55 protein-coding genes (2 of these 55 running past the window's edge) are annotated in these 57671 nt (G+C 43.4%); 29 read left to right on the forward strand and 26 right to left on the reverse strand.

Annotated features, from left to right (window positions below; all coding sequences use genetic code 11):
* Nucleotides 1-1232: the 5' portion of a M28 family metallopeptidase gene (locus D0C36_RS09330; RefSeq protein ID WP_117391248.1), read on the reverse strand. Its footprint begins 334 nt before the window's first position; the window shows 1232 of its 1566 coding nt (coding positions 1-1232); its start codon is at nucleotides 1230-1232; its stop codon lies beyond the left edge, outside the window.
* Nucleotides 1233-1346: 114 nt separating this feature from the next.
* On the opposite strand from D0C36_RS09330, the gene D0C36_RS09335 reads away from it, so the two are divergent.
* Genes D0C36_RS09335 through D0C36_RS09345 form a run of 3 tightly spaced genes read left to right on the forward strand, consistent with a single transcriptional unit; the run spans nucleotide 1347 to nucleotide 2377 of the window.
* Entirely contained in the window at nucleotides 1347-1559 is a 213-nt protein-coding gene (locus tag D0C36_RS09335) for a hypothetical protein (protein WP_117391249.1), read from the forward strand.
* Nucleotides 1552-2007: a DUF6036 family nucleotidyltransferase gene (locus tag D0C36_RS09340; protein WP_117391250.1), complete on the forward strand. Its 456-nt coding sequence runs from the start codon at nucleotides 1552-1554 to the stop codon at nucleotides 2005-2007. Before D0C36_RS09335 ends, D0C36_RS09340 begins: the two co-directional genes overlap by 8 nt.
* Before the next feature lie 7 nt (nucleotides 2008-2014).
* Nucleotides 2015-2377 carry a bleomycin resistance protein gene (locus D0C36_RS09345; RefSeq protein ID WP_117391251.1) on the forward strand — a complete coding sequence of 121 codons (363 nt, stop codon included), beginning with the start codon at nucleotides 2015-2017 and terminating at the stop codon, nucleotides 2375-2377.
* On the opposite strand, the gene D0C36_RS09350 is transcribed toward D0C36_RS09345, so the two are convergent.
* Together D0C36_RS09350 and D0C36_RS09355 are read right to left on the reverse strand one after the other, a co-directional pair.
* Nucleotides 2374-3069, reverse strand: a complete 696-nt coding sequence (locus D0C36_RS09350) for a response regulator transcription factor (RefSeq protein WP_117391252.1) — start codon at nucleotides 3067-3069, stop codon at nucleotides 2374-2376. The genes D0C36_RS09345 and D0C36_RS09350 overlap by 4 nt on opposite strands.
* Nucleotides 3070-3167: 98 nt before the next feature.
* Nucleotides 3168-4976: a sensor histidine kinase gene (locus D0C36_RS09355; RefSeq protein WP_117391253.1), complete on the reverse strand. Its 1809-nt coding sequence runs from the start codon at nucleotides 4974-4976 to the stop codon at nucleotides 3168-3170.
* A gap of 132 nt (nucleotides 4977-5108) precedes the next feature.
* On the opposite strand from D0C36_RS09355, the gene D0C36_RS09360 reads away from it, so the two are divergent.
* Nucleotides 5109-5954, forward strand: coding sequence for a T9SS type A sorting domain-containing protein (locus tag D0C36_RS09360; protein ID WP_117391254.1), 846 nt, complete (start codon nucleotides 5109-5111; stop codon nucleotides 5952-5954).
* 253 nt (nucleotides 5955-6207) lie between these two features.
* Here the strand turns inward: D0C36_RS09360 and D0C36_RS09365 are convergent, their stop codons facing one another.
* Entirely contained in the window at nucleotides 6208-6570 is a 363-nt protein-coding gene (locus D0C36_RS09365) for a DUF3127 domain-containing protein (RefSeq protein ID WP_117391255.1), read from the reverse strand.
* An 84-nt stretch (nucleotides 6571-6654) separates the two neighbouring features.
* On the opposite strand from D0C36_RS09365, the gene D0C36_RS09370 reads away from it, so the two are divergent.
* The 3 genes from D0C36_RS09370 (at nucleotide 6655) to D0C36_RS09380 (ending at nucleotide 9310) form a co-directional block, all read left to right on the forward strand.
* On the forward strand, nucleotides 6655-7830 hold the full coding sequence (locus tag D0C36_RS09370) for a THUMP domain-containing class I SAM-dependent RNA methyltransferase (protein WP_117391256.1): 1176 nt from the start codon (nucleotides 6655-6657) through the stop codon (nucleotides 7828-7830).
* Nucleotides 7831-8322, forward strand: a complete 492-nt coding sequence (locus D0C36_RS09375; protein ID WP_117391257.1) for a hypothetical protein — start codon at nucleotides 7831-7833, stop codon at nucleotides 8320-8322. It begins immediately after the preceding gene.
* Nucleotides 8323-8536: 214 nt separating this feature from the next.
* A complete protein-coding gene (locus D0C36_RS09380) occupies nucleotides 8537-9310 on the forward strand; it encodes a M90 family metallopeptidase (RefSeq protein WP_117391258.1) in 774 nt (257 codons plus the stop codon).
* Between the two features lie 450 nt (nucleotides 9311-9760).
* Here D0C36_RS09380 and D0C36_RS09385 read toward each other — a convergent pair whose 3' ends face one another.
* Nucleotides 9761-11746, reverse strand: a complete 1986-nt coding sequence (locus D0C36_RS09385) for a vWA domain-containing protein (RefSeq protein WP_117391259.1) — start codon at nucleotides 11744-11746, stop codon at nucleotides 9761-9763.
* Nucleotides 11747-11833: 87 nt separating this feature from the next.
* On the opposite strand from D0C36_RS09385, the gene D0C36_RS09390 reads away from it, so the two are divergent.
* Both D0C36_RS09390 and D0C36_RS09395 read left to right on the forward strand, forming a co-directional pair.
* Nucleotides 11834-12406, forward strand: coding sequence for an RNA polymerase sigma factor (locus D0C36_RS09390; protein WP_117391260.1), 573 nt, complete (start codon nucleotides 11834-11836; stop codon nucleotides 12404-12406).
* Nucleotides 12396-13724, forward strand: coding sequence for a carboxypeptidase-like regulatory domain-containing protein (locus D0C36_RS09395; protein ID WP_117391261.1), 1329 nt, complete (start codon nucleotides 12396-12398; stop codon nucleotides 13722-13724). Before D0C36_RS09390 ends, D0C36_RS09395 begins: the two co-directional genes overlap by 11 nt.
* A 140-nt stretch (nucleotides 13725-13864) precedes the next feature.
* On the opposite strand, the gene D0C36_RS09400 is transcribed toward D0C36_RS09395, so the two are convergent.
* From D0C36_RS09400 to D0C36_RS09420, 5 genes are all read right to left on the reverse strand, one after another.
* Nucleotides 13865-15619 carry an ABC transporter ATP-binding protein gene (locus D0C36_RS09400; protein WP_117391262.1) on the reverse strand — a complete coding sequence of 585 codons (1755 nt, stop codon included), beginning with the start codon at nucleotides 15617-15619 and terminating at the stop codon, nucleotides 13865-13867.
* 155 nt (nucleotides 15620-15774) lie between these two features.
* Nucleotides 15775-16719 carry a bifunctional helix-turn-helix transcriptional regulator/GNAT family N-acetyltransferase gene (locus tag D0C36_RS09405; RefSeq protein WP_117391263.1) on the reverse strand — a complete coding sequence of 315 codons (945 nt, stop codon included), beginning with the start codon at nucleotides 16717-16719 and terminating at the stop codon, nucleotides 15775-15777.
* A 244-nt stretch (nucleotides 16720-16963) separates the two neighbouring features.
* The gene (gene frr, locus D0C36_RS09410) at nucleotides 16964-17527 is read right to left on the reverse strand and encodes a ribosome recycling factor (RefSeq protein WP_117391264.1); all 564 of its coding nucleotides are present in this window, start codon (nucleotides 17525-17527) and stop codon (nucleotides 16964-16966) included.
* Nucleotides 17528-17726: 199 nt separating this feature from the next.
* On the reverse strand, nucleotides 17727-18149 hold the full coding sequence (locus D0C36_RS09415; RefSeq protein ID WP_117391265.1) for an RNA recognition motif domain-containing protein: 423 nt from the start codon (nucleotides 18147-18149) through the stop codon (nucleotides 17727-17729).
* Nucleotides 18150-18296: 147 nt separating this feature from the next.
* A complete protein-coding gene (locus D0C36_RS09420; protein ID WP_117391266.1) occupies nucleotides 18297-18749 on the reverse strand; it encodes a 3-oxoacyl-ACP synthase in 453 nt (150 codons plus the stop codon).
* Between the two features lie 293 nt (nucleotides 18750-19042).
* On the opposite strand from D0C36_RS09420, the gene D0C36_RS09425 reads away from it, so the two are divergent.
* Entirely contained in the window at nucleotides 19043-19228 is a 186-nt protein-coding gene (locus D0C36_RS09425; protein ID WP_117391267.1) for a hypothetical protein, read from the forward strand.
* Here D0C36_RS09425 and D0C36_RS09430 read toward each other — a convergent pair.
* Nucleotides 19225-20358: a CapA family protein gene (locus D0C36_RS09430; protein WP_117391268.1), complete on the reverse strand. Its 1134-nt coding sequence runs from the start codon at nucleotides 20356-20358 to the stop codon at nucleotides 19225-19227. The two genes, D0C36_RS09425 and D0C36_RS09430, sit on opposite strands and share 4 nt — an antisense overlap.
* A 66-nt stretch (nucleotides 20359-20424) precedes the next feature.
* The gene (locus tag D0C36_RS09435; RefSeq protein ID WP_117391269.1) at nucleotides 20425-21018 is read right to left on the reverse strand and encodes a C40 family peptidase; all 594 of its coding nucleotides are present in this window, start codon (nucleotides 21016-21018) and stop codon (nucleotides 20425-20427) included.
* Between the two features lie 464 nt (nucleotides 21019-21482).
* On the opposite strand from D0C36_RS09435, the gene pdhA reads away from it, so the two are divergent.
* Together pdhA and D0C36_RS09445 are read left to right on the forward strand one after the other, a co-directional pair.
* Nucleotides 21483-22478, forward strand: coding sequence for a pyruvate dehydrogenase (acetyl-transferring) E1 component subunit alpha (gene pdhA, locus D0C36_RS09440; protein ID WP_117391270.1), 996 nt, complete (start codon nucleotides 21483-21485; stop codon nucleotides 22476-22478).
* Between the two features lie 118 nt (nucleotides 22479-22596).
* On the forward strand, nucleotides 22597-24276 hold the full coding sequence (locus D0C36_RS09445) for a dihydrolipoamide acetyltransferase family protein (protein WP_117391271.1): 1680 nt from the start codon (nucleotides 22597-22599) through the stop codon (nucleotides 24274-24276).
* A gap of 322 nt (nucleotides 24277-24598) precedes the next feature.
* Here the strand turns inward: D0C36_RS09445 and D0C36_RS09450 are convergent, their stop codons facing one another.
* From D0C36_RS09450 to D0C36_RS09460, 3 genes are all read right to left on the reverse strand, one after another.
* Nucleotides 24599-26860 (reverse strand): peptidase domain-containing ABC transporter, encoded by a 2262-nt coding sequence (locus D0C36_RS09450; RefSeq protein ID WP_117391272.1) that lies wholly within the window; start codon nucleotides 26858-26860, stop codon nucleotides 24599-24601.
* A complete protein-coding gene (locus D0C36_RS09455) occupies nucleotides 26850-28058 on the reverse strand; it encodes an HlyD family secretion protein (RefSeq protein ID WP_117391273.1) in 1209 nt (402 codons plus the stop codon). The genes D0C36_RS09450 and D0C36_RS09455 overlap by 11 nt, the downstream gene beginning before the upstream one ends.
* Before the next feature lie 75 nt (nucleotides 28059-28133).
* Nucleotides 28134-28373 (reverse strand): bacteriocin, encoded by a 240-nt coding sequence (locus tag D0C36_RS09460; protein WP_117391274.1) that lies wholly within the window; start codon nucleotides 28371-28373, stop codon nucleotides 28134-28136.
* Nucleotides 28374-28700: 327 nt separating this feature from the next.
* On the opposite strand from D0C36_RS09460, the gene D0C36_RS09465 reads away from it, so the two are divergent.
* The 8 genes from D0C36_RS09465 to D0C36_RS09500 all read left to right on the forward strand — a co-directional run bounded on the left by D0C36_RS09465 (nucleotide 28701) and on the right by D0C36_RS09500 (nucleotide 35185).
* Nucleotides 28701-28940: a helix-turn-helix domain-containing protein gene (locus tag D0C36_RS09465; RefSeq protein ID WP_117391275.1), complete on the forward strand. Its 240-nt coding sequence runs from the start codon at nucleotides 28701-28703 to the stop codon at nucleotides 28938-28940.
* 59 nt (nucleotides 28941-28999) lie between these two features.
* A complete protein-coding gene (locus D0C36_RS09470; RefSeq protein ID WP_117391276.1) occupies nucleotides 29000-29644 on the forward strand; it encodes an HD domain-containing protein in 645 nt (214 codons plus the stop codon).
* 32 nt (nucleotides 29645-29676) lie between these two features.
* The gene (locus D0C36_RS09475; RefSeq protein ID WP_117391277.1) at nucleotides 29677-30999 is read left to right on the forward strand and encodes a carbohydrate porin; all 1323 of its coding nucleotides are present in this window, start codon (nucleotides 29677-29679) and stop codon (nucleotides 30997-30999) included.
* Between the two features lie 36 nt (nucleotides 31000-31035).
* Nucleotides 31036-31560, forward strand: a complete 525-nt coding sequence (locus tag D0C36_RS09480; protein WP_117391278.1) for a YceI family protein — start codon at nucleotides 31036-31038, stop codon at nucleotides 31558-31560.
* A 49-nt stretch (nucleotides 31561-31609) separates the two neighbouring features.
* Nucleotides 31610-32674 (forward strand): sensor histidine kinase, encoded by a 1065-nt coding sequence (locus tag D0C36_RS09485; protein ID WP_117391279.1) that lies wholly within the window; start codon nucleotides 31610-31612, stop codon nucleotides 32672-32674.
* 51 nt (nucleotides 32675-32725) lie between these two features.
* The gene (locus D0C36_RS09490; protein WP_117391280.1) at nucleotides 32726-33376 is read left to right on the forward strand and encodes a DUF47 domain-containing protein; all 651 of its coding nucleotides are present in this window, start codon (nucleotides 32726-32728) and stop codon (nucleotides 33374-33376) included.
* Between the two features lie 3 nt (nucleotides 33377-33379).
* Nucleotides 33380-34387 carry an inorganic phosphate transporter gene (locus D0C36_RS09495; RefSeq protein WP_117391281.1) on the forward strand — a complete coding sequence of 336 codons (1008 nt, stop codon included), beginning with the start codon at nucleotides 33380-33382 and terminating at the stop codon, nucleotides 34385-34387.
* A 72-nt stretch (nucleotides 34388-34459) separates the two neighbouring features.
* Nucleotides 34460-35185, forward strand: a complete 726-nt coding sequence (locus D0C36_RS09500; protein WP_117391282.1) for a DUF4197 domain-containing protein — start codon at nucleotides 34460-34462, stop codon at nucleotides 35183-35185.
* A 163-nt stretch (nucleotides 35186-35348) separates the two neighbouring features.
* On the opposite strand, the gene pyrH is transcribed toward D0C36_RS09500, so the two are convergent.
* The 8 genes from pyrH to D0C36_RS09540 all read right to left on the reverse strand — a co-directional run bounded on the left by pyrH (nucleotide 35349) and on the right by D0C36_RS09540 (nucleotide 42334).
* Nucleotides 35349-36053 (reverse strand): UMP kinase, encoded by a 705-nt coding sequence (gene pyrH / locus D0C36_RS09505; RefSeq protein WP_117391283.1) that lies wholly within the window; start codon nucleotides 36051-36053, stop codon nucleotides 35349-35351.
* A gap of 50 nt (nucleotides 36054-36103) precedes the next feature.
* Nucleotides 36104-37225 carry an N-acetylglucosamine-6-phosphate deacetylase gene (nagA, locus tag D0C36_RS09510; protein WP_117391284.1) on the reverse strand — a complete coding sequence of 374 codons (1122 nt, stop codon included), beginning with the start codon at nucleotides 37223-37225 and terminating at the stop codon, nucleotides 36104-36106.
* A 129-nt stretch (nucleotides 37226-37354) separates the two neighbouring features.
* Nucleotides 37355-38206 (reverse strand): translation elongation factor Ts, encoded by an 852-nt coding sequence (gene tsf, locus D0C36_RS09515; protein ID WP_117391285.1) that lies wholly within the window; start codon nucleotides 38204-38206, stop codon nucleotides 37355-37357.
* Nucleotides 38207-38298: 92 nt separating this feature from the next.
* On the reverse strand, nucleotides 38299-39135 hold the full coding sequence (gene rpsB, locus D0C36_RS09520) for a 30S ribosomal protein S2 (protein WP_117391286.1): 837 nt from the start codon (nucleotides 39133-39135) through the stop codon (nucleotides 38299-38301).
* Nucleotides 39136-39156: 21 nt separating this feature from the next.
* Nucleotides 39157-39543, reverse strand: coding sequence for a 30S ribosomal protein S9 (gene rpsI / locus D0C36_RS09525; protein WP_117391287.1), 387 nt, complete (start codon nucleotides 39541-39543; stop codon nucleotides 39157-39159).
* Nucleotides 39544-39572: 29 nt separating this feature from the next.
* Nucleotides 39573-40010 carry a 50S ribosomal protein L13 gene (gene rplM, locus D0C36_RS09530; RefSeq protein WP_117391288.1) on the reverse strand — a complete coding sequence of 146 codons (438 nt, stop codon included), beginning with the start codon at nucleotides 40008-40010 and terminating at the stop codon, nucleotides 39573-39575.
* 170 nt (nucleotides 40011-40180) lie between these two features.
* Entirely contained in the window at nucleotides 40181-41224 is a 1044-nt protein-coding gene (locus tag D0C36_RS09535) for a toxin-antitoxin system YwqK family antitoxin (RefSeq protein WP_147321973.1), read from the reverse strand.
* Nucleotides 41225-41308: 84 nt separating this feature from the next.
* The gene (locus D0C36_RS09540; protein WP_117391290.1) at nucleotides 41309-42334 is read right to left on the reverse strand and encodes an aldo/keto reductase; all 1026 of its coding nucleotides are present in this window, start codon (nucleotides 42332-42334) and stop codon (nucleotides 41309-41311) included.
* A 115-nt stretch (nucleotides 42335-42449) separates the two neighbouring features.
* On the opposite strand from D0C36_RS09540, the gene D0C36_RS09545 reads away from it, so the two are divergent.
* Both D0C36_RS09545 and D0C36_RS09550 read left to right on the forward strand, forming a co-directional pair.
* A complete protein-coding gene (locus D0C36_RS09545) occupies nucleotides 42450-42776 on the forward strand; it encodes a hypothetical protein (protein WP_117391291.1) in 327 nt (108 codons plus the stop codon).
* 33 nt (nucleotides 42777-42809) lie between these two features.
* Nucleotides 42810-44423, forward strand: coding sequence for a mechanosensitive ion channel family protein (locus D0C36_RS09550; protein ID WP_117391292.1), 1614 nt, complete (start codon nucleotides 42810-42812; stop codon nucleotides 44421-44423).
* Between the two features lie 25 nt (nucleotides 44424-44448).
* Here D0C36_RS09550 and D0C36_RS09555 read toward each other — a convergent pair whose 3' ends face one another.
* On the reverse strand, nucleotides 44449-44718 hold the full coding sequence (locus D0C36_RS09555; RefSeq protein WP_117391293.1) for a hypothetical protein: 270 nt from the start codon (nucleotides 44716-44718) through the stop codon (nucleotides 44449-44451).
* 135 nt (nucleotides 44719-44853) lie between these two features.
* On the opposite strand from D0C36_RS09555, the gene D0C36_RS09560 reads away from it, so the two are divergent.
* Complete coding sequence (locus D0C36_RS09560; protein ID WP_117391294.1) at nucleotides 44854-46044, forward strand: TlpA disulfide reductase family protein; 1191 nt, start codon at nucleotides 44854-44856, stop codon at nucleotides 46042-46044.
* A gap of 22 nt (nucleotides 46045-46066) precedes the next feature.
* On the opposite strand, the gene D0C36_RS09565 is transcribed toward D0C36_RS09560, so the two are convergent.
* On the reverse strand, nucleotides 46067-47047 hold the full coding sequence (locus tag D0C36_RS09565) for an acyl-ACP desaturase (RefSeq protein WP_117391295.1): 981 nt from the start codon (nucleotides 47045-47047) through the stop codon (nucleotides 46067-46069).
* Between the two features lie 40 nt (nucleotides 47048-47087).
* Complete coding sequence (locus D0C36_RS09570) at nucleotides 47088-48128, reverse strand: glycoside hydrolase family 5 protein (protein WP_147321974.1); 1041 nt, start codon at nucleotides 48126-48128, stop codon at nucleotides 47088-47090.
* Nucleotides 48129-48281: 153 nt separating this feature from the next.
* Between D0C36_RS09570 and D0C36_RS09575 the strand changes: the two genes are divergently transcribed.
* From D0C36_RS09575 to D0C36_RS09600, 6 genes are all read left to right on the forward strand, one after another.
* Nucleotides 48282-49631, forward strand: a complete 1350-nt coding sequence (locus D0C36_RS09575) for a sensor histidine kinase (protein WP_117391297.1) — start codon at nucleotides 48282-48284, stop codon at nucleotides 49629-49631.
* Nucleotides 49632-49664: 33 nt separating this feature from the next.
* Nucleotides 49665-51758: a cellulose biosynthesis cyclic di-GMP-binding regulatory protein BcsB gene (locus tag D0C36_RS09580; protein ID WP_117391298.1), complete on the forward strand. Its 2094-nt coding sequence runs from the start codon at nucleotides 49665-49667 to the stop codon at nucleotides 51756-51758.
* 80 nt (nucleotides 51759-51838) lie between these two features.
* Nucleotides 51839-53686 (forward strand): glycosyltransferase, encoded by a 1848-nt coding sequence (locus D0C36_RS09585; protein WP_117391299.1) that lies wholly within the window; start codon nucleotides 51839-51841, stop codon nucleotides 53684-53686.
* Nucleotide 53687: 1 nt separating this feature from the next.
* Nucleotides 53688-55286: a hypothetical protein gene (locus D0C36_RS09590; protein ID WP_117391300.1), complete on the forward strand. Its 1599-nt coding sequence runs from the start codon at nucleotides 53688-53690 to the stop codon at nucleotides 55284-55286.
* A 269-nt stretch (nucleotides 55287-55555) separates the two neighbouring features.
* Nucleotides 55556-55945 (forward strand): hypothetical protein, encoded by a 390-nt coding sequence (locus D0C36_RS09595; protein ID WP_117391301.1) that lies wholly within the window; start codon nucleotides 55556-55558, stop codon nucleotides 55943-55945.
* 2 nt (nucleotides 55946-55947) lie between these two features.
* Nucleotides 55948-57671: the 5' portion of a DUF4132 domain-containing protein gene (locus D0C36_RS09600; RefSeq protein ID WP_117391302.1), read on the forward strand. The gene runs 880 nt beyond the window's last position; 1724 of the gene's 2604 nt are visible here — the first part of the coding sequence; its start codon is at nucleotides 55948-55950; its stop codon lies beyond the right edge, outside the window.

The raw sequence follows: 57671 nt of genomic DNA on the forward strand, positions 1-57671 counted from the left end.
TAAATCCCACGAATTTTACCGGTACCGTTATCAAGGTTATAGTAAGCATCAAGTTTAGCCTGCTCCGGTTTCAGCTCCATGGTTGCAGGGTTACCAAAGTGTGCAGCCACGTAACCGCGCGAGCCGAACAAGCCTTGCTCCTCTGAGCTCCACAAAGCGATACGGATAGTACGTTTTGGTTTAAAGCCAATAGCTTTAAGAATACGCATAGCTTCCATCATTACCGCGCTGCCAGCAGCATTATCAGTAGCGCCGGTAGCACCATGCCATGAATCCAGGTGACCACCTATCATAACTACCTGGTCTTTCAGTTTTTTATCTGTGCCCGGTATCTCGGCAACAACATTGTAGCCTTGCAGGTCATCAGTAATAAATTGAGTTTTGATATCGGCTTCCATTTCAACCTTTTGGCCGGCCTTTACCAAACGCAGAATGCGCAGGAAGTCTTCACCGCTGGTTTCCAGTTCAGGTACTACGGCTTTGGCTGTATCGGCATAAGAAGCGCCGTTGGTGGTAAATGTAGTACCATCGGTACCGCGACCCTGGGCCAATATCAAACCAACTTTTTCATCAACCAAAAACTTGCTCATTGCGGCACGCATAGCTATCATTTTGCGGCGTGCAGCCATTTGTGGCGAGTTAGGGTCAAACGCACGGCGCTCGCCGCGGGCTTGTGGTTTTGCAGCAGCCATCTCGGCCAATTGCGCATCGGTATAACGCTCCAGATCTGGTTTGTCAGAACGTTTAAGGGTATTCTTAGTATCAAATATCACGATCTTACCGGCCAGTTTGCCTTTGTATTTATCCAGTTCGGCAATAGAATCGGCTTTAACCAGTACAACTTCGCTTTTGATAGCGCCGTTGGTGCCGGGTGTCCATGCTTTAGGGATGGCGATGATGGCGTGATAGTAAGGTACGGTGATGGCAGCATAGTTCTTCTGTACTTCCCAGCCTTTACCAAATTTGCCCCAAGGCTCCAATTTGGCATTTGCCATGCCCCATGTTTTCAGCTGATTTACCGCCCATGCCTGTGCACGTTTCAGTCCCGGCGAATTTGCCAAACGCGGACCAGATACGTCCGTTAGGTAAAATGCGGTCTCCATCACCTTAGAGTGGTTTAAGCCTTCCTCGCGGATCTTAGCCACAGCGGCCTGGTCAACCGTTTCTTGCGCAAGGGCGCTACCAGCCAGGCCGGTAACTGCCAAAGCAGTGTAAAGTAGTTTTAATTTCATAATGAGTCAGTTAAAGTTAAACGTAACAAACTTATCTAATTAAGGCGGTAAAATGCGCAGGCGGGCTTTAACAAAGTTGTTACAAGTACTTGTAATTTGCGTTATATTTGATTGATGAGCGAATTTAGATTAGATAGATCAGCCTTTAAACTACAGTCGGCTAAAGAAGCAGCAGACCATGATTCTTATTATCAGAAAATGCCTTTGCAAGAAAGAGCGAAAGTCATCAATTACCTCAAAAGCGTAGCCTATAATTATCCTGAAGATAATCCACCAAGATTAGACAGAACTGCATTTAGTATAAGAAGCCGCAGGAGCAATGGGTAATATTTTCAATGAAGATTTTCGGGAATTTATTGACGCATTAAATAAATGCGATGTTCGATATATACTTGTCGGCGGATATTCTGTGATTTTACACGGCAGAAGCAGAACTACAGGTGACATGGATATTTGGGTTGACCGCACAACTGAAAACTACAAGCAACTTAATCGTGCATTTAGTTCTTTTGGGATGCCTGTATTTGACATGACTGCGGACAAGTTTTTAAATGACTCAAAGACGGATGTCTTTACATTTGGCCGCCCACCTGTCGCTATTGATATAATGTTAGACGTTTTAGGTCTCAACTTTAGCGAATGTTTCGATAAAGCTATTTTCTTTGAGGATGATGGATTAGAAGTAAGAACTATTCATATCAACGACTTAATAACGGCGAAGAAAGCATCCGGTAGACATAAGGACTTGGATGACCTTGAACACTTAAATCCATAAATAACCTATGCTACTCCACGCCGTACCCATGTTAGCCTCATTAGATGAGGAAGCAAGTGTTAAATTTTATACAGAAACGCTTGGTTTTACTTTTCACTCTGCCTGGGATGGCTACTTAATATTCAGCCGCGACGGGGTGTTTATCCACCTGTGGCCAACCAAAGATCCCGAGCATCCTAAAGTAAACGGTTGTTATGTTAATGTAGATGCGGTGGACGAATTATATGCAGAGCTTGAGCCCAAAGGCATCATCCATCCAGAGGGAGCTTTACAGGATATGCCCTGGGGTATGCGCCAGTTCAGTATATTGGATAATAACGGCAACATCATCCACTTTGGTGAGGATATACAGGAACCCGACGAAGATTAATTGATGAGCAGCTTATAACCCCTGCCGTGCACGTTGATGATCTCTACTGCCGGATCGTCCTTCAGATACTTGCGTATCTTGCTCAGGAAAACATCCATACTACGGCCGTTAAAGTAGTTATCATCATGCCATATATTCAGCAAAGCCTCTTCGCGGGTAAGTACCTCGTTGCGTTTTAAGCACAGCAGGCGCAACAGTTCGGCTTCTTTGGTGGATAGCTTCTGGATAGCATCGCCGCGGGTGATGAGTTGCGAGGTGTAATCAAAATTATAGCTGCTCAGCTTAAACTGGGTCGGGGTGTCATCAGCGGTTTTCTTTTCGGCGCTCTCTGCGCGTTTAAGCAGGGCGTTTATGCGCAGCAACAATTCCTCAATACGGAACGGTTTGGTAATATAATCATCGCCGCCAAGGTTAAAAGCCTGGGTCTTGTCCTCTATCATAGCTTTGGCGGTAGCAAATATTATGGGGATGCTGGCGTTTACCTTGCGGATATCTTTTCCTAAGGTGAAGCCGTCCTTTTTGGGCATCATCACATCTAATATAACCAGGTCATAAAGGCTTTTAGTGAAAGCACGCAGGCCTTCTTCGCCGTCTTTACAAAGGGTTACATCAAACTTACCTTTTAGCTGCAGATAGTCTTGCAGCAATAGCCCAAGGTTCGGATCGTCCTCAACAAGTAATATTTTCTTCATGGTTATTTTTAGTCGGTAAGACAGTAAGACCGAAAGTCCGTAAGATGGATTTTGCTAATCACTTCCCCGACTTATCGGACTTACGGACTCCGCGCTTGTTACACTGCGGCAAATTTTAATTCAAATTCCGAGCCTTTTTCCTTTTCAGACCGTACGCTTATCACCCCCTCAAGCCTTTTAACAATGGTGTTAACGTAGCTAAGGCCAAGGCCAAAGCCTTTAACATCGTGCAGGTTGCCGGTTGGTATGCGGTAGAATTGCTCAAATATTTTTGATTGCTGGTCGCGGCTCATGCCTATGCCTTTATCGGCAACCTTTATCACCAGTTCGTTATTTCTGTTGTAAGTGCTGATGGTTATTTCAGGCACATCCTTGCTGTATTTAACGGCATTATCTATCAGGTTGTATAGCACGTTGCTAAAATGCAACTCATCGGCCATTATCACAGGGTTTTCGGCATCAAGGCTAAGCACGGTAACCGCATCATGCTTTTGCAGTTTAAGTGCCATGCTATCCAGCACAAGGGCTATCATCTCGTTAACGTCGATAGGTTTTTTATCCAGCTTAAAGTCGTTCTTCTCAATACGGGCAATGTTCAGCACCCGCTCAATATGGCTGCCCAAACGAACGTTCTCCTCGTATATCACATTGGCCAGCCGTGCTACCCGCGATCTGTCCTGCGCTATCTCATCATCCTTTAAAGCCTCGCTGGCTATCATGATGGTAGATACAGGGGTTTTAAACTCGTGGGTCATGTTATTGATGAAGTCTATCTTCATCTCCGAGATCTTTTTCTGCTTGATGATGGAGAAAATAGTATATCCGAAACAAAAAACCAGCACTATCAACAAGCCTGCAGTAGTGCCCATACTCGCTTTCATGTTCCCGAGTATCAGCGAATCCTTCTGCGGGAAATAAACACGGATTTTTCCGGGGTCGGTGAGCAACTCGCTGTTGAATATAGTTTTCTGATAAGTATTCGCAGGGATAAACTCGGGCCTGGCGCCACTTACATCCATCGCTTTTGAAAACAGCAACGAGTCTTTATTGGCCATCGCCACCTCATAACTAAAGGGCAGGAATATACCACGGTTATGCAACTCAAAGCGTAACAAGGAGTCTATCCAAAAAACATTCAATCGCTTGTACAACGGCTCGTCAGATTTTCGGTATTCTTCGGCAATATTCTCAATTACATTGGCTGTTTTGCCTTTGTGCGGCATGTTGGCCAGTGAATCGGCCTCTAACATTTTTTTAACCGTGGTTAGCTGGCGCTCTTTCAGCAAACGTTGCTGCTCGCGTACCCAAAGCGGATTTAATTGCGGGGCGGCCACCAGTTGCTTACCAAACTGAGGGTCAATATATGTAGCATAAAGCGTATCATACTTATGCAGTTTCTTTTTGGGCATTTTAGGCCCTTTCACTATCTCGGGGATAAAGCGGCCATGTACATCGCCGTACTCATCGGTATATTCCTCAATGCGGATGCGCAGGTTTACTGAGCCCTGTTGCATCAAGGCGTTGATCTCGTCGTCCTGTTTTTTGTGGATGATCATGCGGCGCAAACTATCGCGCAGCATGGCCAGTTTACGCTGGCGTTTGCTTTGCTTTTTAAGGCTGGTCAATGAATCCTGCGGGGAGATCTTTTGCCCGTTGATGCTCACATCGGTACGTTTCTCGATGTTAGTTACTGCAAACGAGCGCTGCGTTTTGGCATTGATAAAGTTGATAGCATCTTGTTTTGATACCTTGCTTACCACACTGTTTAAAGCCTCGTTAACCGACTGGTTAAACAACTCCGATTGCATTTGGTATGATTGGCGCAGAAAATACAATTGCATAGCCACCACCCCCACAAGGGCAAAACCCATAAGGCCTACGATCAATGCTATACTTTTCTTTTTCATGCAAGAACAAAAATATCTGATTTTATGCCCGTTAAAATCCTTTTAACAAATTTTAACAAATGATTAGGCCGCTTTTAATCTGTTGATTTGTAACAGTTTCATAAATTTGCTACTCAAACCTGTATACACAATATGAAAAAGATATTTAAACCCGGCTTTGAGTTTATATTCTCGGTAAGCCTTATAGCCATACTTGGCCTGCCGCCGCTGGTGTTGGCACAAAGCCAAAAAAATATTGAGATAAAGATAGTTAACGGCGATACCACCATTAACGGTAAGGATATTAAAAAGCTAACGGCTGCCGAGCGCAAAGATGCATTGGCTGCCATGGAAGACGCACCTTTACCGCCACCACCACCACCTGCACCGGGCAATAATGCCACCATTATACTGAAGCAAGATAAAAACGGCAAAAACGTAACTATCGAAAAACAGGTAACCATTGATAACAACGGCAACGAATTAGCCGCCGGCGAAGGCACCCAAAAACGCACCCGCTTAAAACGCATCAAAACCGACAGTGCTTTTACCTATCGTTTTGATAACGACCTGCCATCGATGGACGTGCGTATTAACCGTTTTACCGGCCCCGGTCATAAAGCCACCAGCAAAAACAGCCAAACATTTAACTATTCCAATACGGATGGCGATGGCATTACTACCAATATCAGCTACAGCGTTAGCGATGCCCCTGCCGATAAGCTAAAAGCCTTAACAGGTACCGACAAAGCTGATTTAGAGATCGCTGATCTGAACCTGAACTACGAGTTCAGCACGGCTAAAACCATCCTTACATTGAACCTGCCCGCAGGCGCGAAAGAAATTAAATTGACGGCAAGCAATGGTACTACCGTATGGGCTGATAAGGTATCTGCAACCAGCTTCAGCAAAAAATTTGCGTTGCCGGTGAACGGCGTGTACTACCTGCAGGTTAAACAAGGCAGAAAAGTTGCTTTGAAGAGGATTGTCAAGGAGTAGTTTGTATTTGCCGGTTGGCAGTTTGCAGAAGTCCCATCATTGCCGTTGGCTTTAGCCAACGGATAACGAACAGTGCACAAATGACTTTAGCCAAAACCAAAGAGCTGAGTTTCGGCTAAAGCCGGGAACATCCGTTTATACTCCGTCGACTAAAGTCGACGGCAATGAAACATAAAAGCCTTTCTGAAAATCCAGAAAGGCTTTTATTATTCTTATCAAGCCTGCCTACTGCAAACTCAAAACTGGCCAGCTCTTAAAACGGCAGATCGTCATCATCAGGTGCCGAGCTGATATCAGCAGGGGCTGCATACTCCGGCGAAGCTGCGCTGCCTGCGCCGCTAAGCGTGTTAACTTTCCATAATTGTAAAGAGTTAAAGTATGATTTCTTGCCTGATTTATCAGTCCATGGGCGGCCTTTCAGGTTAAAAAACACTTCAACATCATCACCAACCTTAACAGCATCTAAAAGATTGCAACGATCTTGTATAGCCTCAAACTTTAAATACTCAGGATATTGTGGGTTCTCGATGTACTCGAGAATCAATTCTCTCTTCTTTAATGACTCGGTAACCTGTTGGGTTGCCGATACTTCATGTACCTTGCCTTTAACTTCCATAATTTCAGAAAATGATTAAAATGTAAAGTTAATAACCTCAAATTAAATAGCGGCGTATTTAATTCATATTTTTGCCAAATAATTATGCAAGTTTTCCACACCGAAAGTAAGATCATCATCACCTGCAACAAGCGCTTATCGCCCTATTTGCAGCAGGAAGTTGAAGCGCTTGGTTACAAGCCAACCCGTGTTTTCTCTACAGGCGTAGAGTTACAGGGAACCATTAATGATACCATCCCGCTAAACCTTAACCTGCGTTGCGCAAGTCAGGTTTTATACCTGTTAAAAAGCTTTGATGCTGCCGACCCGCAAGAGCTTTACAACGAACTGGTAAAGATTGAGTGGGAAGAACTAATTGATTTTACCGGCTATTTTTCGGTAACATCAAACGTAAACAACAAGCACATTACCACACCGTTGTTTGCCAACGTAAAAGTAAAAGATGCCATTGTTGACCGTATAAAAGATAAAAAAGGCATTCGCCCAAACAGCGGTGCCGATGTAAATAAAGCCGTTGTACACCTGTACTGGCAGGATGATAAAGCCGATGTTTTCCTGGATACATCGGGCGAGACCTTAGCCAAACACAGCTACCGCAAAATACCGGGCAAGGCACCAATGCTTGAGGCACTGGCAGCGTCAACCATTGTGGCCACCAACTGGGACCGCAACAGCCATTTTATTAACCCGATGTGTGGATCTGGTACATTAGCTATCGAAGCTGCTTTGCTGGCTACTGATAAGCATCCCGGCTTGTTCCGCATGAACTATGGTTTTATGCATATTATGGGATATGATGAGCAGGTATTTTTTGTGGAGCGCCGCAAACTAAAAGATAAAGCCAAGAAAGATATCGGCTTTAAAATTATCGCTACAGATATTTCTCAGGATGCCGTTGATATAGCCCGCCGCAATGCCAATACTGCCGGTGTAGAACATTTAATTGATTTTGATGTTTGTGATTTTGAACTTACCGACGTGCCCGAAGATGGTGGCGTAGTGATGTTTAACCCCGAGTACGGCGAACGTTTAGGTACGCATACCAAGTTAGAGATCACTTACAAACGCATAGGCGATTTCCTGAAAAAGAAATGCCTTAACTATCGCGGTTATGTGTTCACGGGCAACCCCGATCTGGCTAAGAAGATAGGTTTAAAGGCTGCCCGTAAAATTGAGTTTTACAATGGTAAACTGGATTGCCGTTTGTTTGAGTACGAATTGTACGAAGGCACCAAACGCCAGCCAAAAGAAGAAGTTTAAATGAAGAAATTACTTGTTATAGCGTTTTTACTAAGCTCTTTTTATGCCCACGCGCAAAAAGAACTGGCTTTCCCGTTCCAGGGTGGTGCACCCATCATGACCCGTTTTTTTAAGGATAGCCTTACTGTAAGCCCGGATATCATCGCTAAAAAAGCAAGCGGTGTGGCGGTATTAAAGTTTACTGCTGATGTAAACGGCGTGGTGCAAAAAATTGTGATCTATTATGCCGATGATTACCTGATCACCCTGCCTGCTATTGACGCGCTGAAGAAATCGACTAAGAAATGGATCATCCCTGATAAGGAAAAGTTTCATGATTTTATCATTCCGTTCTCTATCAGCTACAACACACCGGCATCCGGCGTAGCCGAGGTACAAAAAGCCGCGTACGAGTTCTACAAACGCCGCAAGCCCATTGTAGCCCGTGATCAGATACCTTTGAACGATGCTACCCTGCTACCAACGGTAAGTGTTAGCTACGATCTGAAGTAGAAACTAAAAGGCAAGAGCCATTCGCATAGCTGACTCACCCGGTCTTCGCTACGCTGGACCACCCTCTCTGCTGCAAGCAGCAAAGAGGTAAGAAAAGAAAACGAATAAACCCCTCTTTACGCTTGCGTAGAGAGGGGTGACGAGCGTCAGCGATGTCGGGGTGAGTCAATGAGCAAGCGGGAATCGCAAGGACTATCAACATAAGACCAATCAAATGCTCTATTTTGCCATCATCATTGCCGTAGTTATCAGCTTTACACTGTTTCAGCGCAAGCGTAGTCGTGCATTAACGCAGGTTATTCTTACCGATAAGCAGAAGGCACTGTTGACGCAACATATTGATTATTACAATAACCTGTCGGATGATGATAAAGCTTACTTTGTTGATAAGGTAGAGCAGTTTCTGGATGCCGTACGTATTGAAGGCGTAGGCCTTGAGGTAAACGATACTGACCGCCTGATGGTAGCATCAAGCGCGGTGATCCCCATCTTTAAATTTAAAGACTGGACCTACCGCAACGTTACCAACGTACTCCTCTACCCCGACACCTTTGATAAAGACTACCAGTTTGAGGGTGGCGACGAGCGCAATATTATGGGTATGGTAGGCAGCGGTTACATGAACGGGCAGATGATCCTGTCGCGCGCGGCGCTGCAAAAAGGCTTCTCAAAAAACAACGGCAAACAAAACACCGGCATCCATGAGTTTGTGCACCTGCTGGATAAAGCCGACGGCGCCACCGATGGCATCCCCGAAGGTTTCCTTCCGCATGAGTACATTAAACCCTGGGTGCAGATGATGCACCAGGAGATAAGCAAAATCCGGGCAGGCCATTCAGACATTGATCCGTACGCGGCTACCAACGAAGCCGAGTTCTTTGCCGTGGTATCAGAATATTTCTTTGAAAAACCCGACCAGCTGCAGGCCAAACACCCTGAGCTTTATGACTTGCTCAGCAAAACTTTCGGGCAGGATCTGGCAGGGTAAAGGTGCCGGACCAATTACAAAAATGTCATTTCGAACGAGGTGCGAGAAGAACCGTAACGAAGTGGAGCTCATCGAAGATAAATCCTGTTATTTGTTCTAAGCTCTTCGCTTTGCTTATCTGACAGGATTTCTCACTATCGTTCGAAATGACATAATTTTTTATTGCAACCGGAGCGCATAAACGCTCCGGCGCAATAATCATGTGAACGGGTTTAGGTAGTTCTCTTTTGTATTATCGCTTTTACCGACAAATCCTTGTCAGTCGTAATTATTTCACTACCAGGCGTTCACGCTTGTTCGCGATGTTCATGCGCGTGAACGTGAACACTTGCAAACCAAATATGCGTCATTGCGAGGCACGAAGCAATCTCTTGACGCAAATCACTCAGGCAAGGCGTATATCAGTCCTAAAGAGATTGCTTCGTACCTCGCAATGACGTGGTTATGATTCTACTCCTCTTCCCCATCATCAACCTTTGCAATAGCGTTTGATTTACTCAACGATTTTGCACTCTCTGCCAGGCGGATAAACTCGGCGCGGTAGCCTTCGTTGTCGGTTCCTTTACCTTCGCGGGCGGTGGCTATGGCGTGGTCAAAGCTGGCTTTTTGCTTAAATTTTGAGTTGCGCAACAACATACCCACCTCAGCCACTGCCGATGCAAATTTGAAATCGGTTGAGGTTTGTTTAAACTCAACGGGCTTATCATACACCACCGCCTGGCTCAGTTTGCTTGCTGATGAGGTTGGTTCTTTATACCTGAATTTGATGGTCATCATTTCTGCAGACGGATTAAGATCTGCCTTTACCTGCTCAATCTTCTGGTATTTCAGCGGATCTACACTGGCGGCAAAGCTGTCTTTTATACCAACAGGGATGATCTCGTAGAAAGCCGTAACGGTATGGCCGCTGCCCATATCGCCGGCATCTTTTTTATCATCATTAAAATCTTCTTTATCCAGTACGCGGTTCTCGTAACCCAACAGGCGGTAGGCCTGCACTTTGCCGGGGTTAAACTCTATCTGCAGTTTCACATCCTTGGCAACGGTGAATAAGGTACCGCCAAATTCACTAACCAGGGTTTTGTGGGCTTCAGTAGCATTATCAATATAAGCATAGTTGCCATTGCCTTTATCGGCAAGGGCTTCCATTTTGCTGTCTTTGTAATTACCCATACCAAAGCCAAGAACAGATAATGAGATGCCGCTTTCGCGTTCCTTCTCTATCAGTTTTTCCATAGCCTCATCACTTGATGCACCAACGTTAAAATCGCCGTCGGTAGCCAGGATAATACGGTTGTTACCTTTCTTCATCAGGTTTTCGGAAGCAATTTTATAGGCAAGTTTTATGCCCGCGCCGCCTGCAGTTGAGCCGCCTGCCTGCAGGTTATCTATGGCATTTTTAATGGTCTCTTTTTTATCGCCACCGGTTGATGGCAGCACTACACCTGCTGCACCGGCATATACTACCAGCGCCACTTTGTCCTGCGGGCGTAGCTGGTCTACCAGCATTTTAAGCGATGATTGCACCAACGGTAATTTATTCACATCACTCATAGAGCCCGATACATCTATTAAAAACACCAGGTTTGAAGCTGGTAGATTGTTAGTTGCGATGGTTTTAGCTTTTAAGCCGATGCGCAATAAACGATGCTTAGGGTTCCACGGTGCTGATGAAAGTTCGGTATGGATAGCCACCGGTTCATTATCCTTAGGGCCGGCAAGGTCATATTTAAAATAGTTGATCATTTCCTCAACACGCACGGCATCCTCGGGTGGCATCTGCCCGCCGTTGATAAAGCGGCGCACGTTACTGTACGATGCTGCATCCACATCAACAGAAAAAGTTGACAAAGGCTCGTTTACCGAATTGGTAAACTTATTTTCGGCCATGCCTTTGTAGCTTTCGTTATCGGCGATTGGTGCAGGGGCCACACTGTTGTAAGCATAGTAACCAGCGGCATTGCCACGAATAGCCATATTGTTAACTGCACCGGGATTTCCTTGTACTGTTACGCCTGCTACCCTACCCTGCAATTGTGTGTAGGCTTTATCAGCGTTAACAACGGCCACACTTCCCAACACCTCTTTCTTACGCTTGGCTTGATATCCCGTCACTACCACTTCGCTTAGTTGGCGGGATGATGATTCCAACTTTACATTTATCTCTTTCCTGTTGCCAATAGCCACTTGCTGAGTTTTGTATCCTATGTAAGCAAAACTTAGCGTAGCCGCGCTCGTAGGAACGTTTATGGTGTACTTACCATTAACATCAGTTTGCGAGCCTATTTTTGTACCATCTACAATAACAGTTGCAGCAATAACGGGCAATCCGTCATCAGCAGAAGTTACTTTTCCTGTAATCGTGCGGGTGTCGGTGTCGCGTTTAAACGCCGCAAGCGACACAAAAAGGGTTAGGATGATCATTAACTTTTTCATAATTCCATCGGTTTTTTATTACAGGATGCAGCCGCCATTGGATTTCCATAAACCATTTAAAAAAATTATTTTGCATCATCTGTCTTAATGAAGTTTTTTAACCGGCCCAATAAACCAGAAGATACCGACGACGAGCAGCTGCTTAAAAGCTATCGGGATACCCGCGACTTAAAGTTGCTGGGTAAACTGTATGAGCGTTATATGCCGCTGGTTTATGGCGTGGCCCTTAAATACTTAAAAGATGAGGACGCCTCTCAGGATGCCGTAATGGCCATTTTTGAAGAGCTGACACAAAAGGTACATCAGCACGAGGTAAAACAGTTTAGGAGCTGGTTATATGTGCTTAGCCGCAACCATTGTTTAATGCAATTGCGGGCCGGTAAAAAAATGGAGACCGTAGGGATAGATGACTTTATGGAATTTACCCCGGTTTTGCATCCTGACACTGAAGACAAGGAACAAGCCATGCAAGCTTTAGAGCGCTGCCTGGAAAAACTAATGCCTGCGCAACAGCAAAGCGTTAAGTTGTTTTACCTTGATGAGAAGTGCTATAAAGAAGTTGCCGATGAGACGGGCTTTAGCATGAACGAAGTAAAAAGTTATATACAGAACGGCAAACGCAATTTGAAGATCTGTTTAGAAAAAAATAGTGAAAGATAAAAGGGCTGACATATCGCAGATACAAGCTTACCTTAACGGCGAGCTGGATAGCAAAGCCATGCATCAGCTGGAGCGCGAGGCACAGGCCGATCCCTTCCTGGCCGATGCCCTGGACGGCTATGCCGGTGCGGCGGGTCAGCAGGATAAACTTGCTGCCTTGCAGCAACGCCTGCAGCAACGGGTAGAACCAAAAGTTCGCCGCATGTTGCCTTGGGCCACCGTTGCCATAGCCGCTTCTGTTGTTGGTTTTGTTATTGTGGCCGGCTTATTCTTTATGCGTAATGACAGTAACAAGCCTTCGGCACAGGTTGCAATAAATGAACCGGCTAAGGCTGCACCCTTATCTGCAGCACCAGTCCCCTTAGCAGATTCTCTCACTTTAAAAACGAATAAAAAACTTGCCGCACCGCTACCTGTGCAGGAGCAAAATATGAATGCTTATAATACTCCCCCTTCTGTGAGTAAACCTGTACCATCACGAAACCTGGTGTATGATAGCGCGATAGTACAGGCAGAGCCAGCACCAGTTGCAGAGACTGATAAATCGCTATATAATAACGCAAGCCCTGTAGTTAATGACCAATACAAGTCAAACTATATGGCCAATAAACGCCAGGATACTGTATTAGGTGGCGAAAACATCGCTATAAACAAAAACCCATCAGCGGTTACAGTATTAAATAGCAAAGCCGTGGGTGCTACTTACAAAGAAAGGGAACGCCAATCTGCAAGTGCCACCGCAGCACTAATGGCAGCTAACTTACCAACAGGATTAAACGGCAAAGTGTTAGATGATAAAGGTGTCCCCCTGCCCGGTGCATCTGTACAAGTGGTTGGGAAATCTAACGCAACCACCACTGATGCCTACGGCCGCTTTAACCTGCGCGAGGTAAAACCCGACGACCAGGTGGCCTATGGCTATTTAGGGTACGATAAAAAAGTATTACCCGCAAAAACCGGCGATAGCGTAAAAGTAATGCTCAAGGAATCGGGCACTTCATTGGCCGAGGTAGTGGTTACACAAGTGCCAAAACGCAACGGCTCAAAAGCCCAGCCTATGATGGGATGGAAAGCTTATAATGATTATCTAAAACGGGAAGCCATTTTAGATGAGGGTGAGAAAACAGGATCGGTGCAGGTGACTTTTACAGTTGCAGCTAACGGTAACATCAGCGATATCAAAACAACCAAAAGCTTGAATGCCGCCGCAGATGAAAGAGCGATGAGTCTTATCCAAAAAGGCCCGCGCTGGTTTGGTAACCTTAATGGCAAACCGGAGGTTGTAAAGGTTACGGTGAAATTATTGAACCGGGAATAACTCCAAAAGCTACTCAAAAAATGTCATTTCGAACGAGCGGCAGCGAGGAGAAATCTTCTGCATGCAGAACTTAAATTGTAGAAGATTTCTCCTCGTTCCTCGTTCGAAATGACAAGTGTATATGTTCGCGTCACTATTACTTACGCATCCACCGTATGCTTCTCGCCAATTTGCTGGCGCCACATGGCGTAGTAAAGGCCTTTCTGGTCAATCAGGTCGTGGTGTTTGCCGGCTTCTACTATGTTGCCTTTTTCCAGTACATAAATGCAATCGGCATGCATAATGGTTGAGAGACGGTGCGCTATCAAGATGGTAATATGATCGTTCAATACCGATACATCGCGGATAGTATGGGTGATCTCTTCTTCGGTGATCGAATCCAGTGATGAGGTAGCCTCGTCAAACACCAGGATATCCGGCCTGCGCAGCAGAGCGCGCGCGATGGATAAACGCTGCTTTTCGCCACCAGATACTTTTACGCCTCCTTCACCAATTACAGTATCCAAACCTTTATCGGCACGGGCCATCAGGGTTTGGCAGGCTGCGCGTTGCAATACCTGTAAACACTCTTCGTCGGTTGCATCAGGGCGAACAAACAGTAAGTTCTCGCGGATAGTGCCCGAGAACAATTGGGTATCCTGCGTCACAAAACCTATTTTTTCGCGCAACTGGTCAAGGTCTATTTCTTTGCTTGCAATATCGTTATAAAGCACATCGCCTTCGCCAGGTTGATACAAACCTACCAGCAATTTCACCAGGGTGGTTTTACCTGAGCCTGAAGGACCAACAAAAGCAATGGTCTCACCTGTATTTACCTTAAAGCTGATATGAGTAAGCGCTTTGCGGTTAGCCGTCAAGTGCTGAAAGCTTACATCGTCAAAAGTCAATTTGTGTACCTTCTCTAACAATACAGGTTTCTCGGGCTTTTTATCAATAGGTGTGCTCAGGATCTTTTTGAAGTTACCTAATGATACTTCAGCCTCGCGCCAGCTAAGAATAACATTACCCAACTCCTGCAGCGGGTTAAACAGGAAGAAAGAGTAGAACAGGAAAGTGAAATACTGGCCGGCAGATATATTACCTCTGAATATCAGCATCAATAAAACCACTACCATGGCACTGCGCACCAGGTTTACGGTTGTACCCTGCACAAAGCTCATGCTGCGTACATATTTTACTTTCTTTAGCTCAAGGTCTAATATCTTGTAGGTAGTTGTATTTAAGCGCGCTATCTCCTGTTTTGCCAAACCCAAACTTTTTATCAGCTCGATGTTTCTTAACGATTCTGTAGTTGAACCGGCGAGAGCTGTAGTTTCGGCAACGATATTCTTTTGGATGCGTTTGATACGGCGGCTCATGGCCATGCTCACAAACGATATGATAGGGATAGCGGCAAGATAAACCAGCAACACCTGGTAACTGATGGATACCGAGTAAACCATTACAAACACCATCCCGATGATGGATACAAACAGGATGCTGATAAATTGGGTGATAAACTTCTCGCAGTCCAAACGTACTTTTTGCAGGATGCCCAGAGTCTCGCCGCTACGCTGGTCTTCAAATACCTGGTAAGGCAGCTCAAGCGAGTGCCTCAAACCATCGGCATACATTTCGGCGCCAACTTTTTGGGTAATGATATTGGTAAAATAATCCTGGAAGTTTTTAGCTATACGCGACACCATGGCAACGCCAATGGCTAAACCAATGTACATCAGCACGCGGTTAAGGTATTCGCTCTCTTTAAGACTACCGTGTTTCTCGATCACATTATCAACAATATGACCGGTTATATATGGATCAAGCAGCGAGAAACCAATGTTCATTGCTGCTAAAAACAACGCCAGGACAACAATCCAGCGATGCTTTTTTAGGTAACTGATAAGTATATTCATTTTTCTCGGCAGCAAAAATAAATAAAGGGAATGGCCTGCGTAGCCTATCCCCTTTAATATGACAATGCGGTTATACCACCATGCCATGGTGAGCTTGCCGAACCACCTTTCACCCTACTTATCAAGTGGTTAGGTCTCAAGGGCCATACTAATGATCACAATTCCAGCTCCATCTGGATGTTACAACGCTCATACGGCGACGGCACACCGGTTATTTTTTTAAAGCCCAGTTTATGGTACAGGCTGATAGCCGGTTTAAGAATGGTATTACTTTCCAGGTAGAGTTTATTAGCCTCGAGTTTTTTTGCTTTGGCGATGCAGGCCTGCCCTAACAGGTAGCCTATCCCCATGCCTTTTGCCTTTGGCGATACAGCCATTTTAGCCAGCTCAAACGTGTCGCCATCCATTTTGATGAGGGCGCATGCACCAACGGGTTCATTTTTATAAAGCGCTATCAGGATATGGCCACCTTTGTCAAGAATGTACTCTTTAGGATGATCTAAAGCTTTGTAATCCGATTCTTCCATCTTAAACCAGGTTTGGATCCACTCTACATTCAATTCTCTAAATGCTTGCTGATACTCCGGCGTATAATCAATCACTTGCACATCGGCGCTTTCACGTTTCTTGCGTTCATCTTTTACGCGGTTAAGCAGGCTCTTTTGCTCCAGCAGAAACTCCCACTCTTCAATAGCTTTCCAGATATTATATTGACTCTCGCCCATAGCGCTCTCCACCGCCGCATTCACATCCGCATATTGCGACTGGATCTTTTTGTTGATCTCTCCCCCCTTATCTGTTAAGGCGATGTAGTTCTTGCGCGCATCTCCCTTGCCTTTTACCTCTTTAGCTACGCCGCCTTTTATCATCTCTTTGGCAATGGTGCTTACCGATGGATGCGAATGCCCTATCTCCTGCGCAATCTGCATAATAGATTTATTCTCCCCCTCAGCCAGCGAATAAAAAACCGGGAACCATTTTGGGTTCATTTCTATATTATATAAGCCATAAACCTCACTTGCCTGGTCGCTTAGTTTTTCGCTTAATCTGCGTAAACGGCTCCCCAAAGCCATCTTGCCTACTTTATTGTAAAACTCCATAATATTAATTACGTAATCAATTACGCAATTGTAAATAGATTTAACGAAACGTCCAAATTTTTGTGAGATTAGCAACAAATCATACGTCATTGCGAGGATAGGGTGTTGTGCTATCACGCTTAAAATACATTCGAAATAAAACTTCGAAGATCACATCAATCCATCAATCACAAAAATCAGCGGTCAACAAAAAAGGGATGAACTCAAAAAGCCCATCCCTTCTCTTATGTAATAACCGTTTAGATTAAACAGTCATGATATCTTTTTCTTTAGCCTCAGTTAACTGATCAACTTTAACAATGTAAGCATCGGTCAGTTTTTGAACTTCGGCTTCGCCTACTTTGATCTCGTCTTCAGATACGCCATCCGCTTTTGATTTTTTGATCTTTTCGTTGGCATCTTTACGGATGTTGCGGATAGCGATCTTACCGTTTTCTGCTTCGCCTTTAGCTTTCTTAACTAAGTCGCGGCGGCGCTCCTCTGTCAACGGTGGTACGTTGATGCGGATGATCACACCATCGTTTTGCGGGTTAACACCCAGGTTAGCTTCTTTGATAGCTTTCTCGATAGCCGGCAATAACGATTTTTCCCATGGCTGTACAACAATAGTACGTGCATCAGGCGTGTTTACGCTACCTACCTGGCTAAGCGGCGTGGCCGAACCATAGTAATCAACCATAACATCATCTAACATTGCCGGGCTGGCTTTACCTGCACGTATTTTGTTTAATTCGCTATCAGCATGGGCAATAGCTTTTTCCATCAAAGCTTTTGCATCATTTATTTGTTTCTTAACGAGTTCGCTCATCGTATTTCTTTGAATTTTTTGACAAAAGTAACAAAAACTATTAAAGCGGCTAACCGCACCTGCCTTTGTTTGTCTTAAAACAGCATAAAAGCATGGCTTGTTTGCCACAAAAAATAGCGCATAAAAAAGCACGCCACCGTTAAATAGCGTGTAAAATTTAAGGCACCGGATATGTACCCGGTGCCTTAGTTTTTAAATATTATGACCAGCGATCTTCGCTTCTGCCGTTATCTTTTGAGTAGCCACCGCCGCCGCCTCTGCGCTCGCCGCCACCGTAACCACCACCACGGTTTCCACCGCCGTTGTAGCCACCGCCGCCACGATTGCCGCCGTAACCACCACCGCGGTTACCGCCGCCGAAGCCACCGCCACCTGCAGGTTTTTTATTCTCTGCTTGTGAAACCGCGATAGAACGACCAGCAACTTGTGATCCGTTTAAGCCAGCGATTGCTTTTTGAGCAGCTTCATCGTCTGACATTTCAACGAATCCAAAGCCTTTGCTTCTTCCTGATTCTCTGTCAATAATAATTTTTGCGGTGGTAACTTCACCATAAGCTTCAAAAAGCTCTTGTAAATCTGCTTCCTGTAAAGAGTACGGAAGGCTTCCAACGAATATGTTCATTAAAAATTTAATTTAGCACACCGGTTCATAGCCCGGCATTAAGTTTTGTTTTCTCCAAATATAGAATAGAAAGTAATCACTTGTACAAATAAATATCAAACTAAATGTTTTTATTTTTTGAAAATAAGTGCTTTACGGCCTGTTTTTCTATTCAACCGAGGCAATTTTATATATTTTCCCGTTAAGACTGAACTCATCACCAGCCTTTTTGCCTTTTATTTTTGCCCCTATAGGCGATGCTGTTGAAACCGCAAAATAGTTTATGCCACCGGCATTAATGCTGCCTGCACTTACTGATAAATAGAAATTTCCGTTATCCGTAGTTACCACGCTGCCTGCATCGGCAACGGTTAACGCAGCATTTGTTGAGATTCGATTTAATGCCACCATCAGTTTATTGGCCTCGGCAAGCTGGGCCATGTTGCGATTGGTTTCCTGCTGGGCCATTTCGCGGCCGGTCTCATATTTATCGCCGGCGCTGCTTTTGGTATCATCGCTTTGCGCCTGTTGGGCCTGCTCAATGGCGTCTGTTGCGGCCTGCATGCGTTGCTGCACATAAGCCACACAGGCATTGTGTAATTGCTGTTTTAGTTCGCTCATAAAATTTTACGGATGGCTAAGATGCGGTATTTGCAGGCATAAAAAAAGGCTTATAAAATAAAAGCCCCCGGCACTCGCTGCCAGGGGACTTTCAACCTAAACCTTATCACAATGTAAATGCGAGGCACTTACACCATCTCTAACGTTCAATTTTTGGAAAATGATACGTGGAGATGGGAGAAAGTTACATATTTATGATAAATAAAAATACAAACGCAACGTAAATCCTTATAAAACAATGTGTAGTGAAATTTAGTTAATGCATGATAACATTACATTAACTATAACAAAAAATGAACTTAAAACGCACATTCGGCACTATACTAACCGTATTGGGTATAGTGGGGCTTATTTATACAGGCGTACAAATTATACAGCATACAGGTGCTGCCACAACCTTAATTGTAATAGGTGTTATTTCGATAATATTCTTTTCTACCGGTATCAGTTTGATCAAAAACACCAAAGACGAGGCTTAATTCGCAGCAACTAAAGGAACAATAGTCCCGGTATCAGATATGCTGATGCCGGGCTGTAAAAAATCGGCAGCAGTAAGTTCTTTTATCTTGCGCGATGCGCGGAACAATGTATCGGGCTTTACACCCGCAAAATGATCTTGGCGATACGAACATATCTGCCCGCTCAAAAACTCACCCTTCTTATTCATTTTCACTTTTAGCAGTGGAGCCAACCCGCAGATACCACTTACGCTTACGCCCTTGTAGGTAGCAAAATTGCCGAGGCTATAAGCTATCAGGCGGTTCTTGTACAACTCCATCGCGCGTGTTACGTGGGGGCCGTGGCCAAGTACCAGATCGGCGCCTGCATCAATGGCAGCGTGGGTAAATTTTTTAAGGTTGCCGCGGTTCTCGCCCTTAAATATCTCTACCGTATCTATCACATGCTCATAACCAACGCCCTCGCCACCACCATGGAAGGATACGATCACTACGTCGCTTTTAGCTTTCAGATCACGGATCAATTCTTGAGCGGCCTTGGTTTGCAGCAATGATACCGTTTGTGCATTTGGCGAAAAAGCGCAGAAACCATAGCGCACACCATTTTTTGTAAATGTTTTTGTGGGATGGCTTTTAAAGCCTGCGGTGTTAATGCCCAGGCTATCTAATACTTTAATGGTGCTTTTCCTTCCTGCCAGGTCAAAATCATTAGAGTGGTTATTGCCAACGCTTAATACATTAAAGCCGGCATCTTTTATAACACCGCCAAAACGCTCGGGCATACGAAAAAGGTATGGCTTATGTTTAAAATTGAGTTTATAACCTACTGGTGCACCGGTATCCAGTAATACGCCTTCTAAATTGGCAAAGGCTATATCGGCATTCTTCAGGTCTTTTATCACATACTTAAATGTCCCGCGGGCACTATCGGGCGGAATGCCCGATGAATCGGGATAAGAGCTGCCCAGCATAATATCACCAACGGCGGCAACATTAATTACTCTGTCAGGTTCGGCAACTATGGTATCCTGTTTCACCGGGGCTTCGGCAACCGGTTCGTCAGCAATAACCGCCTTTTTACTGTGTGATGCATCGCCGCAGGCCGAAATGACCATGACAATAATTATATATATGTAGAACCTGATGTTCATGTAAGGGCATAAAAAAATCCTTCCAAATGAATGAAAGGATCCGGAATTCAATTTAGGTGTATTTAGTTAGTTAGTCGGCTTTTCATCGAATTTCTCATCAGATGATGCTGAAGCAGAAAATTCGTTTTTAAATGAATCTAATATACGGCCGCCTTTATAAAAATAACGGCTGTAATAAGCTTCGTCCAGGTTGCTGATGGCCACACCTTTTGATGAAGCGTGTGCAAACCTGCCATTGCCAAGGTAAATACCTACGTGCGATATGCTGCGGCTGTGAATTTTAAAGAATACCAGATCACCTTCTTTAAGATCATCTTTACCTACCGGGCTCACCATGCTGAAAATATCGCGTGAGCTGCGGCGGATAGACATGTTAAATACATCGCTGTACAATTGCTTTGTAAACGCAGAGCAATCAATACCTTTACGAGAACTGCCACCAAAACGGTAAGGAGTACCTATCCAATCATACACAAAGTGAAAAAGTTTCATGTTTGAGGTTGCAGAAGCCGCAACACCCATAATTTGAGAGAGGTAATCTTTAGCTAAACTTTCTTGCTCAGCGGCTTCAGCTGCTGCCTGGGTTGGAACGCTTTTTGTTTGGGCCTGAGCTGCTAATCCGCTCAGAAATAGTGCAATAGCAATCGTAAATTTCTTCATTTAATCACTTTGTATTTGTCTAATTAGGACGACAAATGTTTCTTAAACTGGACAGTATGTCTATTGTTGGGTACAAAACTATCCAATTAAACCAATTATCCAAATTATATTTGAAAATCGTTTAAGTAAATATTTTTACACGTTCGTTAACTTTTCTCTTTGTACGGTAAAAATATTGCAAAGGTTATTGATGTAAATCATAAATCTTACATTCGCACTTTTAATATGCACGCATAATTTTTTTATGAAAAGATTATTGTGCAATTATTTGCTAATACACAATCGTAAAACGAGGTAAGCGCTTATAATCCAAAGGATATTTTGTGTTACGGTAAAATAACAAACGGCGGCATTGCGTCACAACCACGCAAAGTGTCAATTTTGCACAACAAATTCGTTGCAGTTTCGGTTATTTGCAGGATATAATTAGATTTGCACTTTCTCATAGAAACTTTATTTATTAAATGAGTTCAATCGAAATAACTAAAGACACCTACCTGATGTGGTACGAGTCTATGCTACTGATGCGTAAATTTGAAGAGAAGACCGGTCAATTATACGGTCAGCAAAAAATACGCGGATTTTGTCACCTATACATCGGTCAGGAAGCTGTTTTAGCTGGTGCCATGTCTGTTATCCGCCACGAGGATAGCATGATCACCGCTTACCGCGATCACGCCCACGCTTTAGCAAAAGGTACATCACCAAACGCCATTATGGCCGAGATGTACGGTAAAGCTACCGGCTGTTCAAAAGGTAAAGGCGGTTCAATGCACATGTTTGATAAAGAGAACCACTTTTACGGCGGTCACGGTATTGTAGGCGGCCAGGTTCCACTGGGTGCAGGTATCGCTTTCGCCGAGAAATTTAAAGGTACCGATAACGTAAACATTGCCTACATGGGTGATGGTGCCGTTCGCCAGGGTGCTTTAACAGAAACCTTTAACATGGCTGCCCTTTGGAAACTGCCTGTTATTTTCATTTGCGAAAACAACGGTTATGCAATGGGTACCTCAGTTGAGCGTACTACTGCACAAACTGATATTTATAAACTGGGCTTACCTTATGGTATCCCTTCATCACCGGTTGATGGTATGGACCCTGTTGCGGTACACAATGCAATGGATGAGGCTGTACAACGCGCCCGCCGTGGTGAAGGCCCTACCTTCCTTGAAATGCGTACTTACCGTTTCAAAGGCCACTCAATGAGCGACCCGCAGAAATACCGCACCAAAGAAGAGCTTGAAAGCTACAAAGCCAAAGACCCTATCGAGATAACAAAACTTGCTATCGAGAAAAATGGCTATGCTGATGAGAAATGGTTTGAAGAGATAGAAGCGAAAGTAAAAGCACAGGTTGAAGAGTCTGTGAAATTTGCTGAGGAATCACCGTGGCCAGAGGCATCAGAACTATACACTGATGTTTATGTTCAACAGGATTACCCTTACATCCGCGACTAATTATTTGAATGGTTGAATTAATGAATTACTGATTTACTGAATTAAATCGCTAAGCATAATATCATTGTTCAATAATCAATAACTCATTAATTCAATAACTCTATATTAACTAAAATATATGGCTGAAGTAGTTAAAATGCCGAAAATGAGCGATACCATGACCGAAGGTGTGGTAGCTAAATGGCATAAAAAGGTTGGCGACAAGGTAAAATCTGGCGATGTTTTGGCCGAGATAGAAACCGATAAAGCCACCATGGATTTTGAATCGTACCAGGATGGTGTACTGCTGTATATAGGTATACAGGAAGGCAGCGCTGCCCCGGTTGATACCGTTATTGCCGTATTGGGTAAAGAAGGTGAAGATTATAAAGCACTTTTAGATGGCGAAGCTTCTGCTGCCGCCCCTGCTAAAGAAGAAAAAGCTGCAGACAAAAAACCTGCTGCTACTGAAGATAAAAAACCAGCTCCTGCTGCAGAGGCTAAACCAGCCGCTGCAAAAGTAGACCTGTCAAGCATCCCGGCTACGGTTATCCGCATGCCGTTGCTTAGCGATACCATGACCGAAGGTACCATTGAAAAATGGAACTTTAAAGTTGGTGATAAAGTTAAAGCTGATGATTCATTAGCTGATGTTGCTACTGATAAAGCTACAATGGAAGTTGTAGGTTACGAAGCCGGCACACTGCTGTACATTGGTGTTAAAGAAGGCGAAGCTGCTAAAGTAAACGATATTATTGCTATTGTTGGTAAAGAGGGTACCGATGTAACTCCTTTATTAAACGCACCTGCTGATGGCGCTCCGGCTGCTGAGGCTGCTCCTGCACAGGAAGAAAAACCTGCTGCTGATGCTGCTCCTGCCGCTGCAGCTTCTTCAAACGAAGGTTCAACTGCTGATGACAGCCGTGTAAAAGCGTCGCCATTAGCACGTAAAATAGCTAAAGAAAAAGGCATCAACTTAAATGATGTTAAAGGTTCTGCCGATGGCGGCCGTATCATCAAAAAAGATGTTGAAGGCTTTACCCCTTCTGCAAAAGCTGAAAGCGCTCCGGCTGCACAAGGCGCATCTGCTCCTGCTGCTGATAAAGCGCCTATCACTCTGCCAACCTTTACCGGCGAAGAGAAATTCAGCGAAAGACCTGTTACGCAGATGCGTAAGGCTATCAGCCGCCGTTTATCTGAGAGCTTGTTCACCGCGCCGCATTTCTATGTTACCATGTCTATCGATATGGACCAGGCAATTGCAGCCCGCGCTAAAATGAACGACATCGCTCCGGTTAAAATATCATTCAATGATTTTGTTGTTAAAGCTGTTGCTGTTGCCCTGCGCCAGCACCCTGCTATCAACTCATCATTCCTTGGTGATAAAATTCGTACCAACGAGCACGTACACATTGGTGTAGCTGTTGCAGTTGACGAGGGCTTATTGGTACCGGTTGTGAAATTTGCTGATGGCAAATCATTAAGCCATATCTCTGCCGAAGTAAAAGACTTTGCCGGCAAAGCAAAATCTAAAAAATTACAACCTGCAGAAATGGAAGGCTCAACCTTCACTATCTCAAACTTAGGTATGTTTGGTGTTGACGAGTTTACTGCTATCATTAACACACCAAACGCTTGTATACTTGCTGTTAGCGGTATCCAGGCGGTACCGGTTGTTAAAAACGGTGCAGTAGTTCCGGGTAACATCATGAAAGTAACCCTAAGCGCAGATCACCGCGTGGTTGATGGTGCAACAGGTGCTGCATTCCTGCAAACCCTTAAAGCGTTATTAGAAGAGCCTGTAAGGCTGTTGATATAAGTCTTAAGGCGAAAGCCTTGAGTCCGAAGTCTTAAGATAAAAAGCGGCGAGTTGATCTCGCCGCTTTTTTGTTTTAAAGCATTTTCGGAAGCGGCCTACTTACAGAATGTGAATGGGGGCGACAATAACAACCATGTCATTTCGAGCGAGCAGCAGGGCAGGTATGTGCAAAAGGGCGACGAGAAATCCTCTACGCGCGGCGTTTATATCTTAGAAGATTTCTCCTCGCTATCGTTCGTTCGAAATGACATAGCTTTATAGATTATAACATGTCGGGATTTACATCACGAATTGTGTGAGCAAATCCGTGGTTGACTTATATTTACTCATTCTCTTCCACAATCTTCTTCCCTCTCACCGCTTTCTCCTGTTTCAAAACAGGGAACTGCTGCTCCCATAAATTAAGGTAGGCTTCTTTCTTATCGATGAGTTCCTGATGGGTGCCTTGCTCAAGTACTTTGCCATCTTTCATCACTATGATACAATCGGCATCCATAATAGTGCTGAGGCGGTGGGCTATCAACAGGATAGTTTTACCTTGTTCGCGCAGTTCGCCAATAGTCTTCTGGATGAATTTCTCTGAGGTGGAATCAAGAGCCGATGTTGCCTCATCCATGATGAGTATCTCCGGATCGCGGTAAAGGGCGCGGGCAATGGCCAGTCGCTGGCGCTGGCCGCCTGAAAGGTTACTGCCATTCTCGCCCAGGTAAGTATTGAAACCATTGGGCAGTTGCTCTACAAAATCAGTAATGCCAAGGTTGTTACAAATGGAGATCACCTTTTTCATATCCGGCTCAAAATCGCCAACGGCGATGTTCTCTAATACGCTGCCGGCAAACAGGTGTACTTGCTGTGGTACTACGCTCACCAATCGGCGCAGGCTCTCGTTAGTAAAATATTTTATATCATAATCTCCAAACATAATGCTGCCTGATTGCAGCGGATACAAATTCTGCAGCAAAGCCAGTAAGGTAGTCTTGCCAGAGCCGCTCTCGCCTACTATACCGGTGGTTTGGCCTTTCTGAAGGGTCAAACTAAAATCATTAAAGATCTGCGCGCGACTGCCATACCTGAAACTGATGCTGCGGAAACGAATATCGCCAATCATATCGGGCGTTAGTTCTGTTTTGTTGGTTATCTCTTCACGCTCAAGGTCAACGATCTCAAAAAGGCGATCGGCGGCTATAACCGCATCCTGCACGGTTTTATTCATCCCGATAAGGCTTGCAACCGGCCCCATAAAGTAGCCAATGATGGCGTAAAAGGATAGCAACTCGCCGGGAGTGATCAAGCTGTCTAAAACAAAGCCTGCTCCTGCCCAAAGCAGTATCACCGTGAACATACTGCTTACCAAACTACTGCTGTTACCGATCCACAACGAGTTGGTACTTGATCTATAAATGGTTTTTAACAGTGTAACAAAACGCGTTTCGGTACGCAGGTTGGTATAATTCTCCAACCCGAACTGTTTAATGGTGCTGATAGCTGTAACCGATTCTACCAGTTGGGTTTCCAAATCTGCGCTGTCTTCCATCAGCTTGCGCTGCGTGGTTTTGTTTACTTTGTTAGAGAAATAGAAGATGATACCGTACAGTGGGATTATGGCCAGCATGATGAGCGCCAGCTTCCAGTAGTAGCTAAACATCAACACAAACGAAAAGATCAGGATAAAGAAGTTTACCGAAAAACCGATCAACACCTCGTTGATAAACAAACGGATTTTCACCGCATCGTTTATACGGGAGATGATCTCGCCCACGCGCATGGTATCAAAAAAAGTTTGGGGCAGGCGCAGCAAGTGTTTATAATAGCCCAATATGAGGCGGGCATCAATCTGCTGGCCGGTCTTTATAGTGAGTAGTGTTTTGGAGTGGTTGATGATGACTTGCAGAAACAACACGCACACCATGATCATTCCCATCAGGTTAAGCAGGTTGCGGTTTTCGCCGGGGATAACATTATCTACTATCTTTTGCAGGAAGATCGATGAGGCTAAGCCCATTATAGTGTACACTACCGAGCCAAATAGTACTTGTATCAGTACAGATTTATGCGGTTTTAACAGGAACCAGAAACGGCGCTCTACAGATATCTTCTCCGAGCCGGCCTCAAACATCTCGCCCGGCGATAGCAATACCAACACGCCCGACCAGATTTTTTTAAATTCTTCATGCGGTATTTCGTGCATTTCCCCATCCAATGGGTCCATCACCTGGATATGTTCGGGCGTGGCTTTATAGATCACCACATAATGATGCAGGTTGCGGATAACCACATGCGCAATGGCCGGCAATGGGATCTTAAACAAACTCTCAAACGGGCCTTTAACGCCCTTGGCAGATAAGCCGAGTTTAGTTGCAGCCTCTATCAAGCCTAAAATATTGGTGCCCTTTTGATCCGTTGACGCATATTGGCGAATACGGGCAATAGGCATATCCAAATGATAAAAAGCCGAAACAGATGCAAGGCAAGCCGCACCACAGTCGGTAATATCATGCTGTTTTATTTTTATTTTCTTGTTGTCGCGTTTGCTGGTAAACTTAGCCGCAAGCTTTGCCAGCCAGGTGGTTTTCTTAACTTCCATTGGCTGCTTTTTGCGGTTTTTGATTAGAGAGTACGTTAGGGTTCAGCCAGTCGTCGGCTTTATCGTGCAGTAATTGGAACAGGCTGCGGCGGGTTACAAAGAAACGGGCTTGCAAGGTCATTCCTTTGCGCAGGTTGCCTTTAACGCCATTTTTTAGCTTCAGGGCATTCTTCTCCAACTTGCACCGTACCTTAAAAAAAGCCTGTCCGTTACTGTTAGATATATCGCTGGAGATAGAAACTATCTGACCCTTTACCATCCCCCATTCGTTATAATCAAAGGCATCTATCTGGAAATTGCCTTTAGTGCCTACGCGTATTAGCCCAATATCTTTTGGCGATACATAGCTCTCGGCTATCATACCAGAATCAGGCGATATCTCGGCCACCTGGTCATTGGCGGCCACAAATGCTCCGGGTTGCAATCCCTTAAATTCCTGCACGGTGCCGGTTACGGAGGCCTTAAGGGTATAAAAATCTTTTTGTTGGCTGTAGTCGTTCTGTTGGGCGTTCAGTTCTTGTAACTTTATATTGAGGGCAGTGCGTTCGGCCTGCCATTGGCTCCGCTGCCCTTCAAAACCAACCTGCAATTCATTTTTGGCTGTCTCATAATCTAAACGTACTTTGTCGTATTCTGAGGCCGATAGCACATGGTTCTTGTACAGGTATTGGTAGCGGTTAAACTCGCGACCGGCGGCAGCGTACTGCACTTGTAGTTGTTTTATCTTTTGCCAGTACAATTTAAACTGAGAACTGTACATAGATGATTTCAATTCGGGATAACTGCTAAGGTCCGAACCTTTACTCATGGCTACCAATTTATCAAGGTCTTCGCGCTCGTTCTGGTATTCCTGTTGCTGGCTGCTTACCAACGAGTTTTGGTTCTGCAGCATCTCTGACTTTATTTTTACTAAAACCTGCCCCGCCGTTACATGCTGGTTCTCGCGAATAAAAACAGAATCAACCCGGCCACTCACAGGAGATTTTACCTCATCGCGTTCGCCTATGGGCCTGATAATACCGGCGCTGTTAACACTCACATCAACCTTTATCAAAAACAACGAAATAAAAATGACAACCACTGCCCCCACCACTATCTGGTAAATAATGAGGGTGTTAGTATGGTTTTGCTGAAAGTGGTACTCTGCAGAGTATTCAGCAATTTCAGCAGGGAATATGTTCTTGTTGCTATCTGTCATTTAGTATTTTCACAACATAACAAAGGCCGCCATTGTTGGCGGCCTTCGCTATTTATTCGGAATTAACAGTTTAGCTTAGCTAAAGATGCTTTTGGTTAGCTGTTGTAAGCTGGCATCTATACCATTACCTAATGAGAAGCTGGTTGAGCTCGACTCATCACCGTCTTGTGTTTGGTTAGAAAACGATAACAGGTTACCTATACTTAGGCCACCTGCCAGGCCACTTTGTGACGATGAGTCGTTACCACCTAAGCCTAAAAGGCCACCACCGTTAACTTCCATTAACTCTTTCTCATTCAATTCTTGCATTTTCATAGTATGATTATTTAAGTATTAATGCCTACTCTTTTAAAGGTTTTCGGCCTATCCTTATTTAATGTAAATCAGAACCGGTTCTGCCCAATAAAGTAACACGTACCGTGCCATGCGTGCCAAAAAGGCTTTGCTATAACACAACCAAGCGGGATAAGTTATTCGGTGGGGTTGTGAAGAGATAATACGATTTTCGTTAACGCTCACGTTAAACGCGCGTAGCCGAGGTTAAAAAACGTAACTAAGAAAATATTTTAACCTAAAATGTATTTTTTTAAAATCCAAGAATAGAAAAATTACGTTAGTATTCGCATTGCACAATTTTTCACAATGAATACTACGCTGAACCACAAAGTAAAAGCCGTTGCGACCAACATTCGCAAAAGGCGCGAAGATTTAAATTACACGCAGGAGTACTTGGCTGCAAAGCTAAATATTTCGCAGAATGCTTATAGCAAAATTGAGCTTGGTTATACTAAAATAACAGTTGAGCGCCTGTTCCAGATAGCTGATATACTGGAGAGCGAGCTTACCGACCTCATAAACCCTAATAAAGCCGAAGCAGCTTAATAAAGTCTTAACCCAACAAAACTTGTTGCCTATATTTGCGTCATCCCACAGATGCAAATATGGAGAACAAGGAAATTATTGACCGCACCGTAGATTTTGTAAAGGAAACTTTAAAAAATGCCGAGGGCGGCCACGATTGGTGGCACATCCAACGCGTTTGGATAAACACCAAACATATTGCGCAAACAGAAGATTGCGACCAGCTTACTGTTGAGCTTGCGGCCCTGCTGCATGATATTGCCGATAGTAAATTCCACAACGGGGATGAAGAGATAGGCCCTGCAACTGCCACAAAATTTTTGAATAGTATTAATGTTGATGCTGCCATTGTTAAACACGTAGGGCTAATCATCAGGCACATGTCTTTTAAGGCAAGTTTTGATAATGCTACCTTCCGCTCAAATGAACTTGCCGTTGTACAGGATGCCGACCGCCTGGATGCCATTGGCGCCATTGGCATTGCCCGTGCTTTTACATACGGCGGCCATAAAGGGCGCGAGATATTTAACCCGGATATCAAACCCGATCTTAACATGACCAAAGAGCAGTACAAGAATACTACTGCACCTACCATTAACCACTTTTACGAGAAGCTACTATTGTTGAAAGATAAAATGAACACTGCAACGGGTAAGCAAATGGCACAGCAAAGACATATCTTTATGGAGCAGTTTCTTGAGCAGTTTTACAGCGAAGTATCCTGAAATAAGGCATAATTTACCACGTTCATATCATCATGAAGAAACCCCTGCTATTAGCGGCAATACCCCTGTTTCTTGCTAAAGTATCTTCGGCGCAGGATAATCTGAAAACCCAGCGTGTTAACTTGCATTTCCAGCAAACGGTTATCACGCAATACAAACCTGCCTTTAGCGCTAAATACAGCGGCGATAATAGCTTAGTTACCGGCGAAGAAACACAAACATCTTTAACCACTACTTTATTTGGGGGCGCCCGTTTATGGAAGGGAATGGAAGGCTATTTCAATACCGAGGTGTCGGGCGGATCGGGTTTGAGCAAAACATTGGGCATAGCCGGCTTTCCAAACGGCGAAACCTTCCGCGTAGGTGCTGCTGAACCTAAGATTTATATTGCCCGCCTATACTTTACCCAAAATTTTGAGTGGGGCAATGATAAGGAATATCTTACCGATGATGTGAACCAGTTGGCCGGCTGGAAAAGCAAACGCTACTTTAAAGTAACCGTTGGTAAGTTTGGCATGGCCGATTTTTTTGACGGCAACGAGTTTAGCCATGATGCCCGCTCACAATTCATGAACTGGAGCTTAATGGATAACGCCGCCTGGGATTATCCCGCCAATACCCGCGGCTACGTATTTGGTGCCGTGGCCGAGTTTGGCCAGCCAACCTGGGCCCTGCGTTTTGGTTACACTATGACCACCACTACGGCCAACGGCTCTATCTGGGACCAACGCATTGGCCGTGCTAATACGCAGACCCTGGAGTTTGAGAAACGCTATACACTTGGCAATATCGATCAAAAGGGAACCGTACGCTTAATGGCTTTCCGCAACAATGGTAAAATGGGTATCTACCGTGATGCTATTAACCAGGCAACAACAGGCAATGTACCCGATGTAGATGCTACGCAGGCTTACGGTCGTCACAAGTATGGTTTCGGGATAAGTGCTGATCAGTATCTTACAAAGGATTTTGGTGTATTTGCCAAAGCCAGTTATAACGACGGCAAAACCGAGACATGGGCGTTTACGGAGATAGATCGTTCCATCAGCCTGGGTGCAACGCTTAAAGGTACCTCATGGCATCGCGGAGATGATGAGATAGGCCTGGCATTTGTAGGTAACGGCATCTCAAAAGATCACCGCGATTACCTGGCAGCAGGCGGCTACGGTTTTATGCTTGGCGATGGTAAATTAAACTATTCATCAGAGTTAATAGCCGAGCTTTACTACAAAGTGAACGCTTACAAACACATGGTTTGGCTCTCGCCCGATTACCAGTTTATAGCCAACCCCGGCTACAACCGCGACCGCGGGCCGGTGAACGTATTCTCTTTACGCGCACACGTTGAATTTTAATTAAACCCTTTAATATATAATCAGTCCTATCAGCACATGAAAAATATTTTTGCAGCCTTCCTGTTATTATTAGCAAGCACCGGTGCCTTTGCGCAAACCGACCTTACAAAATCTAAGATCAGTTTCGAGTTAAAAAACCTTGGCATTAAAACCGGCGGTACTATTGATAAAGCACAGGCTTCGGTTCAGTTTGATCCGGCCCAATTAGGCAGCAGCAAAATAGAGGCTGTAGCCGAGGCAGCATCCATCAACACGGATAATACCATGCGCGATAATCATCTTAAAAACGAGGATTATTTTGACGTAGCCAAATATCCAAAGATCACCATGAGTTCAACATCGTTCCAGAAAAAAGGGAATAGTTTTGTGGGTGTGTTCAACCTTACTATTAAAGATAAAACCAAAGTGGTTGAGGTGCCTTTTAGCTATGCAGCCATCAGCGGCGGGCATTTGTTTAAAGGTAGCTTTAAGATAAACCGTAAAGATTTTGGCATTGGCGGCAACAGCATGACCATGAGCGACGAGGTTACCATCAATATCGAAGCCGAATCAGCAAAATAATAACGATATTTTAATATTGCAACGCGCGGTTTTATTTAACTTTAAGGCTATGAAATTGCGCGTTCTCATTTTAATAAACGCTGCCGCCGTTGCCATCACCTTATCGGCAGTTAACTACTACTTTCAGCACAAATGGTATGATATGATGATAACCTTCCTGGTTACCTTCATTACCAGCTATTTGGTGTTTTATTACCTGATAGAGAAATACATCTACTCAAAAATAAAGATCATTTACAAGCTTATCCACAACCTTAAGCTTGGCCGCGATCTGCGCGATGCCCTTGGCGAACATATCAGTGCCGACCCCATCAACGATGTAGAGAAGGAAGTAAAAGAATGGGCCCGCCTTAAAAAGACCGAGATTGATGACCTGAAAAGACAGGAGAAATTTCGTCGCGATTTCCTTTCAAATATCTCGCATGAGTTTAAAACCCCACTTTTTGCTATCCAGGGATATATCGAAGCTTTGCAGGATGATGGCTTTGAAGACAGGGAGATGGCGACCCAATTTTTGGAGAAGGCTTCAAAAAATGTCGACCGTCTCAGCTATCTGATCAATGACCTTGATGAGATCTCGAAACTGGAAAGCGGCGAGATCCCTATCAATTACACCAAATTCAAAATAAACGACCTGATAAAAGAGGTTTTCGAGTCGTTGGAGTTAAAGAGCAAACAGCACAATATTAAATTAACGTTTAAACAAAAATACGACGACGCCCTGTTTGTTAACGCCGACCGCGAAAAAATACGCCAGGTGTTGGTTAACCTTATTGATAACTCGTTTAAGTACGGGAAAGATGGCGGCAACACCGCGGTAAGCATTTTTACCCTGCACGACCAGGTTTTGATAGAGGTAACAGATGACGGCATCGGTATTGAAGAAAAGTATCTTACACGCTTATTTGAGCGCTTTTTCCGTACGGATAGCAGCCGCTCAAGGCAAATTGGCGGCTCGGGATTGGGCCTGGCCATCGTAAAACACATTATCGAAGCACACCAGCAAACCATCAGCGTACGCAGTACCGAGGGACTGGGATCTACTTTTGGTTTTACATTGGAAATGGCAAAACAAACTCTGCCATTCCCCAATATTCCTGTGTTAAAAAGTTAACATTAACTTAACATACTAACCGTACCTTTACTGAAATTTTAAGAAGTAAAGATGTCACTTAACAGTATTTTCCAGTACTTTGTACCAAAGGACAAAAAAACCTTTTTCCCCTTATTTGAACAAGCAGCAAGCAATGTGGTAGCTATGTCAACCGTTTTGGTTGAGGCAGTTAACTCAAATAACCCTGCCACCCGCGAGGAATTGTTCAGGCAGATTGATAAACTGGAGAACAAAGGCGACGAGCTAACCCACCAGGTTTATCTTGAATTAGGTAAAAACTTCATCACCCCGTTTGATCGCGAGGATATCCACACACTGGCTACCGCCATTGATGATATTGCCGATTATATACACGGCGCTGCTAACCGCATGAACCTGTATAAAATTGACGATTATAACGAGCACATCAAAAAATTATCTGAGCTTATCTTGCAGGCTGCCAACGACCTGGAGAAAGCTGTACGCGAGTTGAAAGACCTGCGTAACGTGCGCGCCATTGCAGATTCTTGTATCCGCATTAACAGCGTTGAAAACCAGGCCGACTATGTATTTGACCGCGCCGTTGCCGACCTGTTCCTGTACGAAACAGATGCTATCCGTTTAATAAAATACAAAGAGATATTAGCTGCGTTAGAGACTGCAACAGATATGTGCGAAGATGCTGCTAACGTAATGGAATCAATATTAATCAAAAACGCGTAAGTAATGGTTACTACCCTACTTGTTGCTGTTGTTGTACTTGCGCTTTTGTTTGACTACACCAATGGTTTCCACGATGCGGCCAACTCTATTGCCACTATCGTATCAACCAAGGTGCTAACGCCTTTCCAGGCGGTTCTGCTTGCCGCAGTATTTAACTTTGCAGCATACTTTTTTATAAAAGACCATAAGGTAGCCAACACGGTTGCAAAAACCGTACAGGAAGAGTTTATTACCCTTCATGTGGTACTTGCAGGTCTTATTGCCGCCATCAGCTGGAACTTAATTACCTGGTGGTTTGGTATTCCTTCAAGCTCGTCGCATACGCTTATTGGCGGTTTTGCCGGTGCAGGTATCACCAATGCATTGTTCTTAGGCAAACATGGCATGTCTGCAGTTAACTCATACTATGTAATAAAGATCATTGCCTACATTGTACTGGCACCATTTATCGGTCTTATAATAGCATATATTGTTACTATTATCATCTTGCATATTTGTAAGAAGGCCAAGCCTGCCACAGCCGAGCGCTGGTTTAAACGCCTGCAGTTATTATCTGCAGCTGCATTAAGCTTTGCACACGGTACAAATGATGCACAAAAGGTAATGGGTATTTTGTACGTGAGCCTCGTAGCTGCCAAAATAATCCACAGTGGTGCCGAAATGCCTGAGTGGATTCCACTGGCTTGTTACTCTGCCATATCATTGGGGACCATGTCTGGTGGCTGGAAGATCGTTAAAACCATGGGCAGCAAGATCACCAAGATCACCCCGCTTGAGGGCGTTGCTGCGGAGAGCGCGGGTGCCATTACCCTGTTCATTACAGAGCACTTTGCTATCCCGGTTTCAACCACGCACACCATTACCGGTTCAATTATCGGCGTGGGTTTAACTAAGCGTGTATCTGCCGTGCGTTGGGGCGTTACCATTAACCTGGTTTGGGCATGGATCATTACCATCCCTATGTCGGCCTTAATTGCCGGTTTAACCTTCTGCCTGGTAAGGCATATATAAAAGAGCACACACTCAAAACTAAACATAAAAATTGCTGCCACTTGTTGGCAGCAATTTTGCTTTTACACCACCATGAAAAAGATAATTCTACTTACTCTTCCTTTCCTCTTCATTGGGCTTAGCAGTTGTGATACCCTTAACCAGGTTGCACAAACTACCGTACAGCAATATGGCAACCCAACCCAGCTGGAAATAAGCAACGGCCTTAAACAAGCGCTTGAGCTGGGTACGGGCAAAAGCTCAGATCAGTTATCGGCCGTTGATGGTTTCTTTAAGAATGCAGCCGTTAAGATCCTTTTCCCGCCCGAGGCACAGAAGGTGGAGAAGACACTACGCAGCATAGGTTTAAGTAAACTGGCTGATGATGTTATCCTATCGCTTAACCGCGCAGCAGAAGATGCCGCATCGCAGGCTAAACCGGTATTTGTAAATGCTATTAAGCAGATGACCATACAAGATGTCACCAACATCCTGTTAGGCCAGCAGGACGCCGCTACGCAGTATTTTGAGCGTACTACCACCGCGCAGCTAACAGCCAACTTTAAACCTATTATACAAGGCAGTTTAAATAAGGTTGGCGCTACTAAATATTATGGCGATGCCGCTGCTGCTTATAACAAGATACCACTGGTAACAAAGGTTAACCCTAACATCAGCGACTACGTAACGCAGAAAGCTATTGCAGGCCTGTTTACCGTTATCGCTAAAGAAGAATTGAATATCCGCCAAAACCTATCAGCACGTAGTACGCCGCTACTGCAAAAGGTATTTGGTTATTATGATAGGAATAAGAAGTAAGAGATATAAATATGTCATTGCGAGGAGCGACAGCGACGTGGCAATCTCGTCGCATGTATATAAACGCGAGGGGATTGCCACGCTACGCTCGCAATGACGTGTAGGCTATAAACAAGAAAGCCTCAGCATTTCGCTGAGGCTTTCTTGTTTATAATTTCAAGAATTACTTCACCAAAGTACCTATCGGGTTACCTTCGGCTATTTTCATGAAGTTGCCTTCTTTGTTCATATCAAAAACGATGATAGGCAGTTTGTTTTCCTGGCAAAGGGTAATGGCGGTCATGTCCATTACGTTTAGACCTTTGTCGTAAACTTCCTGGAAGCTGATCTCGTCGTAACGGGTTGCTGTAGGGTCTTTCTCTGGGTCGGCGGTATAGATGCCATCAACACGGGTACCTTTCAGTACAACGTCTGCTTTGATCTCTATAGCGCGTAATGATGCTGCAGTATCCGTAGTGAAATACGGGTTACCGGTACCGGCACCAAATATCACTATTTTACCACACTCCAGATGGTGCATAGCACGACGACGGATGTACGGCTCACAGATCTGCTCCATTTTAATGGCCGATTGCAGGCGGGTTTCCACACCAATGCTTTCCAGTGCATTTTGCAGAGCCATACAGTTGATAACGGTAGCCAGCATGCCCATATAATCGGCCTGTGCGCGTTCCATGCCCGATTTTTCGGCACTTAACCCGCGGAAAATGTTACCACCGCCAACAACAATAGCAATCTCAATTCCCTGATCTTTTACGGCTTTTATATCCTGCGCATATTGCAGAACTTGCTTATTATCAATACCATACTGGCGTTCACCCATCAGCGATTCGCCGCTAAGCTTTAGAAGGACTCTTTTGTATTTCATTTACACGGAAGATTTATCAAAAATAGATAATAAATGGTATTGTTAAAATTTTATGTGGTAATGGTTAAATAATTACCCTGTAATATGGTAGCAATGGGCTCAAACTGAGCATTAAAGATGATGAGATCAGCATCAAAACCGGCACGTATGCTACCTTTAGTTTCTTTTTTTGCTAACTGCGCCGGATACAACGAAGCCATATTTACAGCCTCGGCCAGACCTATGCCTGCTTTTTCAACGCAGTTTTGCACCGCCTTCAGCATGGTTAAGCTCGAGCCGGATAAAGTACCATCGGGCATTACATATTTGTCGCCTTCAAGGCGGTGCTGGTAGGCACCTTCTGTTGCTGCGGTAACTGCATCAGTTATCAGGAATAACTTATCGCCCAGTTCGCGTTTAGCAAGGCGAATCATCGGCCAGTCCACATGGTTACCATCGGCTACAATACTGGTGTACGGGCGTTCCTCAAATATGGCGGGGATGTAACCCGGTTCGCGGTGGTGCATCTGTGGCATGGCGTTAAATAAATGCGTTACGGCGGGGATGGGTTTATTTAAAAACCCCTTGCCTTGCTTATAAGTAGCGTTGCTATGGCCTGATGACAGGATAATGCCCTGCGCGTGCAGATAATCTATCACTTCCTGATCCTGCAGCTCGGGCGCAATGGTGATCATCGAGATAACACCTTCTGCCCTCTCTATCCAGCTTTTCACTTCGGCAAGTGTTGCCTTCTTAATGAACTTCTCTGGATGGGCACCTTTCTTAGCGGCATTCAAATAAGGCCCTTCGAGGTGTAAGCCCCAGAAGTTACCGCGGGCTGTTTCACGATAAGCTTTAGCAGCATCTATCCCCGTTTCAACAATATCATTGGTATTGGTGCCTATGGTAGCAAAGAAACCGGTAGTGCCTTGGTTTAGCAGGTCGTCTTCCATGCGTTGCAATGCCGCTACCTCGGGCTTGCCGGCAAAAAGTTTACCGCCGCTGCCATAGATCTGCAGGTCGATAAAACCTGGTGCCAGGTAAGCGCCGTTCAGGTCTTTCTTGTCAGCATCAGCAGGGATGTTATTTTCATCAACTATGGCCTTTATAGACCGGTCTTCAATTAAAACGGCTTTGCCTGCGGCGATGGTGCCGTTGGTGATGAGTTTGAGATTGTGAAGTGCTGTTATCATAGTGTCCCCGTTTATGATTGCGCAATTGTTATTTCGTACAAAAAGACGCAAAGTATTGCGTCTCTATAAACCCTTAAAAATATAAGAGCAAAAAAAATCCCCCTCGTTAAAACGAGGGGGATAATATGATTAAGCTCCTAAAGCAACTCGCTTAAATGCGGTAACGGTAAGGCCTTTTTCAACAGTATCAAGGAACTGGCTAACATTCTTAGAAGAATCTTTAACAAACTCCTGGTTTAATAAAGTTGAGTCTTTGTAGAATTTGTTCAGTTTACCTGCAGCAATTTTCTCAACCATTTCTTCTGGTTTACCTTCTGCACGGATCTGATCTTTAGCGATAGCTAACTCACGCTCAATAGTAGTTGAGTCAACACCATCTTTATCAACAGCAACAGGGCTCATTGCAGCAATTTGCATTGCAACATCTTTACCGGCTTCGTCAACACCATTAGCATCTTTGTTTAAAGCTACCAATACTGCTAAACGGAAGTTACCGTGGATATAAGCAACAACTTTTTCGCCTTCAAGAACTTCGTATTTAGATACGCCGATCTTTTCGCCGATTTTACCTGTTTTGTCAACAGTAGCATCGCCAATTTTAACACGTGAGTTCTCAACGTCAATTTCAAGAGCGTTAAGTTCTTCAAGAGTTTTAGGGTTAGCTTGTACAGCAGCGTTAGCGATCTCGTTACCAAAAGCAACGAACTCAGCGTTTTTAGCTACGAAGTCGGTTTCGCAGTTAAGCTCGATGATCACACCACGTTTGCCATCTTCTGAAGTACGTGCAATAACAACACCCTCGTTTGATTCACGATCCTGGCGGCTTGCAGCAACTTTAGCGCCTTTTTTTCTTAAGTAATCAATTGCAGCTTCAAAATCACCGTTGGTTTCAGTTAAAGCTTTTTTGCAATCCATCATACCCGCACCAGTTTGCTGGCGCAGTTTATTTACGTCTGATGCAGAAATTTGTACTGTAGACATTGTTTTTATGTTAAATGTTGTAAAGTTGAAAGGTTACAAGGTTGAAACATTAAAACATTCCAACCTTGCAACCTTCCAACTTCAAAATAATATTACTCTTCTGTAGATTCAGCAGTTGGAGTACCAGCCTCAGCTTCTTCGGCTACTCTTTTTGCGCCACGGCCACCTGAAGTAGTTTCAGGAGCGTCAGCTTTCGCTTTAGCAGCAGCTGCTTCTTTTTCAGTTTCGTCTTCTTTCTCGCGTTTGCGCTCATCTAAACCTTCTTCGATAGCTTTGATGATAATGCCGGTGATCAATGAAATTGATTTTGTAGCGTCATCGTTAGCCGGGATAGGGAAGTCGATGTTAGATGGGTCAGAGTTAGTATCAACCATCGCAAAAGTTGGGATGTTAAGCTTTAAAGCTTCAGATACTGCAATGTGCTCTTTCTTAACGTCGATCAAAAATAATGCTGCAGGTAAACGGTTCAAATCAGCAATACCACCCAAAAGGGCTTCTAATTTGATACGCTCACGCTGTATCATCAAACGCTCTTTTTTAGAAAGGATAGCGTAAGTACCGTCTTTAGTCAATTTATCGATGTTTGACATCTTTTTGATCGACTTACGTACGGTTGCAAAGTTAGTTAACATACCACCTAACCAACGTTCGGTTACGAACGGCATGTTTACGCTTTTTGCTTGCTCGGCAACAATATCCTTAGCTTGTTTTTTTGTAGCTACGAATAATACTTTGCGGCCTGATTTTACTATTTGTTTGATAGCAGCAGCGGCTTCTTCAACCTTTGCTAATGTTTTATTTAAATCGATAATGTGGATACCGTTGCGCTCCATGAAAATGTACTGAGACATTTTCGGATCCCATTTGCGGGTAAGGTGACCAAAGTGTACACCTGCATCCAGTAAGTCCTGATATGTTGTTCTTGCCATTGTTTGTGTCCTCCTTTGATATTAACGTTTACTGAATTGGAATCTTCTACGAGCTTTTCTACGACCTGGTTTTTTACGCTCAACCATACGGTCATCACGTGTCATTAAACCTTTAGCACGCAGAGCTGGTTTTTTCTCAGCATCCAGTTCAACAATGGCTTTAGCGATAGCTAAACGAACGGCTTCTGCCTGTCCTTTTACACCACCACCTGCTACGTTTACTAATACATCATATTTACCAGTTGAGCCAGAAACTTCTGTAGACTGGGTAACAATGTATTGTAAAGGCAAAGTAGGGAAGTATTCTTTGTAATCTTTACCGTTAACGGTAATAGCACCATTGCCTTCGCTTAAGTAGATGCGGGCAACAGCTGTTTTTCTTCTGCCTGAAGTGTTAGTTGTTGGCATTGTGTTTTTTCTCCTTTAAAAATAAAAAGTTAAACGGTTTTAGGATTTTGAGCTGCGTGTGGATGCTCGGCACCAGCGTAAACATGCAGGTTGCCATAGATAGCACGGCCCAAACGGTTTTTAGGTAACATACCACGAACCGCTTTTTCAATTACGCGCTCTGGATGTTTTGCCATTAACTCCTTAGGAGAAATGAAACGCTGACCACCTGGATAACCAGTGTAAGAAACATATTGCTTGGTAGCAAATTTGTCTCCTGTCAGTCTTACCTTGTCTGCATTAATAACGATAACGTTATCACCGCAGTCTACGTTCGGGGTGAACCCTGGCTTATGTTTACCTCTGATCATCATAGCGATCTTAGTACACAAGCGCCCCAAAATCTCATTGTTTGCATCAACAACAACCCATTCTTTATTAACGGTTTTCTTGTTGGCTGAGACAGTTTTGTAACTTAACGTATTCACTTGCTTTAAATTAAATAATTAAACGTTTTTGTAAACCCCGCATTTTCGGGACTGCAAAGATACGCTTAATTGTTTAATTTACAAATGTTTTAAAGGTTTTATGAAATGAGTAAAACAGGATGATATTATATTGAAAGGATGTGATGTATTTGCATGCTCTCTGTAAGGCATTAATTGCTTCGCCAACGGTACTCTGCCGGAATAATAACCTTTTCTTCAAGCGTATTATCAATATTAAGGGTAAAAAATAATGGCTGGGCGTTCCCGTTTTGCGAACCCGCTTTCCATGTTTTTATCTGCCTGATGTAATTGTTAATGTGCTGCTCCATTTTCACATCATCTATGGATGAGTAAACAATAACGTCTTTAACTTTTTTTAGGCCATCAAAAGTTATCCCAACCATAACCCACTGCTTTTTCTCTGTAGAATACGCTTCTATATCTTTGATCAGCGGGATATAAAAACCCTCTTTAAGTGATTTAGGCCCTACTGTTGGAACGGTGTAAGGGCTTCCGGGGCAAGTTGATATGCCTTCGTCCCACCTTAGCTGCTCCTGCCCGTAGAATCCCGAAAGTTGGATTTTCGACTGGTCATTGTATACATATCGCGGGCTACCCGGCGGAGCAAAACCATTAGAAAATTTCCCGTCGTTAAAAACCTCAATAGATAGAATTTTTGATGTAAGCGTGTTCATAAACTTCCATTCCCCGTCCATTTTCCCTTTGGTAACATGGCCGCTTATTGCAAAAGGTGTGGTAGATCCCCATTGTTTAAAGGATCCGCGGTATTGTCCTTCGCCATTAACAAGCAATGCTTTACCCTTTTCATCATTATATGACAAGATGGTTGGTACTTCTGCTTCAAAGTTTAAGACCTTCTCTTCAATGCCATTCTCATAATAATATCGCCATATACCAACACGGGCATCGTTTTCGTATTTCCCGGTTTCCATTGTTTTCCCGTTAGGATAATAAAACGCCGCTATTCCGTTTAACATACCGTTTAAATAGGAAGCTTTATACAAGAGGTGCCCCTGCAGATCATAATCTTTGAACTCACCAACCAAACCTATGTTTTGCGGATCGAGTTTGCCTACTCTATAGTAATCCGCACACTGTGAATTATAAATTACACCTGATTTGCTATACCACACCTTAACAGAATCGGCGCCGTATACTTCTGCTACATCAGCAAACTTAAATGTGTTGGGCATATCCTGTGCAATTACACCTTGCACACTTATGAAGAATAAAAAAACAATTAACTTTTTCAAAATCTTTATTTGAAGCTAAATATATTAAATATTTCGCTTCTCCACCCTATCATAAAACCCGCCGAACGAATTCATTTTCACGGCATCCTCATTAAAGAAATCGCCGGGGAAGCCTAACTCTATTTTGCTGGCTTCATCAAGCTTGGCGATGTGCTCTGGTGATAGTGTTACATCAACGGTTTTCAAGTTATCTTTTAGCTGATCTACTTTAGTAGCGCCTACGATTGGAATGCACTGGAAACCTTTACTCATTGTCCATTGCAGGGCAACGTGGCTTTCTGATACGCCAAGCTCCCCGGCAATTTCCATTACTACACGGGTAATCTGCTCAGCCTTTTCGTTCAAACGTTTGCTTTCCGGTTTGATGCGCCCCTTTTCGCCTTTGAGGTATTTACCGGTGAGTGCGCCGCCTGCAAGTGGTGCCCAAGGCGTAACCGTCATACCGAAGTGTTTGGCCATCGGGATCAGCTCTCGCTCGGCGGTGCGGGCAAGCAGGCTATATTCCACCTGCAATGCAATAAACTGACTCCAGCCCATTAACTCGGCAAGGGTATTGCCTTTGGCTACTACCCAGGCGGGTGTATCGCTTATGGCGGCGTAATTGACCTTACCCTGTCGAATCAGATCGTCCATACCGCGGAGCACTTCATCAATTGGGGTGATATCATCCCAGATGTGCAGGTAAAGCACGTCCATGAAATCTGTTTTTAAGCGTTTCAAACTTTCCTCAACGCTGCGCATCATGTTTTTGCGACTGTTCCCGCTGGCATTAACATTGGTCTGGTTATCTTTCAGGGTATATTTTGTAGCTACTACAAAATGATCGCGGTCATGATTGCTCAGGTAATCGCCGATGATCTTTTCGCTGGTGCCCAGTTTGTAGATGTTGGCCGTATCCAGGAAATTGCCACCAGCTTCAGCGTATGCATCCATAATTTTGAAACTGGTATCGGCATCAGCGCCCCAGCCGGCCTCGGTGCCAAAGCCCATGGTGCCTAAACAAAGTTCGGATACTTTAAGGCCCGAGCGGCCCAGCAATTTGTATTTCATAGCGTGTTTTTTTATAGTAAACGGGTAAGGCAAAGCTGCTGTTTTAAAACTTTAAATAAAAGCCGGGTTTAAACAAACCAAACAGCCATTTGTAATTATATTAAACACGCAAGCCATGAAGACCATCACCCTGCATAAACCTATAGAAGTTGAAAAGCTGTACAACCATATTAAAGACCAGTTGAACCCGCTGTTTCATAAACAGCGACAAAGCGATATCAACTTTACGGTGGAGAATACCCCGGAAGGTATAGTGATCACTCAGCCTGAGTTATATGATGGCGCCCTGTTCACCATTGCCGTGCAGGACGATGAACTATGGATAACCCGCAACGAGCATTACGTTGATGACGTAAACTCAGTCACTATCGAGTCTATCCTCAACCTTATTTTTGAAGATCTATCGGGCAATTTGGGAACGGATCTGGTTGAGGAAGGCTGATATCCTGAATAATTTGTAGCTTAGATAAAGCCCATGCGTAAAGTTTTCCTCTTTCTGTTTTTTGCTTCTTTACTGTATTTAACTGCGGCCGGTCAGCAGGTTGTTAAATCGGCTGGCATACCTGTGATTGTTCATAACGATACGTTGTTAAGGGTGTACGCAGGCCAGGGCTTGTTTAATATTAACGAACGCGCCCAGATAATTACCCAACGCCTCAATAAGATCGTTAGCCGCTTAGATTTTGTTGCCGATTCTATCACTGTAAAAAATGATACTGCCTCTTCGGTTATCACCTACAAAACCGATATGATAATGGTGGTGAATGATAAGGACGCCTCGTTCACCGAACTTAACCGGCCGCAACTGGCAGCGCATTATCAGGAAGTATTGAAAACCAAATTGGGCGATATTTTTGAGGACACCAATTTTAAACGCCTCACTATAAATATCCTCGAGGCAGTTGCGGTGGTGATATTATTGGTGGTATTGATATGGGCCATCAACAAAGCCTTCAGGTGGGTAAGGATGCGCACTATAACTGCCTGGGAAAGCAGGCTTAAAAAACTTGCAGCTAAGGGTGCGCCTGTTGGTTATGCCAACCGCGCGCTTCCGTTTATCAACAGTGCTGTAAAAGCAGTAAGGGTATTTATTATAGTGTTGGTAATATACCTTGCACTGCCTATCCTGTTTTTTATTTTCCCATCATCAAAACCGATTGCCACGCAATTGCTAAGCTATATCGTTGACCCGCTAAAGAGCATCGCCTTAGCTTTGGTGCATTACATCCCTAACCTGTTAACCATAGCCGTAATATTTACCGTTACTTTTTATGTGGTTAAACTGGTGCGATTTATTTCTAAAGAAATAGAAAATGGCGCTTTCACCATCAACGGCTTTTATCCTGAGTGGGCCATGCCTACCTACAACATCATCAGGATACTGTTATACGCCTTTATGTTTGTGGTGATATGGCCATACCTGCCGGGGTCTGATTCTAAAGTTTTCCAGGGCGTCACCGTATTTCTGGGGGTGTTATTCTCATTCGGCTCGTCCTCGGCCATATCAAACATGATATCGGGCGTGGTGCTTACTTATATGCGCCCCTTTAAAATTGGCGACCGCGTTAAACTGGGCGATGTTACCGGCGATGTGATAGAGAAGAACGTACTGGTTACCCGTATCCGCACCATTAAAAACGAGGATGTTACCATACCCAACGCTACTGTATTGAATGGGCACAGCGTAAATTATTCATCAACAGCAAAAACCTTCGGGCTGATATTAAATACCACCGTTACCATCGGTTACGATGTACCATGGCAGCAGGTTTATGATATGCTTATCAACGCCGCCGAAAAAACAGAAGGTGTATTAAAAAATCCAAAACCCTTTGTTTTACAAACAGCCCTTAACGATTTTAATGTAAGCTACCAGATAAATGCCTATACCGATAAACCTAACCAAATGGCCGTTCTTTACTCAAACCTTTATCAAAACATCCAGGATACATTTAACGAAGCAGGTATAGAGATCATGTCGCCGCAATACATGGCATTGCGCGATGGTAATCATGTACAGATGCTTCACAATAATTTGCCTAAAGATTACAAAGCACCGGGCTTCTCTGTTAAAAACGAAAAAGAATAACCTGCTTATTAAATATTAAACAGCATTATTTAGCTTCGGTAATTAAAGCATTGCCCGATGCATCTACCAATACATTGCAATCCTTTACGGAGATATGGTGCTTATATTTCTGAATGGCTTCTATCCAGTCTTTAGAGGTAAAAACAGGCGCCTGTATATCAACCGACTCTACAATAATTTCTTCACCATCTAATATCAATCGCCAGCAAAAGTTGCAGCCATCGCTCTCGGTGTTAAATCTTACTTGTGCCAACGTTACGGTTCTGTCAATAGTTTGGATCAGGTCTGTTATCATTTCTAAATTATCAGGTCAGTAAAAAACGCGAATGGGTACTCATGCCATCCGTATCTTTTAAAAATAGGGATATTTTCATCTCTTTTCTATAACTAATTATTTAGTTATATATTTGATTATACCTCTTCTATTCCTATGAAAAAATTATCTATCATTATACTAAGCCTTATCGGCTGCTATTCGGCCGCGGCTCAAACCAAAAAACCGCATGCTTTTATTCTACGTGGAACGGTAGATACCCATACCCGCGATACAATAGATATACAATATCTGAACGAAAAGGGAGAAACTATAAAAGACTCCATTATCACCAATAAAGCAACTTTTGTTATTAACGGAACTATCTCCGAACCAACAACTATTTGGCTTAACATCCGTGGTAAAGACCGCTCATATAAAAAAAGCGGCAACCTGTTTATCGAACCTAAAGAAATGACGATAGTTATTAATAAGGAAAATGTGAACCAGTCAGGGCTGTCAGGATCAATTACTCAGAATGAATTTAGCAAGCTGAACAAGGATGAAGAAACCATTAGCAATGATATAGCATCGGCCACCGGCAAATACAGCAATGAAACGGATGATGCAAAACGCCTTTTAAGAAAAGGCAAGATAAGGCAACTTGAGTTCGGATTTATAAACACCCATCCCGATTCATATCTTAGCCCATTCCTGATGAAGAAATACGCGGGCTACCAATACCGCGATTCTTTAGCGTTACAATACAGCAAGCTTGCTCCGCAAATAAAGAACAGTGCCATCGGCAAACAGATCAACGCTTACCTGCAACACCCTTCCTTTAAACCGCAGACTCCAAAAGTTGGGGACATGGCTGCCGACTTTATGGAGAAAGGCATAGACAACAAACAAGTACGCCTATATAACTTCCGCGGGAAACAATATGTGCTGCTGGATTTTTGGGCAAGCTGGTGCGGCCCATGCCTGGCCATGTTGCCGAAAGTGAAAGCGCTATACGATAAATACCATGCTAAAGGCCTCGAGGTTATTGGTATTAACATGGATTACACGCCCGAAAAGTGGAAGAAAGCTGTTGCAAAAGAAAACATGACGCAGTGGAAAAACATCTTCCCTACAAAAATTGAGTTTTCAAATGAGTGCCCGCTAATCGCCCAATACGGCATTACAACTATCCCGGCTTTGTTCCTGATAGATAAAGAAGGCAAGCTGGTTGCTATTATTAACGATGAGCAAAGCGTAGATACAATTTTAAGCAAGACTCTTGCTGAGGCTTTAAGTAATCCTTTAAAAAACAAAAAAACCTCTTTGCAAACAAAGAGGGTTTTAATATCATTTCGTGATTTCTGACTACTGGCTTAAGACTTAGAGCTTATCCGTCTATCCAGCTAAACTTATATTCCAGCATTGGGTTTTTCATACGTTCCGCAACGCGCAGCAACCTGTCTGGCAGGGCCATGATATAGTCGCGGGCTTTTTCGCCGTCTTCTTTTAGGTCGGTAATGCTGGCAATGTGCCAGTCGGCTATTAGTTCTTTTAATATATCAACGTAATCAATAGCAGTGTAAACACCCAGGCGTTGTGCTGCGTCAGTAAAATGGCCAAAGGTTTGGCCGATCTTTAAACCAACCTCGCGAAGGAAATGCGCGGGCATCACAATTTTCTTGCGCATCATATCTTCAAAAGCTATCATTGCCTCGTTGGCATCAACCTCAAAAGTACGTTCTATAAAGTATTTGTAAGCTTTTGCGTGGCGTGCTTCATCACTGGCAATTACACCACACATTTTTGATAACAAGGTATCACCTGCCTTTTTAGCGTGCGATGCTACCCTGCGGTGCGATACGTTTGTTGCCAATTCCTGGAACGATGTATATATGAAGTTACGGTAAGGGTCGTGGCCAGTACCTATATCAAAACCATCAGCAATTAAATACTGGGTTGATACTTCCATGGCGCGCATGTTAACGCGGCCGCTTAAGTAAAGGTATTTGTTAAGCAGATCGCCGTGGCGGTTCTCTTCGGCAGTCCAGTGGCGGGTCCATTTCATCCAGCCACCTTCTTCGTCGTCGCTAACACCTTCAACCATGGTTAACCATGATTCGTAGGTAGGCAGTGCTTCCTCGGTGATTGTATCGCCAATTAAAACGGCAACCAGGTCATAAGATAAACCTTGCGCGCTTTCCTGCAATTCTTTTATCTCGCTAAAAAACGTATCGCGCGATGCATCAGGCAAAAAGTCTGACGGCTGCCAAATGGTATCGATAGGCTTCAAGTACTCGTTCATCTTTTCAAGCATGAACTTTTCTATATGCTTCATCACCTCACGTCGTTTTTCTTCGAAGAATTTCATATAACCGTATTAGTGCGCAAAGGTAAGCAATTTAATGTATTTATTTAGAACCGTTAAACCCGATGGCTTGTTTCATACAATCGGGTAAATTTTCTAAAGAAGGCTCGCCATCGAAAATACTGAAATTGGTATTGTAATCCCACAATATACCGGGAATGCCTACCGCCTTAAGGTTTTGCCGCATGGCTTTGATGTATCTGCAGCGGCTATCCTGGTCGGCATATTTATTATATACACCATATTCGCCACATATTACGGGTACAAAATATTTGTCGGCCCATTTCTTTACTATCTGCAATTTATCATGGATAGATTGCTCGTTACCGTCTTTTAAATATTGGTGGTAATTATTTTCGCCCCAGGTGCCTATTACCTTCGGGTTCATGGGTGGGTAGGCTGCCGCATTGTAAGGGAACGGTATGCCGGTGGTAGCCATTTGCCCCCCTACCCAATCTGCCCCCTGGTGGGTAAATAAAAAAGGCTCATAAAAGTGGAAGGTGTAAATGATGTTCTCATCGGCCAATCTTTCCATACGGCTCAGCTCATAAATGCTGTTAAAGTTTGATGCGCCGATGATAAGAGTGCGGTTCTTATCTACCTTACGGATGGCGGTTACAATATTGTACGCTGCATCGTGCCACACTTTGGGGTCTATATGGGGAGGTTCGTTATACAACTCAAAGAAAACCTTATCGGGGCTCTCGCGTATAAACCTTTCAGTTAACTTTAACCAAAGGGCAATCACTTTCGGCGTTTCGGTTAAATAGTTATTATCTGTAAGTTTACCGTAGTGAAAATCGATGATAAGATTGAAGTCGTACTTTTTGCATTGTTTCAAAACTTCATCAATTTGTGCAAATACTTTCTCATCGGGAATGCCAGTATCATTGAAATATTCAAAAGCCACCGGTAATCTGATAGTTTTTATATTGAGTTTTCTCAAAAGTTCAAAACCTGAGGTTTTAAGTGGGTTTTCATCCCAAACTTTGGGGTTCCACGTTTGTTCGAGCCAAGAGACACTTACGCCATTATTTAAGCTGCGTGAACGTTTAAAAGCAATTTGCCTGATGCTTTGAGGCATTGGATTATTTTTTGCAATAAGGTGGATTGTGCTTATAATTGGTATTAAAATACAACCCACTAAAAGCAATTTTGGTATAATATTTTTAATTGGTTTATTTTTCACCCTTTTACTTAATGTTTATTAAGGATAGATATACAAATAAGGATACAAATGTTTGTTCAAATTTCAAAGGAAGAGTATAAAAAGGAGATACTCAAAAAAGCCTGGTATCAAACCAACAATATTATCTGGACAATAATATTCTTATACCCGATATTCAGCGTTGTAGACTATATTTTTGCGCCCAACATCTGGCTGCAATTTTTTATAGTTCGTATCATATCCATATTAATTATATATGGCTTGTATAGCTGGTTTCAGGTAAAAAAGTATAATTACCGAACGTTGCTGCACATCTGCTTCTTTATACTATCTGCCACATGTGCGCTCCTTTGCAACGTGGTTAACATTCAGCAGCAAACTACTTACTACCTTATTTATGCTGTAGTAATATTATTTTTTAACCTGCAGGTATTTTGGGAGCCAATAAACTCTATCATACAGGGTTTAATTGCCGTATTACTGCTCGCCGTTTTTTACAACATATTTAGTGAATACACACTTGAGCTGGTGATAAACAACGGTGGTTCGATGTTCTTTATTATCGCCTTCTTATCATGCCTTATACCAAATGTGCGCTATAAAGTAATAGGCCGCGAGGTGCGCGCCCAGTTGCTCATCGAAAAATCAAACGAGCAATTGAAAGAGCAGAACCAGAACATCAACGAAAAAAACAACATTATTGATCGCCAGTACGAGCAACTGCGCAAACTTGACGATCAGAAAAACAACTTCATCAATATAGCCGGCCACGACTTGAAAAACCTTATTGGCCAGATAGTGATGAGTAACAACATGCTTAAAGAAGAGGACTATCGCCTAAGCAACGACCAAAAGGAATACACCCATTTTATTTCAGAAGCATCTGAAAAAATGCAGTACATGCTTAACAAACTAATGGATGTTAAAGAGATAGAGTCTCCTGATATGAAATTTAACATGGAGATCTTTGACATCAATCACGAGGTTACCCATGTATTTAAAGGCTTACAGGAAACAGCTAACATGAAGAACATTCATTTGGTTGATAGCATCCTGAAATTGCCTTTGAACGTTAAACTCGATAAAGTTTTTGTTGGGCAGGTTTTTCAAAACCTGTTATCAAATGCAATTAAGTTTTCGCAAACTAATAACAGTATACGTGTGGTTACCAGTTTGCAGCGCCAAAAATTTGTATTCGAGATAATAGACGAAGGTGTACCAATTGGCCAGGATGAGCTGGATATGATGTTCAATAAACTAAAAACTTTGAACGATGCATCGGGCGGTGCGGGCGAAAGCAGACTTGGCCTGGGCCTTTCTATTGCCAAACTAATGACACAAGAACTTGGCGGTGAACTTACCTACCGCAGTAACGATAACGGAAACTATTTTAGAGTAGAATTCTACGTAATAAACTAACACGCTTAAATCTGTAACTAACGCTATAATCTGATGAAAAGACTTTTCACCCTTTTAGCCTTCATACTTCTTACAACATTTGCTTTTGGGCAGGCTCAAAAGATCATCTCATTCAAATCAATGGGCCATAATGATGATGAGCCTATATTTGGTATGAGCGGCGCCATATCTTTCTATTTTAAGATAACGCCACAGTATGAAATGAACGGCAGCAAGCTTGTTCTTTTTATTGAGCCATCACAGGCCCTGATACGCGAAAAATCGTACATCAACCTGTTCATTGGCACAAAACCTGTTTATAGCGGCAGGTTAACAAAAGATTCTATCCAGCAAATAAAGATAAACCTTAGCCGTGCCGACGTACCTGCCGATAACTATCTCAAAATGCAGGTTAAAACAGCACTAACCATTACTGATGACCAATGCCGCGACCTGGATAACCCGGCAATGTGGGTAAAGGTGAAAAACTACTCGTACCTGTCGCTTACAAAAAGCAACAAGAATTTCTTTACCAATATCAATATCAGCAACTGTTTTGATACCAAAACCGCTATTGTTTACAACAGCAACCCAACCCTGCATGATCTTAAAGCCGTTGCGTGGGCTTACGCGCGTTTAAAGAAAACACAGCAAAGAAACATTGGCGTTTACCAGATAGACCAGTTACCTGATACCGTTAGAAACTACATCATGGTAGGTGCCATCAATACCTTGCCTGAGGCACAGCGCAGCCTTATTAAAGTAAGCCCGCAGAGCAACCAGGGTTTATTATACCTCAATAAATCGGTAACAACTGTTACTGATACCATCACCAACATGATTAACGTGAACGGTAAGTTTGTGCCTACACGTGCGGTATCACAAGAAGTTGTACCTTCTGAGGTATTGTTTGTTACCGGTGGTGACGATGCCGGTTACGAGAAAACCATTACTGCCCTGGGTAACATGAACGTGTTAAACTCAACCTTTGGCGATTACTTATTGATCAACAAAGCGCAGAACACTTTCTTTAAAACCATTGATGAGAACCGCTCTAAACTAACCTTTAAGCAAATTGGCGGTGTTAGCGACTTCCTTTCGGGCATTGGTTCGTTAAAAAGTGCCTTTAACTTTAAAAACTCAGATTTTAGCTTTACCCCTAAAGAGGTTGAGATACGTGTGGTGGCCAACTACAGTGCCCTTAACCCAGGCGACCGCGGTTTCTTCAACATCTACCTGAACGGTTTATTGCTAAGCAGCGAAAAGCTTGACGCATCAGGCAAACTAAATACCTCTGTTACCATTAACAGGTACCAACACCACAAATACAACACGCTGGAGTGCGAGTTCCGCTTTTACCCAAATGCCGGCAACTGTAAAAACAGCTTCACTAACTTCTTTGCCGAGTTAGATGTTGATAAATCATACTTAGAATCTAAAAACCCGTTCATCACCAGCGACCTGAGCTTCTACCAGTATCCTGAAGCATTTAACCGTGGCACAACCCGCATTGTGGTATCAAAACCTTATGCTAAGTATGCAGCCGGCGCAATGGGCGAGATCATTTACGAGTTAAACAATAACATCAACGCTAACAACTTCCCTGAGTTTTCTTACTCTGATGAGTTAACCTCAACAGATCTGAAAAAGAACAATGTTATCGCTTTATTATCTAAAGACGACCAGATGTTCAAAAACGGAGAGTTCCCTGATGCACCTATTAAGTTTGATAAAAACTTCAGGTTATACAACACGGACAACAACTCGGTGGTATACTCATTATCTGATACTACATCAAATGGTTTAGCGCAGATATTCTATGGCCGTAGCAACAATGCTACCCTGGTATTAACTGCTACCGGTAAACACCTGGCCGAGGCGTTCCTGGCTGCATCAAAATCTATAACAGAGCAGTTATCAACCCTGTCAAGTAACGTTTGTATATCTGATGTTAACAACAATAAATACCTGTTCAACATCAATAAATCGAGCGATAACCTGGAGTACATTGATACCAAAAGCGCTTTAACCCGTTTCTGGGATAACTATAACCTGTATATCTTATTAGGTATATTGGTATTGATACTGTTATCATTCTTGTACATACGCTCGAGGGTACAAAAATCACAGGAGTTATTTAACGACTAATTTCTCTTTTGCGGGATATATGTGCAGCGGTGTTTCGAGCATCGCTGCACAAAGTTTAATTAAGAGACAGAGAAATATTCATGAGTGTATCTATTCCTGATTTATTGGTTAATGACGGCTTTTTAACCGCTACCGAGCGCGAAGGCATTGAAGCTTACGCGCAGGAATCGGGCCTGTCGTTTATCAAAATAGCGCTTACCTCGGGGTATATCTCACGTAAAAATTACGATCGCTCCTTACTTAATGCGGGCTTTACTATCAATGAACACCCGCGCGAGGAAGCCCATGACCAGGATATCTTAGATAAGATAGACCTACCATTTGCGCACGAGCGTTTGTTTTTGCCTCTGCGTATCGAGAACGGAAAGGTGGTAACCCTGATGGCGGCACCCGATGATCAGCTTGCGCACGATTTTATCCGCTTTACTTATGATCTTGATGCCGAGGTTATCCTCACCTCAGATCTTGATATTACCTGGTTAAGCAACAAATTACTGGGCGAGCGTTACGTAAAAGCAGCAGTTTTTGAACTGGTAAAGCGCGACCCCGATAGCTCTGCCGTAGTAACTTTTTCTACCGCACAGCTGATTGTACTTTTTGTGCTGATAGCTTTGGTTGCCATTGGTTTGGTGATGAGCTTTAAAAACACATCCATCATTATCAACGTACTCATCAGTTCGTTCTTTTTGGTGGCTATTATTTTTAAGCTTTTCCTGGCCTTGGTAGGTTCAAGGTTTGAGCTGCACCAGGCCGTAACCCGCGAAGACATTAGGCAGGTTGATGACAGCACCCTGCCAACCTATACCATCCTGTTGCCGGTTTATAAAGAAGATAAACTGATAAAGAAACTCATCTGGAACCTGCAATCTATCGATTACCCACGCCATAAGCTGGATGTAAAACTGTTGATAGAGGAAGAAGACGACAAAACTTTTAACGCAGTAAAAAACCTCGATTTCCCGGCAATTTTTGAGGTAATTGTGGTGCCTTTCCACATGCCTAAAACAAAACCAAAAGCTTGTAACTATGGCCTGTACTTTGCCCGCGGCAAATACCTTACCATTTACGATGCCGAGGATATCCCCGACACCGACCAACTGAAGAAGGTAGTAACGTTATTTAATAAACTGCCCGAAGAATATATTTGCGTACAAAGCGCACTCAACTACTTTAACCGTAACGAGAACTTCCTTACCCGTATGTTTACGCTGGAGTACTCGTACTGGTTTGACTATATGCTGCCTGGTTTGGATACGCTGGATATTCCTATCCCCTTGGGGGGCACCAGTAATCACTTTAAGCTACAGGAGCTGGTTGACCTTGGCGCATGGGATCCGTTCAACGTAACCGAGGATGCCGACTTAGGTGTACGCGCTTATGCAAAGGGGCACAAAATAGCCATCATCAACTCTACCACTTACGAAGAAGCAAATAACGAGCCTTTCAACTGGATCCGTCAGCGCAGCCGCTGGATTAAGGGTTATATGCAAACCTACCTCGTACACATGCGTAACCCGGCAAATCTTATCCGCGAAATTGGATGGAAAGGATTCTTGGGCTTTAACTTCTTTATCGGTGCAACACCTATCACTTTTTTGGTATATCCGCTGTTGTTGCTGATATTTATCGCTTACGTGGTGTTTGACCTCTCCAGCATCCGCAGCTTGTTCCCTGATTGGGTGTTGTTCATGTCCATCTTCAACCTCATGGTGGGTAACATCCTCATGATCTACGTAAACATGATAGCCGTGTTTAAACGCCGCTATTACGAGTTAATATTATTTGCTATTGCCAACCCAATATACTGGTTAATGCACTCTATATCGGCTTATAAGGGCCTATACCAGCTCATTGTAAAACCTTTCTATTGGGAAAAAACAAACCATGGTTTAAGTAAAGTGAACAACCCAACAAACCTTGTAAAATAACATGAAGATATCCGGTGCAGTATATTTAGCTATTATTACACTATTCCTGGTGGCTTACTACCTGGTATGCGCCGTGTATTTAAATAAGCTGGACTACTACAACAACGAGTCGTTGTTTTATATAGAGAAGGCAAAAATAGTATTTGAGGGTTTAGGCAATCGCCTAAAAACAATGGGCTTAACCGCACCACTTATCCCCTTCTATGCCACATTTTTGTTTACCCCAATAAGCTACACTCTGGCACCGGTACTGGCATCGGCAGTAGGTACCGCAATACTGTTCTATATTATTGCCAGCAACACCGCAAAAAGGCTGCAGGATAATAGTTACATCATGTTGCTATTGGTGATCTTCTTGTTTCACCCGGGTGTCATCTACACAGCAGCATCAGGCAAAAGCATTTATCTGATACTGATATGCTTCTTCCTTTTCTTCCTTAATCTGTTCAAATTTTATCGCTCAAATACAACCTTCCACGTATCCATTGCCAGTTTAAGTTTGGTAGGTTTAATCTTTTGCGATTATAAGTTTGTGTGGTTAACGCTATTCTTTTTACCGTTAATACTGGCTATTACCATCCATAGTTTAAACCTTAGCGAGCAAGAGTCCATCTTCAGGTTGTTCATGAGTTTCAATAGCCCGTCGTTAAGGCGTAAATTGGTAAATAAAACATTTGCGCTGTACATTATTATGTTCAGCTTACCGCTGGTGGCCGTGCTATGTTATAAACTATTAAACCTAACCCACGCCAGCGATCTTAACTACTTTGCCGAAAGCCCTTACGCCACCTGGAACGTACTGATAGATAAACTGAGTTTTGACCAGTTAACCACCAATACCCAATATCAGATACCCGAAGTATCGCTGCTGCTATCGGCACGCGTAATCATATTTGCGCCCATGATACTGATAGCCGTTTGGCTATTCCGCGAGAGCACCTACCAGGTACTTACTATTCTTATCCCGTTTGCGTTTATCGAGTTCCTGCATATCAAGTACGATAAGGTTTTCCTGGCTTACCAATACTATTTGATGTTTATGATACTGGCCTTTTTGGCCGTAATACTAAAAGCACGAACTGTAAAAAGCCAGGGCCTGTTTAAGTTTTGCCTGTTAGGATTAATACTGGTACAGATCTATTTTGGATGGTACTACCTGCGCACCTCAAACATTGCCGAAGAGCGCAACTTTACCAAAGTACTGGTTGACCGTACCGAAGATGCTGTAGAAACAGATAACATTGATATTGCCAACTACCTAAACAGCCTGCCAAGCGACTCGCACGTATTGGTTGATGATGCCATAGCCTATCCCATTGTAGCCTTTACAAAAGATATTAAGCCATTGATAATGCCATACGAAGGCAATTTCTTGAGCGCGCTGGAGTCGCCCGATAAATATGTTGATTACGTAATAGTAGCCAACGCCCGCAACATCGAATCGGGCTATACCCAGCTAAATGATAGGTATATCGTCAGCATCCGCAAAGCCATCTCCGATCTCAACTTCCGCAAAGTATACGAAACCGACGACTGGACGGTATACCGCGTTATCACCAACGCCAGCGGCAGCGAATTTGGCCGCATGATAGGCAGGTAAAAGATTCATTTATACCAAATTTACTTTAGGCATTCTCAAAAGTCGATCGGATAAGTGGGTTATTGAAACTGTTTACGACGATGCAAACAGATTATTCTATCTCTTTTAACCAATCGACGTCGTGCTTTCAGAACAAAATCCTTCTTGTGTACAATCTTTCATAAGCACAAGCTCACAACTACCATCACACTGCATATTAGATTTAGCCATCGCTTTAATCAAGAAATCTAATATATTTATAGTCTGATCAACACCTTATCGAAATTACTATGATCATCACTATAAAAGACGAAACCTTTGCGGGAAAAATACTGCAGGAACTCGATTTAGAATTTGATACCACTACAGTTACCATGAAGGACATCATAACCTCAAGGGTGACGAAAGAGGTTGAAGAATACAACAAAAAACTGCCGCAATTCTTTAACGGACTTGTTGAACCAACCCATGCCGAAAAAACACTTAACGGTTTTAAATTAAAAAACAAAGCTGTAATAGATGCCGAGAAGCAGGTATTTGTTGCATTGCATGCTTTTCAAAGCAATGCTTTTTTTGTATTGGTGAACAATGTACAATCAGAAAGTCTTGAACAGCAGGTTGAGCTTAGCACCCATACAAAAATCAGTTTTATTAAATTAACACCTTTAGTTGGCGGCTAAAAATGAACCTTTTTGATAAGATAAAAAATGTGTTCTCAAAAAACACATCTGCAGAACAGTCCGCGCCTGCCGAAGCCGGGGGCGAGTTTGCCAAAGTTATTGATGCTACACATGCTGAGTATTCCAAAACCAGTTCTTATTTCTGGAGTATTAAACTCAATCAAATATCTGTATATACTGATGACGTAGCCAAATGGGACGATAAGAAGAAGATAGCCATGATTCTTTATTGTATCCGCAGTATCGGCGATTACTATAAACAGTATGGATCCGGTTACTCATCAACACAATTACACTATCAGAAAAAAGAAGTAACAACAGCTTATTTAAGCCAGCTTTTTAAAACCAAACTACTGATAGATAGCGATGATCTGAATCAAATCCTCCAAGGATTCTATTCATACAAAAAATGGGATTGGTCGGCATTAAATACCTGGCCAATTGCCGCTTTACTTAACCAGCTCACCAACCAGTATGGCAAAACCGGCATACCCGGTAAAATGCCAGAACTACTAACCGGTCTTAAAACAAAAATAGAGGAGATAAACTACCCTTACTATCAAAAGGATAAACTAAAGCTTACCGAGAAGATAGATAATCTGATCTTTAAAACTAATGCCGGCACCGAAAAAGTTAAACCAACATTATTCTTAGGCGATGATCCTTTTTCTGCCCATGCTAACCAGGCTATTGAAGCCTTACCTCAGGATGAGCGAATAATCTGGTATCAGCTTATTGCAAAAGCTATAAAAGCATCAGGGTCAAAACCGTCTAACAAATACCTGCAAGAAAGTAAAGATCTGTTTAAAGAATTAGGCACGGATAAATTTAAGGCCATGCTTAACAATTGGTTTTTGTTTGTAGTTGATTTAAAAGAGAACACGGTAACCACTACCCACACCTTTGACAATAGAATTTATAACTATTCTACCTCAACCTTCCTCAGCGCTATCAATACAGATTCTATTAAAGGTTTTGTGTGGATGGCTTCGCATTTTCATGATAATACTACCTTAAATAATCTTGCAAAACTTGCAGAGCGTTGTTATAAAAAGATGCCAGGCATAGGCCCGGCAGCCGGTGCCGTTGGGAATGCCGCTTTATTTGCATTGTACAAGTCAAAAGGTCTTGATGGTATTGGGCACCTATCACGGTTAAAACTGCGCATCAAACAATCCAATATTCAACAGCTAATAGAGAAGTATATCAATGAAGCTGCCAAAGAACAGGGCGTTTCTGCACACGAAATTGAGGACATGGCTATGGACGATCATGGACTTACGGACGGAGCGCGCGAATTTCAGTTTGAGAACTTTAGCTGTATATTAAAAATAACAGGCCCGGGAAAATCTGAACTAAATTGGTACAAGGCTGATGGCGTTCAGCAGAAAACTGTTCCTGCCTTGGTGAAAGGTAAATTTGCTGCCCGCCTTAAAAAGCTAAAGGAATTACAAAAGCAAATTGATCAAACCACATCTGCACAACGCGACCGTATTGACCGTATGTTCAGGACGGGGCGCACGTTCACTTTTACTGCCTTTAAAGAATTCTTTCTGGATCATGGGCTGATGAGTTTTCTCACCAAACAGATTATTTGGAATGTTACCAAAAACGGGCAAACCACCGCAATATTACAGATAGACGGTCAATGGGTAGATAATAACAACACCCCGGTTACATTAACTGAGGAAATGGAGATATCATTATGGCATCCGGCTACGGTGCC

It is taken from the genome of Mucilaginibacter conchicola (genome assembly GCF_003432115.1).
GTDB lineage: Bacteria > Bacteroidota > Bacteroidia > Sphingobacteriales > Sphingobacteriaceae > Mucilaginibacter > Mucilaginibacter conchicola.

What these genes read in the sequence shown, in the direction of transcription:
- D0C36_RS09495 (WP_117391281.1), top strand. Translation starts at nt 33,380, where the DNA reads ATGGTTACTACCCTACTTGTTGCTGTTGTTGTACTTGCGCTTTTGTTT.
- D0C36_RS09380 (WP_117391258.1), top strand. Translation starts at nt 8,537, where the DNA reads ATGCTCTATTTTGCCATCATCATTGCCGTAGTTATCAGCTTTACACTG.
- D0C36_RS09335 (WP_117391249.1), top strand. Translation starts at nt 1,347, where the DNA reads ATGAGCGAATTTAGATTAGATAGATCAGCCTTTAAACTACAGTCGGCT.
- D0C36_RS09475 (WP_117391277.1), top strand. Translation starts at nt 29,677, where the DNA reads ATGAAGAAACCCCTGCTATTAGCGGCAATACCCCTGTTTCTTGCTAAA.
- D0C36_RS09470 (WP_117391276.1), top strand. Translation starts at nt 29,000, where the DNA reads ATGGAGAACAAGGAAATTATTGACCGCACCGTAGATTTTGTAAAGGAA.
- D0C36_RS09430 (WP_117391268.1), bottom strand. Translation starts at nt 20,358, where the DNA reads ATGAACATCAGGTTCTACATATATATAATTATTGTCATGGTCATTTCG.
- D0C36_RS09340 (WP_117391250.1), top strand. Translation starts at nt 1,552, where the DNA reads ATGGGTAATATTTTCAATGAAGATTTTCGGGAATTTATTGACGCATTA.
- D0C36_RS09560 (WP_117391294.1), top strand. Translation starts at nt 44,854, where the DNA reads ATGAAAAAATTATCTATCATTATACTAAGCCTTATCGGCTGCTATTCG.
- rpsI (WP_117391287.1), bottom strand. Translation starts at nt 39,543, where the DNA reads ATGCCAACAACTAACACTTCAGGCAGAAGAAAAACAGCTGTTGCCCGC.
- D0C36_RS09400 (WP_117391262.1), bottom strand. Translation starts at nt 15,619, where the DNA reads ATGAATATACTTATCAGTTACCTAAAAAAGCATCGCTGGATTGTTGTC.
- D0C36_RS09445 (WP_117391271.1), top strand. Translation starts at nt 22,597, where the DNA reads ATGGCTGAAGTAGTTAAAATGCCGAAAATGAGCGATACCATGACCGAA.
- D0C36_RS09375 (WP_117391257.1), top strand. Translation starts at nt 7,831, where the DNA reads ATGAAGAAATTACTTGTTATAGCGTTTTTACTAAGCTCTTTTTATGCC.
- D0C36_RS09480 (WP_117391278.1), top strand. Translation starts at nt 31,036, where the DNA reads ATGAAAAATATTTTTGCAGCCTTCCTGTTATTATTAGCAAGCACCGGT.
- D0C36_RS09465 (WP_117391275.1), top strand. Translation starts at nt 28,701, where the DNA reads ATGAATACTACGCTGAACCACAAAGTAAAAGCCGTTGCGACCAACATT.
- D0C36_RS09485 (WP_117391279.1), top strand. Translation starts at nt 31,610, where the DNA reads ATGAAATTGCGCGTTCTCATTTTAATAAACGCTGCCGCCGTTGCCATC.
- D0C36_RS09550 (WP_117391292.1), top strand. Translation starts at nt 42,810, where the DNA reads ATGCGTAAAGTTTTCCTCTTTCTGTTTTTTGCTTCTTTACTGTATTTA.
- D0C36_RS09425 (WP_117391267.1), top strand. Translation starts at nt 19,043, where the DNA reads ATGAACTTAAAACGCACATTCGGCACTATACTAACCGTATTGGGTATA.
- pyrH (WP_117391283.1), bottom strand. Translation starts at nt 36,053, where the DNA reads ATGAAATACAAAAGAGTCCTTCTAAAGCTTAGCGGCGAATCGCTGATG.
- D0C36_RS09500 (WP_117391282.1), top strand. Translation starts at nt 34,460, where the DNA reads ATGAAAAAGATAATTCTACTTACTCTTCCTTTCCTCTTCATTGGGCTT.
- D0C36_RS09535 (WP_147321973.1), bottom strand. Translation starts at nt 41,224, where the DNA reads ATGCCCAACACATTTAAGTTTGCTGATGTAGCAGAAGTATACGGCGCC.
- D0C36_RS09540 (WP_117391290.1), bottom strand. Translation starts at nt 42,334, where the DNA reads ATGAAATACAAATTGCTGGGCCGCTCGGGCCTTAAAGTATCCGAACTT.
- D0C36_RS09420 (WP_117391266.1), bottom strand. Translation starts at nt 18,749, where the DNA reads ATGAGCGAACTAAAACAGCAATTACACAATGCCTGTGTGGCTTATGTG.
- D0C36_RS09455 (WP_117391273.1), bottom strand. Translation starts at nt 28,058, where the DNA reads ATGACAGATAGCAACAAGAACATATTCCCTGCTGAAATTGCTGAATAC.
- D0C36_RS09350 (WP_117391252.1), bottom strand. Translation starts at nt 3,069, where the DNA reads ATGAAGAAAATATTACTTGTTGAGGACGATCCGAACCTTGGGCTATTG.
- D0C36_RS09590 (WP_117391300.1), top strand. Translation starts at nt 53,688, where the DNA reads ATGAAGATATCCGGTGCAGTATATTTAGCTATTATTACACTATTCCTG.
- D0C36_RS09450 (WP_117391272.1), bottom strand. Translation starts at nt 26,860, where the DNA reads ATGGAAGTTAAGAAAACCACCTGGCTGGCAAAGCTTGCGGCTAAGTTT.
- D0C36_RS09555 (WP_117391293.1), bottom strand. Translation starts at nt 44,718, where the DNA reads ATGATAACAGACCTGATCCAAACTATTGACAGAACCGTAACGTTGGCA.
- D0C36_RS09390 (WP_117391260.1), top strand. Translation starts at nt 11,834, where the DNA reads ATGAAGTTTTTTAACCGGCCCAATAAACCAGAAGATACCGACGACGAG.
- D0C36_RS09415 (WP_117391265.1), bottom strand. Translation starts at nt 18,149, where the DNA reads ATGAACATATTCGTTGGAAGCCTTCCGTACTCTTTACAGGAAGCAGAT.
- nagA (WP_117391284.1), bottom strand. Translation starts at nt 37,225, where the DNA reads ATGATAACAGCACTTCACAATCTCAAACTCATCACCAACGGCACCATC.
- D0C36_RS09360 (WP_117391254.1), top strand. Translation starts at nt 5,109, where the DNA reads ATGAAAAAGATATTTAAACCCGGCTTTGAGTTTATATTCTCGGTAAGC.
- rpsB (WP_117391286.1), bottom strand. Translation starts at nt 39,135, where the DNA reads ATGGCAAGAACAACATATCAGGACTTACTGGATGCAGGTGTACACTTT.
- D0C36_RS09490 (WP_117391280.1), top strand. Translation starts at nt 32,726, where the DNA reads ATGTCACTTAACAGTATTTTCCAGTACTTTGTACCAAAGGACAAAAAA.
- D0C36_RS09370 (WP_117391256.1), top strand. Translation starts at nt 6,655, where the DNA reads ATGCAAGTTTTCCACACCGAAAGTAAGATCATCATCACCTGCAACAAG.
- D0C36_RS09345 (WP_117391251.1), top strand. Translation starts at nt 2,015, where the DNA reads ATGCTACTCCACGCCGTACCCATGTTAGCCTCATTAGATGAGGAAGCA.
- D0C36_RS09460 (WP_117391274.1), bottom strand. Translation starts at nt 28,373, where the DNA reads ATGAAAATGCAAGAATTGAATGAGAAAGAGTTAATGGAAGTTAACGGT.
- D0C36_RS09570 (WP_147321974.1), bottom strand. Translation starts at nt 48,128, where the DNA reads ATGCCTCAAAGCATCAGGCAAATTGCTTTTAAACGTTCACGCAGCTTA.
- D0C36_RS09385 (WP_117391259.1), bottom strand. Translation starts at nt 11,746, where the DNA reads ATGAAAAAGTTAATGATCATCCTAACCCTTTTTGTGTCGCTTGCGGCG.
- D0C36_RS09365 (WP_117391255.1), bottom strand. Translation starts at nt 6,570, where the DNA reads ATGGAAGTTAAAGGCAAGGTACATGAAGTATCGGCAACCCAACAGGTT.
- tsf (WP_117391285.1), bottom strand. Translation starts at nt 38,206, where the DNA reads ATGTCTACAGTACAAATTTCTGCATCAGACGTAAATAAACTGCGCCAG.
- D0C36_RS09565 (WP_117391295.1), bottom strand. Translation starts at nt 47,047, where the DNA reads ATGAAATTCTTCGAAGAAAAACGACGTGAGGTGATGAAGCATATAGAA.
- D0C36_RS09595 (WP_117391301.1), top strand. Translation starts at nt 55,556, where the DNA reads ATGATCATCACTATAAAAGACGAAACCTTTGCGGGAAAAATACTGCAG.
- D0C36_RS09575 (WP_117391297.1), top strand. Translation starts at nt 48,282, where the DNA reads ATGTTTGTTCAAATTTCAAAGGAAGAGTATAAAAAGGAGATACTCAAA.
- D0C36_RS09355 (WP_117391253.1), bottom strand. Translation starts at nt 4,976, where the DNA reads ATGAAAAAGAAAAGTATAGCATTGATCGTAGGCCTTATGGGTTTTGCC.
- pdhA (WP_117391270.1), top strand. Translation starts at nt 21,483, where the DNA reads ATGAGTTCAATCGAAATAACTAAAGACACCTACCTGATGTGGTACGAG.
- D0C36_RS09545 (WP_117391291.1), top strand. Translation starts at nt 42,450, where the DNA reads ATGAAGACCATCACCCTGCATAAACCTATAGAAGTTGAAAAGCTGTAC.
- D0C36_RS09405 (WP_117391263.1), bottom strand. Translation starts at nt 16,719, where the DNA reads ATGGAGTTTTACAATAAAGTAGGCAAGATGGCTTTGGGGAGCCGTTTA.
- D0C36_RS09585 (WP_117391299.1), top strand. Translation starts at nt 51,839, where the DNA reads ATGAGTGTATCTATTCCTGATTTATTGGTTAATGACGGCTTTTTAACC.
- D0C36_RS09580 (WP_117391298.1), top strand. Translation starts at nt 49,665, where the DNA reads ATGAAAAGACTTTTCACCCTTTTAGCCTTCATACTTCTTACAACATTT.
- frr (WP_117391264.1), bottom strand. Translation starts at nt 17,527, where the DNA reads ATGAGCGAACTCGTTAAGAAACAAATAAATGATGCAAAAGCTTTGATG.
- D0C36_RS09435 (WP_117391269.1), bottom strand. Translation starts at nt 21,018, where the DNA reads ATGAAGAAATTTACGATTGCTATTGCACTATTTCTGAGCGGATTAGCA.